We start from the raw sequence: 57671 nt of genomic DNA on the forward strand, positions 1-57671 counted from the left end.
CCAATGGATTCGTCGACGATTGCGGATGTGTTTATGGAAGCAATGGAAACGTGTACGCACCCGAATACGAGAGCTTCGAGCACTTGGTGTTCCTGAATGGGTGTGCCGAATGATGGCAAACTCTAGGCGTGGATCGTGGGAAATGTCTCGAAACACAAATAACGCCCTTCCGACTTCCTACTGGGAAGCGAAAGGGCTGAGAAGTTTACTTACTCGTTATGTAGAACTTTGTTAACCTTTTGGAACCGCCGTATGCGGACCCGCATGTACGGTGGTGTGAGAGGACGGGGGCTAGGCGCCCCCTCCTACTCGATTGTTCTGATTTTTTTGAAAATGATTTGGTTGTCCAAGCCAAACTCCATGACAAGCCATATGTTATTTAATAAGGAAGGAGGGAGCACAATGGACGAAGTTAAAATCTCGCAAGTGGTATATCCGAGGTTAACGCTTTATTCTGAAGAAAATTATCGAGGCAGGACACGTATTCTTAACGGAAATTTAGGATTAACGAACACAGATGAAGTAGAGAGTTTGCGATTCTTTTCAACAAGCGCGAATGCAACCTTGGTATTGTTTACTCGGATTAATTTCAAAGGAAATTTCCGTATATATAGAGGGAATCGAAATATTCCTGATTTAGATGACTTGATTGCTGGCAATGATGTAGAATCCCTTATTTCATCCAATATTCGCTTGAGCGAAGCGCAGGTAAGGGAAATTCGTAGAACAGGTACGCTGCCACAAGGCTTTAGAAGAATATGATGAACGGAAAAGAGAGATGTCCTATTGGAGCTTGGGTTTATCCAGAAAAGGGCATGTCTCTTTTATCTGCACATGGCTTATGATTGAGAAGCGTATAGGAGTATGCTATTCTGTACTACATAAAAGAAAGCAACGAGGAGGAAGTTATGACGGCTTCAGCGGACTCATCTATTCTACAGCAAGTACAGGCAAGCCACTCGCCGCGGGCTGTCTATATTCATATACCGTTTTGTACAAATAAGTGCTTTTATTGCGATTTTAACTCGTACGTTCTGAAAGATCAGCCTGTGATGGAGCATTTGCAGGCGATGGAACGTGAGATGGCATATACCGTACAAGAACAGCCTGCCGGGATGATCGATACGATTTTTGTAGGTGGAGGAACGCCAACTGTGCTGAATCCAGCAGAGATGGAGTTTTTCCTCAAGTCTGTACGTACTCACTTCCCGCACTGGAATGAAAATATTGAGTTCAGTATGGAGGCTAACCCAGGTACGACGGATGAAGATAAGCTGCGTGTCATGATGGCTGGCGGTGTAAATCGTATCAGTTTTGGCGTGCAATCATTTAATAATACGCTGCTCAAAGATATCGGACGTATTCATCATACAGATGATGTATATCGCAGCATTGAGGCGGCGAGACGAGTCGGTTATGAGAACATGTCGATCGACTTGATGTTCGGATTACCAAATCAGACGCTGGAAATGATGTCGCACAGCTTGGATCGTGCGCTTGAACTAGATCTGCCGCATTTGTCAATTTACAGCTTAAAGGTTGAGGAAAATACATTGTTCCATACGATGTTCCGCCGCAATCAGCTGCCGCTCCCTAGTGAAGAGACAGAGCTGGCGATGTATTTGCTCATTATGGAGCGAATGAAAGCTGCAGGTTATGTGCAGTATGAAATCAGTAATTTTGCTAAGCCAGGCTATGAGAGCCGACACAATCAGACGTATTGGCGCAATGAAGATTATTACGGAATTGGTGCAGGTGCTCATGGCTATGTACAAGGACAGCGTCATATCAACATAAAGGGCGTTAATCCTTATAATGAAGCGTGCAAGCACGGCTTGCCTCGACTCGATACGTTTAAAGTAGATGAGCAGGAAGCGATGGAAGACTTTATGATGGTTGGTTTGCGCATGCATGAAGGAGTTAACCGTTCTAGCTTCCTAGCACAATTTGGTGGTCGTGACTTTGACGATGTATTTGGAGCTCAATTAAAGAAACTGCTTGCGTCTGAGTTAATCGAGCAAACAGATATCGGATATCGATTGACAGATCGCGGTGTGCTGTTCGGTAACGATGTTTTCGGTACATTTGTTGGTGCACTTACTGAGGAATAGAAATAAGGCTGTTTCGAAATGCAGTGAATAGAATGAATCAAGCTTTTATGATAGAGAGGTGCCGTTATGGCGCCTCTTTTTTATTTTATATAGGCTTAAAAAAGGTCTTGTGCTGTGGAAAAAAACAGATGATTGGCGGGAATGTTTTTTTATAAAACAGGATTGAAATATTATGCATGATGATGTATATTAATTCGTATTCATATTTGCAATTACGATCATCAAGAGGTGAAGATGCGATGACCACGACGCTTGTTTGCCGCTCGGCGACAGAGAGCGATATAGAGGCGCTCTTTCATTTGATACAAGGGTATGCGATTCAAGGGATTATGTTACCGCGTACGCGTGAAATGTTAACTGCACTCATCCCAGATTTTGTTGTCGTTGAAGCTGAAGGGGAGTTGATTGGGTGCGGATCGTTATGTCAGTTAGGTCAAGATCTCGTTGAAGTTCGATCATTAGGCATATCTCCTGGGCATCAAGGTAAAGGGATTGGTAGTATGATAATGGATGCTTTGCTAGTGATGGCTAAAGAAAGAGGATTGACGAAGCTGATTGCTTTAACCTATGAAGTTCGCTTTTTCGAGAAGAATGGTTTTACGGTTGTGGAGAAAGAGATTTTTCCGGAAAAAGTATGGAAGGATTGTATCCATTGCAGTAAACAACATTGTTGTGATGAAATAGCAGTGCTTAAAGTACTGAACTGACTTGACAATCGTCTTGTCCGTTTGGTATTTTTGTTATATCGGTTAGCACTCGACAACGATGAGTGCTAACGAAGAGGAAGTTCGGAATGGCACGAAGCTGCCTATACTTATATTTGGAGGGATGCGTATGTTGACGGAACGCCAGCGACTTATATTAACAGCGATAGTAGATGATTACATTAGCTCGGCAGAGCCAGTCGGTTCACGCAGCATTTCGAAGCGTGGCGACGTTGGTTATAGTCCGGCGACGATACGGAACGAGATGGCGGATCTTGAGGAGCTTGGCTTTCTAGAGCAGCCTCATACGTCAGCAGGGCGCATCCCATCACACAAGGGATATCGTTATTATGTCGATCATCTTGTTCGATTAGACGATTTGTCTAAGGAAGAAGTGCATCGATTGAAATCGATGTTCGCGGAAAAAATAACAGCGATGGAACAAGTTGTTCAACATACAGCTTCTACATTAGCTCAGTTAACGAACTATACGTCGATTGCACTCGGTCCGGGAATGTTCGATACGACTTTGAGACATTTTCAACTGTTGCCGTTGACTGAAGATACGGCGGTTGCGATCATTGTGACGAATACAGGTCATGTTGAAAATAAGACAGTAGCGATTCCACCGGGGATATCAACATCAGAGTTAGACAAGGTTGTCAATTTGTTGAATACGAAGTTGACGGGTGTTCCGCTTATCAAGTTAAGATCGCAGCTATACAAAGAAATTGGCGATGAGATGAATAAATACGTTTCTCATGCCCAAGAGATGATTTTGCTTGTTGAAACTGTTCTTAGTGGTGATGAGGCTCATCGGGAAGTGTACTTGAGCGGAACGACGAATATGCTGAACCAGCCGGAGTTCAAAGACGTCGATCGGATTAAGACAATTTGGGAACTGCTTGAGGAAACGCCTGCTCTTATTAAAGTAATTGGTTCGCCGGGTGGAGAGGGTCAAGGAACGGGCATTCAAGTGAGGATTGGTCAGGAAAACACACATGCCGCTATTTCTAATTGCAGTTTAATTACAGCAACGTATTCTGTTCATGGACAGAATCTTGGAACGATCGGGCTTCTTGGTCCAACTCGTATGGAATATGCCAAAGTCATTAATTTGATGCAGCAGGTATCTCAGCAGCTAGCTGTATTTATGGAACGGTATCATAAGTAAGTGTGAAGAATCGTCAAGAGGCAGAAAGGAGGGGTTCGATGGCGCAGCATCCATCTTCAAGACAGGACAGTGATGAGCGTTATGCGACGCTCCTCAACAATGCTCAAGCAGTTCGCACCTTGTGCTCAGCCATAGAAGGCACATTAGGTCCGAAAGGACTGGACGTTATGTTGGTCGGGGCGCAGGGTGATATCATTTTAACGAATGATGGTGTCACTATCCTTGATCGAATGGATGTGACGCATCCTGTTGCCAAGCTTGTTATTCAGGTTGCACGGGCTCAACAGCAGGAAGTTGGTGACGGGACGACGACAGCGACTGTACTTGCGGGAGCTTTAGTCGAAGCGGGTGTGCAGCAAGTGATGCGAGGTGTTCCTGCGGCAAAAGTTGTGGCAGGCATTCAGCAGGGCGTTGCTTATGCTTCGCAACTGCTAGGTGAGCGGTCCATGGCTTTACAAGGCTGGGACGACCCACTGCTGAGGCAGGCTGTTTATATAGCAGGACGTGAACAAGAAGACATCGTGCAGCTTGTGCTGAACGCAGGCAGACAAGTAGGATGGGAAATGCTAAAGAGCCGTTCCTTCCGCTTGGCAGATACGGTAGAAGCTCACGAGCTAGCTAACAACGAATGCTTTGAAGGTTTGTTATTGAAGCAGAAGCCGCTTCATTATGAATGGCTGTCTGAGCAATCTGATTGTCGAGTACTCGTCTTACAGGACGGACTTGTGCCGGAGGAGCTTGATGAGCAGGTGCTCTCTACAGAAGCTGGCTTCCAGCAGTATATGCAGCTGCAGCGTGCTTTTATGCTACAGTTGGAGCAGTTGAAGCAGCTTGGTGTTGGCCTCATCGTCTTGGAGCGAAGCATTCACCCTGAGGCAGAGCAGTTCTGCTTCGACCATGAGATTATGGTCGTGCAGCGCGTCAGTCGCGAGCAGGTGAAACGTGTGGCGCAGCTCACGGGAGCGAAGCCGATTAAGCGGACGGCCTTAAGCAAGGCCGGCGACGAGCTCGAAGCGATGCTCGGGCGGACACCAGCCGTCCGCTATGACGAGCGGCTGGAGCGCGTGCGGCTGTATGCATCGCCACAGCCGACGCCGTCCGCATCGTCACCTGCGGCAGGTGCCGCGAAGCAGGTGACGATGCTCGTCGGTGCGAGCACACGCGAGATTGTCGGCGAGCGGGCACGCATCGCCGCCGACGCAGCCTCCGCGCTGCAGGCCGCCATTCAAGGCGGCGTCCTGCCGGGCGGAGGCACCGCCGAATTGGCGGTGTCCTACGCGCTGGAGCGCTATCGCGAGACGGTGCGCGGCATGGAGGCGTTCGGCATTGCCGCAGTCGCTGAAGCGCTGCGCAAGCCGATGGCACAAGTGGTGCTCAATGCCGGCTACAATCCGCTGGAGAAGCTCGAGGAAGCGCGCGCGGCGCAGACGGCCGCAGGCAATGATGCCATTGGTATCGACTGCGATACAGGCGCCCTGTTGCCTGTGATGGAAGCAGGCATCGTCGATCCAGCGCGAGTGAAGCTGCATGCATTGCGTGCGGCGGGTGAAGTAGCCGCAGCAGTTCTTCGCATTCACACGGTCATTAAGATGCGCGATAGTGCTTCAAGCAGAGAGCAATGAGCGCATTTCATCAATGAGTCAATGTAATCATCATTGAGATCAATGACGCAAGTCATCTTGATAGAGAAGTTTACTACATAGGGGAGGTGAAGGAGTTGAAACAAGAACAAGATGCGAACCTGCAAGAGCAGGAGGCAACTGCTTTCGAGCAAGAGCAAACAGAAGCTGCTGCTGAGGTTGGTGGCGAGGAGTCAAACGACCTTCAAGCAGCATTGGACCAAGCGAAAGCAGAAGCGGAAGAGAACTATCAACGTATGCTGCGTGTACAAGCAGATTACGATAACTTCCGTCGTCGCACGCTGAAAGAGAAGGAAGACTTGGCGAAATACGCATCTTCCAAGCTCGTTACGGACCTCGTTCCCATACTGGATAACTTTGAGCGCGCACTTTCCACGAATCCATCTAACGATAGCGATTCGTTCTCGAAAGGTGTCGATATGATATTCCGCCAGTTCCAGCAAGTGTTGGAGCAAGAAGGTGTAACTGCAATTAAAGCTGTAGGCGAGCCGTTCAATCCGGAGTACCATCAAGCGATTATGCAAGTGGAGTCGGATGAGCATGAAGAAGGCATCGTCGTAGAAGAGCTGCAAAAAGGATACATGCTGAAAGATCGCGTTGTGCGTCCAGCAATGGTCAAAGTAAGCTCCTAGTTTCGTACATCAAAGAAAATTCAATTTTTAATAGTAACTATAAAACATTTTACGCAGCGGCAATAACAACGATTTGCGAAGCTGCATAACGTTAAGGAGGTCACTTTTCATGAGTAAAGTAATCGGTATTGACTTGGGAACAACAAACTCTTGCGTGGCAGTAATGGAAGGCGGCGAGGCTGTCGTAATTCCAAATCCAGAGGGTGCACGTACAACTCCATCCGTTGTAGGTTTCAAAAAAGACGGTGAGCGTGTTGTTGGTGAAACAGCAAAGCGTCAAGCGATCACAAATCCAGATCGTACAGTAATGTCTATTAAACGTCACATGGGTACAAACTTCCCAACGAAAATTGACGACAAGAGCTATTCCCCACAAGAAGTATCTGCAATGATTCTTCAAAAATTGAAATCAGACGCAGAAGCTTACTTGGGTCAACCTGTAACACAAGCGGTTATTACCGTTCCAGCTTACTTCAATGACTCCCAACGTCAAGCGACGAAGGATGCAGGTAAAATTGCAGGTCTAGAAGTACTTCGTATCGTCAACGAGCCGACAGCGGCTGCATTGGCATACGGTGCAGACAAAGAAAACGATCAAACGATCCTTGTTTATGACTTGGGCGGCGGTACATTCGACGTATCGATCCTTGAGCTTGGTGATGGCTTCTTCGAAGTTAAAGCAACAAGCGGCGACAACAGCTTGGGCGGCGACGACTTCGACCAAGTAATCATCGACCATTTGGTTGCAGAATTTAAGAAAGAGAACGGTATTGACCTAGGTAAGGACAAAGCAGCTGTTCAACGTCTTAAAGATGCTGCAGAGAAAGCGAAGAAAGAATTGTCTGGTGTGATGACGACAACGATCAGCTTGCCGTTCATTACAGTAGTTGATGGCGTTCCACAACACTTGGAGCTTAACTTGACTCGTGCGAAGTTCGAAGAGTTGTCTGAGAACTTGGTAGAGCGTACGCTTGCTCCTACACGTCAAGCAATGCAAGACGCTGGCTTGACTCCAGCTGACATCCACAAGATCGTACTTGTTGGTGGTTCTACACGTATCCCAGCTGTTCAAGAAGCAATCAAGAAGTTGACAGGTAAAGAGCCATACAAAGGCGTTAACCCGGACGAAGTTGTTGCACTTGGTGCAGCAGTTCAAGCAGGTGTATTGACTGGTGATGTGAAAGACGTTGTATTGCTAGACGTAACTCCATTGTCTCTAGGTATCGAGACAGCTGGTGGCGTATTTACGAAAATGATCGAGCGCAATACAACAATTCCTACGCAAAAGGCTCAAGTATACTCCACGTATGCTGATAACCAAACAAGCGTAGAAATCCACGTGCTTCAAGGTGAACGCTCTATGGCAGGAGACAACAAAACACTTGGACGCTTCATCTTGTCTGACATTCCACCAGCACCACGTGGCGTTCCACAAATCGAAGTTACATTCGATATCGATGCGAACGGTATCGTTAAAGTATCTGCACAAGATAAAGGTACTGGCAAAATTCAAAACATCACGATCACATCTTCCAGCGGTTTGTCTGATGATGAAATCGATCGCATGATGAAAGAAGCAGAGCTTCATGCGGAAGAAGACAAGAATCGTAAAGAGATGGTTGAAGTAAGAAACAACGCTGACCAACTCGTTTACACAACAGAGAAAACAATCAAAGATCTTGGCGACAAAGCAGACCAAGCTGACGTTGACAAGGCAAATGAAGCAAAAGAAAAAGTGAAAAAAGCGCTAGAAGGCGACAACCTGGATGAGATCAAAGCAGCGACAGAAGAACTTACTGAAGTAGTTCAACAGTTGTCTGTGAAGCTTTACGAGCAAGCACAAGCAGCTCAACAGGGTGCTGAAGGTCAAGGCGCTCAAGATAGCGGTGCGGCACAAAGAGACAACGTCGTAGATGCAGATTATGAAGTTGTTGACGAAGACAAGAAGTAATCGTCTTCGCTAGGAAGTCAAAGCTGAGCTGCGCTCGGCTTTGACTTTCCTTTTGTCAGCGGTGCTAGACTTGAATGGGAGAGCCATCGCTGATAAGATTAAAATTTGTAAGGTAATGGGGGTGGAACAGTGGCAGATAAACGCGATTATTATGAGGTGCTTGGAGTCAACAAAGGCTCTGGCGATGATGAGATCAAGAAAGCATACCGCAAATTGGCTCGTCAGTATCACCCTGACGTGAACAAGGCTGCAGATGCAGAAGATAAGTTCAAAGAAGTGAAAGAAGCATATGACGTATTGAGCGACACGCAGAAGCGCGCAATGTATGATCAGTACGGTCATGTTGATCCGAACCAAGGCGGCGGAGGCTTCTCGGGCGACTTTGGTGGCTTTGGCGATATTTTCGACATGTTCTTTGGTGGCGGAGGCGGCAATCGTCGTGATCCGAACGCACCGCAGCGTGGAGGCGACCTTCAATACACGATGCAAGTGGAATTCAAAGAAGCGGCATTTGGCGTAGAGAAGGAAATCACGATTCCGCGTACGGAGCAGTGTGATCCGTGCTTCGGCACAGGCGCTAAGCCAGGTACAAAGCCAGAAAGATGTTCTACATGTAGTGGAACAGGTCAGCAGGAAGTTGTACAGAATACGCCGTTCGGTCGTATGGTGAACCGTCGTGCTTGCTCTACTTGCCAAGGAAAAGGCAAAGTGATCAAAGAGAAGTGCGGCAGCTGTCATGGCAGCGGAACGGTGAAGAAGCAGCGCAAGATTAATGTCCGCATTCCAGCGGGTGCTTATGACGGTGCACAGCTTCGCATGACTGGTGAGGGTGAGAGCGGGCTGCGTGGCGGTCCAGCAGGCGACTTGTATATCGTCATTCGCGTGAAGCAGCATGAATTCTTCCAGCGTGAAGATGATGACATTTACTGTGAAGTACCATTGACGTTCGCGCAAGCGGCGTTAGGTGACGAGATTGAGATTCCGACGCTTCATGATAAAGTGAAGTTGAAGATTCCAGCGGGTACGCAAACCGGTACGTATTTCCGTCTGCGTGGTAAAGGTGTTCCTCACCTACGCGGCAACGGTAATGGTGACCAGCATGTAAAAGTTATTGTTGTGACACCTACAAAGATGAATGACGAGCAGAAAGAGCTGCTTCGTCAACTCGCTTCTATTAGCGGCGAACATCCAAAAGGCAGTCATGAAGAGACATTTTTCGACCGTATGAAGCGTGCATTCCGTGGTGAATAATCAATAATGCTTATTATATAGTTATGCAGATGTTTATGGAGTTAACTCACAAGAAAACATAGGCAAACAATACTGCAAACCTTAGCTGAGTGCTGCTTGGCTAAGGTTTGTTTTATTGGCTACGCTTTAACTTTTAAACGATAGAAACAAACAAATGCAAATAGCAGTGCTGTGATAGGAATCCCCGCGAGCATAAGACGTATACCCAATATCGCTAGCTCAGGCTGCTGTGCAGCGTCTCGAACGTATCCGGTTTTTTCAAGGAGGAAGCTCATAATTAAGGCTTGAAGAGAAACGCCCCAACGAATAATGAACCCATTCATGCCAAAGTACATACCTTCTCGTCTAGCCCCGCTTACTACTTCATCCTGATCAATGACTTCCGCAAGCAGAATTTCCAACAACACCATCAATCCAGCTAGGCTGAATCCGATAAACAGACTGGTCACATAAGTGGCTGCGCTTGTTGAAATAAAGAGTAGTGGCAGCAAAGAGAGCGTATATAGTACAATCGCTGCTAAAATGGCTTGCCTAGGACCATATTTTGTTGTCCAGCGTGCCCACACGTAAAGACTTGGAATAGCCGTTAGGAACACGATGCCTAACATATACGTATTTGCTAGCTCAGGGGCGTTCAACACATATTTGTTGAAGAAAGGGATAGCGGCAGGAACAAGAGCGAACGTAAATTGGACGAGAAATCCACCAGTTACGTAAATAACAAACATGCGATTGCGCATTGTAAGGCGAAGGGCCTTGACTAGATTGATTGGTTTGGTTGCGTTTACATTTTTTCGTTCTTTGGCGCCAGCGGCTGTAACGAGAAGAAAGACGGCTGAACAAAGGCCGAATACTAAGCCCATAGACTCCCACCCGTACTTACTGTAAATAAGCGGAGGGAGCGCTACCCCGACAAGCATGCCGACAATGCCGAACATTTGCTTCCAAGATGCCGCAGCTGCTCGTTCACGTATCGTAATAAACATTTCAGGAAACAGTGCAGAATAGTTCAAAATAACAAGTACGTATAAAATATCAAATAAAATGACGATTCCGAAAAAATAATAGATGATGCTTTCCTGTGGTGCTAGGGGAAACCATACAAGGGTGAACACAGCAGCTAATGGGATGGAGCCAAATGCAATATAAGGGATGCGTCTTCCCCAACGCGTTCGATATCGATCTGAGACATATCCGAACAAAGGATTAAGAATAGCACCGATAATCCCATGCACGACCATAACAATGCCGACATGGGATGGACGTGCACCTAAAATGTCTACATAGTAATACACGATATAGGCAGCGAACATTTGCGCCATTACATTAGCTGAAAAGTTGCCAGAAGCGTAGAAGATCGTTCGTTTCCTTGCTAGTGGCTGTTCACCCATTAGTGATCTCCTCCTCCATTGAATTATGGGGTAGAGCGGCGTTGAGCATCGCGGACTTCGGACCATTTTATAAGCTGAATCCCTTCTTCGTGAATGACTTGCTGTACGTCTGGATCACGGAATAGCTCGAACTCCATGCCGCGTCTTTGCCAATGTGGGGTAATGGATTTGAGCTCATCTGTGACGATAGCAGGATGAAGAATGATCTCGGTTAAGCCAGTAGTTATGCTTCGTAGCAGGGCAATCATCTGTGCTTTGACTCCGTAATACGTATCTCCAGGTTGGCCTGAATAAGGAAGTCCTACGAGATCATCCAAAATATAAACACCTTTAGATAACCCGAGTTCAGCACGTTGCTGAGCCAAGGGCTGTAAAATAGCTGGGATAGATGTTCCATGTTGTGGCATGCGGAAAGGTAACTGATATTGCGTACATACGTCAAATACGATATCTAGGAAATCATGGCCTGATGCCAGCCCATAGACGCTGCCCATATGGTTATCCAGATGGGAAGGTACAACACCTGCACGAATGGCCATTTCAATTTGACTGATCATTTCAGCACGCAGTTCTTCTAGATCCGCACGTTCTTCTACAGCTAAGCAATGTTCAGGGAAATGTCCAAGATCATCTACCAATGACAAAGTGGAGCCGCTTCGGTTCACAGGACCCCACTTATAAGAATCCCATTCACTAGTAAAGGTGAGGTGCACACCAACATCATAGCTTGGATGACTTGCAGCCCAGTTCACTGCATCTTTGGACCATGGACATGGCATCATCACTGTAGCAGAGCTTATCACTTGCTCCGTTAATAGCTGTTTAATGGCTGCGTTAACAGAATGACACATGCCGAAGTCATCAGCATTAATAATCAGTAGTCTGTCATGTGGGGAATATCCTAATCGTTCAGCACCATTCATGATGCAACCTCCTTTTATGGTTGAGTAGCTGATATTGTTATCGCTTACTTCATCGTTACTTTAACATATTCAACTTATGAGTAAATTGAACGTAGAACGCACGAAGCAAACGCATATGTTTCAAACAAACAGCATTTAAATCGTCCTTTAGATTTTGCATAAATAACATCGATGATATGCAATTAAGATATGCGCTGTTTTATACTTAGAGAATGGCATAGAAAATGACATGGATCAGCGCTGCTGGACTAATGTTTATCAATGGAGGGGTTAAATGAGTGATATTGCACGAACGCCACAGCCGCCATACTATGCGGTTATTTTCACTTCTGAACGGACAGAAGGAGATCACGGAAATGCCGAAATGGCAGATGAAATGGTAGAGCTTGCATCCCTCCAACCAGGATTTTTAGGTGTGGAGAGCGCCCGTGAAGGTGTAGGCATCACGGTGTCGTATTGGGACTCTCTCGAAGCGATACATAAGTGGAAACAAAACGAGAGACATGTCGTTGCTCAACGTAAAGGTATGTCTGAATGGTATAGCAAATATAAAACAAGAATTTGCAAAGTCGAGCGAGATTATGGTTATGAAGCAGCACACAAATGAATTGTAGTAGCAAAAGAGGGGCCTTCTTTTCGAAGTGCCCCTCTAGCTGTATTAAGATTGGTTAGCGCGCAGTAATTTTTCAAGTTGCTTTCGCTTCTGTTTCTCAATTAGGCGTCGTTCCCGATCTTCTGCTTTGAGTGCTCGATTCAAGGACATGACCATGCCAAGCAAGACAAACGTAAATGGTAATGCGGTCATGATTGAGGCACTTTGCAAGGAATTCAAGCCTCCACTCATAAGGAGAACAGCAGCAATTAATGCGGTAAATACGCCCCAAGCAAACTTCACCTTTCTACTTGGGTTAGGATTGCCGTCTGTAGACATCATTCCTAGAACAAATGTTGCTGAGTCCGCAGATGTAATGAAGAAGGTTACGATTAAAATAATAGCCAACACGGCGAGTATAAGGCCGCCAGGTAAGCTTTCTAACGTTATGAATAGAGCAGATGTCAAATCGGCCTTCACAGCCTCAACGATCGGCTTGCCTTGGAACATATCAAGATGCAAAGCTGTCGAGCCAAATGTAGCAAACCAGATAAAGCTGAATCCACTTGGCAGCAGCAAGGTACCAAGTACGAATTCTTTAATCGTGCGACCTTTTGATACTCGTGCAATAAATGAACCGACAAATGGAGCCCATGCGATCCACCAAGCCCAATAAAATAAAGTCCAATTCGCTACCCATGAATCTTCGGTAAACGGAGTTAATCGCAAACTCATTTGGATAATATTTTGGAAGTAGCTTCCTAATGTTGTTGTGAACGTTTCAAAAATAAATGATGTTGGCCCGATTAACAAGATGATGAGCAGCAAACCGATTGCAATAACCAAGTTCGTATTGCTCAATAATTTCATACCTTTATCTAATCCAGACAAGGTAGAGGCCAAGAACATGATGGATACGATGACGATAATAATAATCTGCATCGTTGTCGTATTAGGTATGCCGAATACATGAGATAAACCACCATTGATTTGCAGTGCTCCAAGACCAAGTGAAGTAGCGACACCAAAAGCAGTTGCGATAACAGCTAAAATATCAATTGTTTTTCCAATCGGTCCGTTAACTTTATCGCCAAGCAATGGATAGAACGTCCAACTAATAAGCCCTTTATATCCTTTGCGGAACATAAAGTAGGCAAGGCCTAAGGAGACAAGTGTATATATTCCCCAAGGATGAAGCCCCCAATGGAAGAAGGAGTAGCGCAAAGCGGTACGAGCAGCTTCTACAGTCATGGGATCGCCTTCTGGTGGTACCATGTAATGGCTGATCGGTTCAGCAACTCCCCAAAATACGAGACCAATCCCCATGCCCGCACTGAATAGCATAGCGAACCAGGACATATTCGAATACTCAGGTTCATCATCTTCATCACCAAGCGTAATATTGGCGTACTTACTGAAGGCCAGATATAGCGTGTAAAGAAGGATAATCAACGCTGCGATCAAATAAAACCAGCCAAACTTATTCGTGGCGAACGATAGGGCTTCACTAGTAAAGGCACCTAAATGTTCAGGGGCGACCAATCCCCATAACACAAAAATCATAATGATAATAAGAGAAATAAGAAATACCATCGATTCACTCCTGTTCTGATCTCAGGATTTTGGAAAATTCCACTTCTGACACAGCATTTTTCAACATATACACGAATATCGTCTCTTTTGAGCGGCTATCTGCCGGTAATGATCGACTGTGTGGAATTTTGCAAAATCCTAAATATGATAAGTACGACATATTAATTACCCATTTTGTATAGAGGTGAAACAGGTTTGTTTCGTAAAGTGAAACTTTATTTCTGCGGCACTATGTAGTTAGCATCTCAATTATTGAACATGTTGATCAGAACCTGTACTTGCTAACGCGATCATTCTCCGCTTTTTCTTTTAACATGTACGATTTCCTCAAACTCCATCCATTGAGTTTTTCATTAAGGGGGTGATTGATCTAATACGAACAGGTGCTTATTTATGCAAGCACTATGAATGTATGAACATAATTAAAGGAGGTATGGTTTAATGAATGTTTGTTTGGAAAAAGTTCGTTGTAAGGCTGCTGTTATCGTATGGATTACTGTGCTTCTCAGCACTCTTTTCCCCCTATCTGTCGCTAATGGAGTTTCTGGAAGTAGCACCCATTCACAAGCTTCTGCTATCGCATCGCTTCCTCCCACTAACAAGCTGATCGTTGGCTATTGGCACAATTTCGATAACGGATCGGGCTATGTCAGATTGAAAGATGTCTCCCCAAAATTTGATGTTATTAACGTTGCTTTTGCTGAGCCCACAAATGGCCCACGCGGTGGAACGATTGGATTTACCCCGTATCAAATTACTCCAGCAGAGCTTAAAGCGGACGTGCAATATTTGCAGAGTCTAGGCAAAAAAGTAATCATCTCTATCGGCGGTGCAAACGGCCAAGTTCAGTTAGAAACGGCACAAGCGCGTGATCAATTCGTTAGCTCCATGAAATCGATTATTACGACCTATGGCTTTGATGGCTTGGACATAGACTTTGAAGGACATTCCCTCTACTTAAACAATGGCGATTCAGACTTCCGCAACCCAACAACTCCTGTTATAACCAATCTCATCTCAGCGATAAGAGAACTCCATACTCACTTCGGCGATTCCTTTATGATTACGATGGCTCCAGAAACCTTTTTTGTACAGGTTGGCTACAGCTTCTATGGCGGCACAGGCACTGGTGCCGATCCGCGCGCAGGGGCTTATTTGCCAGTCATTCATGCGGTACGTGATATTCTGGATTGGCTGCAAGTACAGCACTATAATTCAGGGCCGATAACAGCGCTCGATGGTACGTACTATACGATGGGAAATGCGGACTTTCATGTCGCAATGGCGGACATGGTGCTGACGGGTTTTCCAGTCGCGAGAAACAATGAGCGATTTTTCGCTCCACTGCGGGCTGATCAGGTTGTGATTGGATTGCCTGCGAATGTGAATGCTGGAGGTGGCTTTACAACCGTAGCAGAGGTGCATAAAGCATTAGATTATTTATATAAAGGGCAAACGTTTGGTGGTCGGTACGTACTGCGAAATCCTGCTGGGTATGCCAATATGCGTGGGTTGATGACGTGGTCGATCAATTGGGATCGCTACAATAACTTTGAATTTTCAACAAGGCATCGAACGTATCTTGATGCATTAAACGTAGTGCCAGATACGCAAGCTCCTTCTGCTCCAAGCCAAGTACGGACAACAGCTGTCGGTACGACTAGTGTGGGTCTAGCATGGCAAGCGTCTACAGATAATGTAGCCGTGATTGAGTACGATATTTTTGAAGGTGCAAATAAAGTGGGCAGTACAGCCAGCACATCGTTTACCGTTCAAGGACTGACTCCTGATACAACGTATTCTTTTACGGTAAAAGCAAAAGACCGAGCGGGTAATGTATCTGCCGCGAGCATGGCAGTAACGGTCAAGACAGGAGCAATTGTGCCAGATCCAACACCGCCAACCCCTCCAACGAATGTTGTAGTTAGCAGCACTACTGCATCCTCAATAGGGCTTACATGGACGCCTTCAACAGACAATATAGGTGTCACTGGTTATACAGTTAGCTACGGTACATCGCAAGTGAATGGTACAGAGGCCAACGTAACGATTACTGGATTAGCTGCCAACATGACCTATACGTTCACGATTGTGGCTAAGGATGCGGCGGGGAATCAATCGACAGGTACGACGATTCAAGCCACAACGAGCCAAACACCGAGTGCGAGCGATTGGAAGGCAGGCGTCAGTTACAAAGTAAACGATGAGGCAACCTATGCTGGAAAGGTGTATGTATGCCGTCAACCTCACACATCGCTGCTAGGTTGGGAGCCTCCGAATGTGCCTGCGCTATGGCGTTTGAAATAAAGTGTGCCGTAGGACAGAGCTCAATGGATGATGAAGGATGGATGAAGCAAGCAAGGATAAATAATGGTCTCTTCAGTCATGTTAAAGAATGAATGACGTCTTTGCCCTAGTTCATTAGAGGTGTAGATAATCGTTCTATTTTGTGACGGGAGGGATTACGATGACACAGCATGATGAGACTAAGCAATCGAGTCTTTACGGTCAAGGAGGGCATAGTGGTAAATTGCCCGTAGCTAAAGCCGAAGATGTTGAGTTCTCTGAGGAGTTAGCAGACGATGCGGATCGCATCGCAGCGGAACGTGCACGTCAAGCTGATGCGCGCGCAGAACAGCAGTAAGGCCTAGGGCCTGAATTCCTATTTTCACATCAGAAATTGTTTTTAGATGCGAGCTAAGTAACCATTCGTTAGACAAAATAACGTGAACCCCTTCGCAACAGATGTTAATGGCTTTGCTGCTATTGGCCTGTCATTGTAAGGGGTTCTATTTTTGTGTACAATAATAAGGATGTAGACTTAATTCTACATGCAATATGAGAGTTTAAGGGAGGCACCAATACGTGTATTGGCATGAACTAACGATACATACAACAGAAGAGTCGCAGGAGATGATCTCCAATTTCTTGCATGAAGCAGGAGCGGGCGGAGTCGCAATTGAAGAATCCGGTACGTTGAATAAAAAGCGTGATACGAGCTATGGACAATGGTACGAGCACGATTTGAACGATATCCCAGAAGGACAAGCTGTTATTCAAGGCTACTTTGCAGATGGTACCGATTTGCAAGCTGTTGAAACAGAAGTGAAGTCTCGCATTGATGAACTGAGTAGCTTTCATATCGATACAGGCGATGTGAAGATGAGCTGGCGCCGCGTTCATGAGGACGATTGGGCAAATGCATGGAAGCAATATTTCAAGCCTATTCGTGTGTCGGAACGTTTAACGATTAAGCCGACATGGGAAGATTATACGCCTGAATCAGAGATCGAGAAAATTATCGAGCTTGATCCAGGTATGGCATTCGGAACGGGGACGCATCCGACGACTTCTCTTTGTTTGCGTACGCTGGAAACCGTTATTACAGGCGGGGAAGAAGTTATCGATGTAGGGACAGGTTCTGGTATTTTGGCTATCGGAGCGATGAAGCTTGGGGCTCGTCATGTACTTGCCATCGATCTTGATCCAGTAGCGGTAGCGAGTGCGACGGAAAATGTCAGCCTTAACGGATTGTCCGATCAAGTAACGGTACGCGAAGGCGATCTATTGAAAATTATCGATACGCAAAATGGCGATAAGGACACTGGATTAGGTGTAACTTTGCCTGTCCCTGTTGTAGTCGCAAACATTTTGGCAGAGATTATCGTTCTGTTTATTGAAGATGTGTACAAGGCGCTTCAACCGAACGGTATTTATATCGCTTCTGGTATTTATAAGAACAAAGAAGATCTTGTTGAGCAGGAGCTTATCAAGGGTGGCTTCGTAATCGAGGCGAAGCATCGTGATGAGGACTGGATCGCGATTGTTGCTCGCAAAGTCTAGGTTAACGTCATTCCAATTTCAATGGATATCATGATCAAGATGTCGTGATGTCTGAACAAGAAAGGCGTGGGAGAGTATGGATTGGAGTAACTTTTTTCGTGTGCCACTTGATCATCTGCCATTCGTAGTACTAGTCTTATTGATTGCGTTTGCGGTGCATGAGTTTGCACATGCCTATGCTGCATACAAGTTCGGTGATCCGACGGCTAAAATGCTTGGTCGCGTGACGTTAAATCCGGCCAAGCATATCGATATTTTAGGCTTGCTGCTATTCGTCATCGTCGGGTTCGGATGGGCGAAGCCTGTACCTGTTAACCGTGCGAATTTTAAGAAGCCACGTATGATGAGTATTATCGTGACAGCAGTAGGTCCCTTAAGCAATCTGCTGCTTGCCTTTTTCGGTATGCTTATCTATTATTTGCTTATTTTTAATCTGGGGCTTGATTTAGGAACGGGCAATCCACGTGTTGGAGAAGCGTTGTCTATCTTCTTCGGTTACTTCTTACAATTTAATATTGTCATGTTCGTCTTTAACTTGATACCGCTGCCGCCGCTAGATGGCTATCGGATTGTAGAGGAGCTTGCTCCCCTGCCTGTTCGTCGCAAGTTGGCGCAGTTTGAACAGTGGTCGGTCTTTATCTTTTTGTTAATCGTGTTCATACCGCCGCTTCGTGCTGTAACGATTGAGCCATTGTTTAGTCTTGTGCAACCAATGATGACAGGCATTATGGAATTTTGGCTCCGCTTCTTCGTGTGACCTCAATCTAGTCTGTAACAACACGGTTGAACGGTACAGTTTCCTTGATTCATCTTGTGCAAGTCATGCGGATCGGTAGCGTTTGAGTGAATAAAGTTGTATGATGAGGAATGTTGATAACGATGCAAAAATATTTTGTAGAACCTGCGCAATTTGGCGATGAAGAAGTGATTATTACTGGGCAGGATGCACATCATCTTGTCCGTGTCATGAGATCGAAGCCAGGCACAAAGTTCATCGTCAGTGATGGAGAAGCTAGAGAAGCTTTGGTAGAGCTTGTAGAAGCAGATAGCGAGCAAGTGAAAGCACGTATTGTCGAGCGTCGAGAGACGAAGGCAGAAGCCGCGTGTCAAGTAACGATTGCGCAAAGCTTGCCAAAGGGCGACAAGATGGAGCTTATTATTCAGAAATGCACGGAAATCGGTGCTGTTTCTTTCATTCCGTTCCAATCGGATCGGACGGTCGTGCAATATGACAGCAAGAAAGAAGCGAAGCGACTGGAGCGTTGGAGCAAGATAGCGAAGGAAGCTGCTGAGCAAAGCCACCGCAACCGTGTTCCTGATATGCAACCAAGTATGAGCGTAAAGCAGCTTGTACAGGCAATGGAGCAATTTGATCTGGTACTTCTTTGCTATGAAGATGAACGCGGCACTCAGATTCGTGACGTGGTGCAGCCTTATGCAACGAAGGTTGCTAGCGTTGTGGACAAGGGTGAAGTTCTTATTATTGTTGGCCCTGAAGGCGGATTTACCGCACAGGAAGTAGAAAGATTTGTGAATGCGGGTGCTGTGAGCGTAGGCTTAGGGCGCCGCATATTACGAGCAGAGACAGCAGGCATGTTGGCATTAACGTGCGTGTTGTACGAAACAGGTGAAATGGGAGGAGTGTGAACAATGCCATCGGTAGCTTTTTACACCTTAGGCTGTAAAGTTAACTTTTACGATACCGAAGCCATTTGGCAGCTGTTCAAACAGGAAGGTTACGACCAAGTCGAATTCGAGGAAACAGCAGACGTCTACCTAATTAATACATGTACGGTGACAAATACGGGAGATAAAAAGAGCCGTCAAATTATTCGCCGTGCCGTGCGTCGCAATCCAGATGCAATTATTGCAGTAACGGGTTGCTACGCACAAACATCGCCAGCAGAGATCATGGATATTCCAGGCGTGGACTTGGTTATTGGTACACAAGATCGCGAGAAACTCATGGACTTTGTTGGTCAAATTCATGCGGAACGCAAGCCTATCAATGCGGTTCGCAACATTATGAAAACGAGAGCGTTCGAAGAATTGGACGTTCCTGACTTTGCAGAGCGTACACGTGCGTTCCTCAAAATCCAAGAAGGCTGCAACAACTTCTGTACATTCTGCATTATTCCATGGTCTCGCGGTTTGTCCCGCAGCCGTGCATCCGAGAGTGTACTGAATCAAGCGCGTCAGCTTGTTGATGCGGGCTACAAGGAAATAGTCCTGACAGGTATCCATACTGGGGGGTATGGAGACGATCTAGAGAACTATGATTTGACAGATTTGCTGTGGGACTTGGACAAAGTGGATGGACTAGAGCGTATTCGCATCAGTTCTATCGAGGCGAGCCAGATTGACGATCGAATGATTGAAGTGTTGAAGCATTCGAAGAAGATGTGCCGTCACCTTCATATTCCACTGCAAGCTGGTAACACTGATGTGCTGAAGCGCATGCGCCGTAAATATACGACAGAAGAATTCGGTACGAAGCTTGCTCGTATCCGTGAAGCGATGCCGGATGTAGCGATTACGACGGACGTTATCGTTGGTTTCCCTGGTGAATCCGATGAGCAGTTCCGTGAAGGCTATGAGTTCATGAAGCAAGTTGGCTTCTCTGAGATGCACGTATTCCCTTACTCCAAGCGTACAGGAACACCTGCTGCTCGCATGGAAGACCAAGTAGATGAAGAGGTCAAAAATGACCGCGTTCATCAGCTGATTGACTTGTCCGAACAAATGCAGCTGCAATATGCAGAGCAGTTCGTTGGAGCAGTATTGGATGTTATTCCGGAGCGCGACTATAAAGGAGCACCAGGAACAGGCCATGTTATGGGCTACTCCGATAACTACTTGCAAATTATTTTCGAAGGCGACGAGTCTTTGATCGGACAGTTGTGCCGTGTTAAAGTAACCGAAGCTGGCGTGAATGAGTGCAAAGGTGTGCTTGTACGTGTTCTTAATGAGAAGGTATTGAATCAAGCTGCGAACTTGTAAATAGCCGTTCGTTTTCGTTATATCGGTTGAACATGCAGTAATAGATGGGAGGATTTTGCTTGCTGCCAAGGCAGAGGTGAAATCCTCCCTCTTTTGGGATAGGATATAGATAACACATAGAAGGAGGAACGGGGATGAAGGAAATATCAGCAGGTGGAGTCGTATTCCGCAAACGTGAAGGTGAATTGGAAATCCAACTTATTCAAGATCGTTATGGTAAAGTTTCGTTGGCGAAAGGAAAAATGGAGCCGGGCGAAACGATTGAAGAAACGGCATTACGCGAAGTGGTGGAAGAGACGGGCATTCATGGTCGTATCATTGAACCGATTGATATGATTAAGTATCAATACAACCATCCTGAGCATGGTCTTGTGGATAAGGAAGTTCATTATTATTTGATCGAGGAAGAAAGCGGAAGCTTGCAGGCGCAAGTTGAAGAAATTCGTGGTGTAAGCTGGTTCTCGCCTGAAGCTGCTTGGCAGCAGCAGAAGCGATCTGGGTATGATAACAATGACATCATTGTAAGTAAGGCATTCCAAAAACTTGGTTTACGCATAGGAGGATAATCATCATGACAACCGTGAATCTTGCTTCATTCATCGATCATACGTTTCTTAAGGCTGATACGAACTCGAAACAAATCGAGCAATTATGTAAAGAAGCACTTGAGCATCAGTTTTATAGTGTTTGTGTAAATGGAGTATGGGTTCCTGCTTGTCGTGAATTATTATCAGGTTCCTCTGTGAAAATAGCGGCTGTAGTCGGGTTTCCACTAGGTGCTAGTGCACCATCTGCCAAGGCGTTTGAAGCTGCTCGTGCTGTAGAAGATGGCGCGACAGAAATAGATATGGTTCTTCAAGTAGGCCAGTTGCTTGAAGGTAATCATCGTGCGGTTGAAGCGGATATTGCTGCCGTTGTACGCATGGTAAATGGGAAAGCAATTGTCAAAGTTATTTTTGAGACTGGGTTGTTGAACGACGAACAGAAAATAACGGCATGCCAATTGTCCGAACAGGCAGGAGCGCATTTCGTCAAAACATCAACAGGCTTCGGCGTTGGTGGTGCAAAAGTTGAAGATATTCGCTTAATGCGCGCTAATGTGTCTGCTGCTATTGGTGTTAAGGCATCAGGTGCTGTTCGTGATCGTGCGACTGCGCTCGCGATGATTGAAGCGGGAGCCAATCGGATTGGTACAAGTTCAGGTATTGCGATTGTTACCGGAGGCGATTCCACAGAGGCAAATAGCACAGTGGGAGCGCCAGAAGCGAACTCGCAATATTAAATATCGTTTGTGCATGCGCAATTTGCGCCGATTCAGTTGCTGAAATCATCGCTGATATATCATGCAGCAGGTGGATGAGTGGATAAAATAACAGTGCACCACCTACATTTAAGGCGACATGGCTCCATGCGACGAATTGTCCACTGCGGCTGCCGCCAAGTGAAGCAATTAAGGCAGTGAAGCACGTTCCTACGTTGGAACCGATGACGATCGCGATGCCGACTTCTACAGGCAGTGCACCCGTTGCAGACAGGCCCATTGCCATGGCGATAATCGCTGCACTGCTGTGTACGAGCGCTGTGATAATCATGCCGGCTAACAGCGCCCATAGAAGGCTGTCTTGGGAACGTTCAAGGAACCACGTAAACAATCCTCGCTGCTGCAAGGGCTCACTAATGGCCTTCATCCATTCGATACCGAACAGAATGAACGCAAACCCAGCCGTTGCAATGGCAGCATATTGCAGCGGCTTCCACCATGCATGTAGGCGCGGCAGCATTTCTGGGCATATATCATCGGCAATTACGCCCCAGAGCCATGCGGTTACAGCAATGAGTAGTAGGGGCAATGCGTAATGATTGATATTTAGACCTATTAACTCTGTTGTCAACGTTGTACCTATATTTGTTCCTAAAATGATGCCGAGAGATCGTTGAAATGTCATCAGACCGGCGTTGACTAAACCGATAGAGATAACGGTAATCGCTGTACTGCTCTGCATAATTGCAGTCATAACGGAGCTGAACAGCATGCCGTGGATTGGTGTGCTTGTCGAGCGATGCAGCAGCCGTTTTAAATGGGGACCCGCCCATAAATGTAAGGAAAATTCCATTGTCTTCATGCCGAACATAAATAGCGCGAATCCGCCGATAAGCGGAAAAATTATGGATTGCATCATAGGCCGGCTCCTTTTCGAACCTTTATAGATAAAGGTGCTCATAAGTGTGTCTGCTTGTACTATCATTAGGACATATGTATGCATGAAAAAGGACAACCATGACAACCATGGATAGGCCCTATCCTATATTCGGACATGAACTTGAAATAAGTTATTTAGTAGAGGAGAAATCGTATTAACATGCAGCAACAGCGTCCATATGTACAATTAAAGCGTGCGCGAAAGAAGCGCATCGAACGTTCGCATCCTTGGGTATTCCAATCCGAGGTTGAACTTGTATCAGGAGATCCTAAGTCAGGAACATTAGTCGATGTGTGGAATGAAAAGGGGAAATACATCGCGACAGGCTATTACAATCCAGAGTCCCAAATTATCGTTCGTATAGTGAGCTATGAACCGATTGACGTGATGGATACGGCTTTCTTCGTTGCTAGATTCGAAGCTTGCCTGGAGCATCGAGATCGCTTCCTACAAGGGGGGACAGCTTATCGTCTTGTATATGGTGAAGCAGATTTCCTGCCAGGTCTAGTTGTGGACCGTTTTGACGATGTACTCGTCGTTCAAATCGTAACCTTGGGTATGGATCTATGTCGTGACGCTATTATTGAAGCATTGGTCCAAGTCATGAAGCCGCAAGGTATTTATGAGCGCAGTGATGTGCCGATCCGTGAAAAAGAAGGATTGGAGCAGCGCACTGGCTTGCTTTACGGAGAATGCCCACGTCACGTACAAGTGAAAGAGAATGACCTAATTATCGAAGTAGATATCGTAGAAGGTCAAAAGACAGGATATTTCTTCGATCAACGTGAGAACCGTGCTTCCATCGCTCCATTGATGAAAGGATGGGGTAAGCGCAGTGGAATCGCCTTACAAACGGTTGAAACGGAAGAGGGCACTCAGCAGCTTCCAGTCAATGCGAATGGAAAAGTGGTTAGCTTCCCTTGGTGGGATGGTGCAACTGTACTAGAGTGCTTCGCTCATACAGGTAGCTTTACACTGCACGCTTGTAAGTATGGCGCGAAAAAGGTGACTTGTCTGGATATTTCCGATCATGCGATTCAGAGCGCGAAGCGCAATGTGGAGCTGAATGAGTTCACAGATCGCGTGGAATTCGTCGTTGCGGATGCATTTGATTATTTGCGTGAACAAGTTCGTGGTCGCGATGAGCGCAGCGAGCGTAATGAAGCAGGAGGCGCTGCTAAAAAAGTAGATACATCGAAGAAGATGACTGCTGGGGGCGGACGCACGTGGGATGTTGTTATTCTTGATCCGCCTGCATTCGCAAAAACACGCCATGCGGTTGAAGGCGCCTATCGGGGTTACAAAGATATCAACTTGCAAGGGATGAAGTTGGTTAACGAGGGTGGATACCTCGTAACAGCGAGCTGTTCCTTCCATATGAGACCAGACCAGTTCATGCAATCCATTCTAGATGCAGCACAGGATGCTGGTAAAGTGCTTCGCCTCATTGAATGGCGCGCTGCTGGCAAAGACCACCCGCAAATTGCAGGTGTTGACGAAGGTCATTATTTGAAATTTGCGATCTTTGAAGTGCGTTCCAAATAACATTGGTTCTAACTATTACATGACAAAGTCGGACAACTCTTTTAAATAAGGGATGTCCGACTTTTTGTTATTTGACGGAAATGGCATGGAGGTTGTAGGATGGCACCATAATATACAAACGGGTGTTCTAGAAATAGTCATGTTATAATCGTAATCAAAGCTTGTTAAGAAGAAGGGTAGAATATTTTTTGAATAGTAACTCGAATCAAAAGAAATGAAGAACTATGAGTTACCAATCATTCACTAACTGAGCGTTCCAACACGGGCGAAGACCTCTTTATAGAGCTGAGCTGCACATATGGAATATTGAAATATAAATGAGTCATTGATTAGTCATCACATGATCGGAATTTTCACGACACATACAGGAAACATACAAGACATTAGGACGGTGAGAAAAGGTGGCTTTTACATTTATAATAGGGCGTTCTGGAAGCGGGAAGACGACTTATATATTGGATCAAATTAGGGAACAGGTTATGCAACAACCGGAAGGACCTCCTATTATACTGCTTGTACCGGAACAAGGGACGTTCCAATTGGAGCATGAGCTAGTGAAGACAGAAGGGCTTCACGGTTTGCTGCGTGCGCAAGTATTAAGCTTCCGACGTTTGGCCTATCGGGTTATGCAAGAGACTGGCGGTACGGCTTTGACTCCCATTAATGAAGAAGGGAAGAAAATGCTACTGTATCGTATTATGCAGCAGAAGAAGAGTAATCTTTCTCTTTTCTCAGGTACGGCAGAGCAGTTTGGTTTTATTGAGAAATTGAACGCTTTATTCGATGAGATGAAACGTTATCGCATTCAATCTTCTGACGTTGAGGAGCAGCTTGGTTGGCTGACGGGAGGGTCAGGGCATCCGTTGCTGGCTGCAAAGCTGCGAGATATTACAGAGGTCATGCGAGAGTTTGAAGTTGAATTGTCACAGCATTATTTAGATGGTGAAGATGTGTTGATGCGCTTGGCAGAGAGTGTACCGCAATCTACCTATGTGCGTGATGCTCAAATATGGATCGATGGATTCCATGGTTTCACGCCGCAGGAGCTATCCGTATTGGCTGCACTCATGCTTCAATCCAAAGATATGAGAATTGCGCTTACTCTGGATCGACCATATGAGCAAGGACAAACGCCGCATGAACTGAACCTATTTCATCCTACAGCTACTACGTATATTCAGCTTCGAGAAATTGCCGACACACTGCAAGTACCGATTGGAGACTTGGTTCAATTGGATGGTCGAACAGCAGGTAGTTTGCTTCGTTTTAAGGAGTCACCTTTGTTGTCTCACCTTGAAAAGCATTATGAGCGACGGACGGCTTGGCAGGAAGCAACGGCTACACAGCAAGAACAACAAGCTGTTACTGTGCATGCAGCGGTTAATCGCCGAGTAGAAGTAGAGGCAACAGCAAGAGATATGTTGGCTCGTGTGCGTAATGGTGAGGCGCGTTGGCGAGATATGGCGGTCGTGGTCCGAAATATTGGAGACTACAGTGCCCTTATTGATACGGTGTTTACAGACTTTGATATTCCCTATTTTAAGGACCAAAAGTCAGGGGTGCTTCATCATCCGTTCGTTGAGATGACAAGAGCAGCGCTTGATATATGGATTGGTTTCTGGAAGCCAGATGCGGTGTTCCGCTTTATTAAAACGGACTTTGTGCTTCCGGAGGATGATGCGATCTCACGGTTGGATATGGATCGGTTTGAGAACTATGTATTGGCGGCTGGAATTGAAGGCAGACGTTGGATGAGTAAGCATCCATGGCCGAAGATCCCTTCTTTGTCTTTGGATACAGACAGCTCTACAGATGAAGAAACGGGAGCTCCAGCCTTGATCGAGCAGTGTCGACAAATTGTTGCTGCACCGCTTATGGCGTTGGAGCGAGGTTTGACTCGTGCAAAGGATATTCGCGATATGTGCGAGGCTTTGTATCGATTTTGGATGGATTTAGGTGTTCCGCATCGATTAGAACGTATGAGTGCCGAAGCGATGATGAATGGGGATGTACAGCGTGCTCGCGAGCATCGTCAAATATGGGATGCAGTTCTTAACATCCTTGATCAGCTCGTTGAAATGGCTGGAAGTGAGACGATTACGCTGGAATTGTTCGCGGGTATGTTGGAGACAGGCTTTGAGAGCGTGAAGTTGGCACTTGTTCCTCCTGCGCTTGATCAAGTGCTTATCGCTTCGATGGATCGGACGAGAACAGGTCACATTAAACATGCCTATTTGTTAGGGGCTAATGATGGCATTATTCCAGCTCGTCCCATCGAAGATGGTGTGCTTACAGAGAACGAGCGTGACGTCTTGCTCGACACGGGGATGCAATTAGCGCCTGGGGTTCGACGTCAGTTGTTAGATGAACGTTTCCTTATTTACAATGCATTGACGGCAGCTAGTCATACTCTATGGGTGAGCTATGCACTTGCAGATGAGGAAGGGAAATCTTTGCTTCCCTCTGAGGTAATTCGGCAAATCCGCCAGCTCTTCCCCCATGTAGAAGAGCAGTTGGAGTTGGCTGAGCCAAATGAATTTATGGGTGAGCTGGAGCAGCTTCGTTATGTTGCACATCCAGAAATGGCTTTACGACATCTTATTTCGCAGCTGCGAGAGTGGCGCCGTGGAGTAGCCATTTCGCCTGTTTGGTGGGATGTGTATCATTGGTTGCGTGCACAACCAAGCTGGCAGCATCGATTACGTACGTTAACAGGCTCGCTGTTGTATCGTAATCAAGTGCAGCCTTTAGATAAAAATACGAGCCGCAAGCTTTACGGGAACAAGCTGAGAACGAGTGTATCGCGGATGGAGCGATTTGTCGCTTGTCCATTTTCTCATTTTGCTTCACACGGACTGAAGCTGAGACAGCGTCAAATGTACCGTTTGGAGGCGCCTGACATCGGGCAGCTGTTCCACGCGGCTTTAAGCCATTTTGCAAATGATTTAAAGTCCAACCAACGTTCGTGGGCGGCATTGACAGCTGATGAAAGCCGAGCGGAAGCAGATCGAATTGTTGATTTGTTATCGCCCCGCTTACAAGGCGAAATATTAATGAGTTCCAATCGCTATAAACATATTTCACGCAAATTGAAGCAAATCGTCGCCAAGGCCGCGGATGTTATAGGCCAACATGCAAAGCGTGGAGAATTCGAACCGCTTGCGCTTGAAATAGATTTTGGACCAGACAAGCCGTTGCCGCCGCTTCAGTTTACGTTGGACAATGGTTGTACGATGGAGATTATCGGAAGAATTGATCGGGTAGATTGCGCGGATAGCGAACAGGGCATTTTGCTGCGTGTAATTGATTACAAATCCAGCGCTACTGACTTGAAGCTTCATGAAGTCTACTATGGTTTATCGCTGCAAATGCTAACTTACTTGGACGTGTTATTGACTCATGCGGAGGAATGGATTGGCCAAACCGCATTGCCAGCAGGAGCGCTTTATTTCCATGTGCACAATCCATTGCTCGCTGCTACGAACGGAATGGCACCAGACTTGGCCAATGAGCAGTTAATGAAGAAGTTTAAAATGAAAGGTCTTGTACTGGCGGATCGAGAAGTAGTAGCGAAGATGGATGCACCGTTGGAGAAAGGTTATTCTGACATATTACCTGTTGCTGTTAAGCAAGATGGTACTTTCTATAGCAACGCGAGTGTGGCTACAACGGAACAGTGGGATGTTTTACGTGACAACGTCCGAAATGTGATTCAACGTATAGGCACGCACATTACAGATGGAGAAGTTCAAATTGAGCCATATCGAATGGGAACTAGCAAAGCTTGTGACTATTGTGACTACAAGCCTGTGTGTCAATTCGATGAGCTGCTGGAAGGCAATCAATATCGAATGCTGCCTCGGATGAGTAAAGACGACGTATGGATGCAACTGCAGGGAGGAGGAGAATCAGCACATGGATCAAACGAATAAGCGAGCAAAAGCCAAAGTGGGACATTCCTCCCAGCAAGAAGTAGAGCAGATAGCTATTGATCTTTTTGATATCGTGGACCAAACCGCGGAGGAAGAGCAAGCTGTACAAGAGCCTATCGAGCATACTGGAGAGGTGCAAAAATTGTTTATCGAAAGCGATCCCTTAGAAGGTGCTTTTGAGCAGCTTCCTGTGCAAGCTACTGAGCCAACAACAACATTGCCACCGAAGCCGCAAGATGCGACTTGGACGGATGAGCAATGGCAGGCTATCGTTGACGGTGGCCGCAACATCCTTGTAGCGGCTGCAGCGGGATCAGGCAAGACGGCGGTTCTTGTAGAGCGGATCATCCGAAAAATTATTGACGAGCACCAACCCGTCCATGTCGATGAACTGTTGGTGGCAACGTTTACGAAGGCAGCGGCAGCGGAAATGCGTGAACGTATTCGTCTTGCGCTTGAGACGAAGCTCGCTGAGACTCCTGATTCGGAGCATATTCATCGTCAGCTAGCGCTGTTGAATCGCGCTTCCATTACAACTTTGCACTCCTTCTGTTTAGAGGTAATTCAACGTTACTTCCAAATGATCGGATTGGACCCTTCTTTCCGTATTGCTAACGAAACAGAGACGCAGGTAATGCGTCAGGATGTGTTGGAGGAGTTGTTCGAGGAACAGTATGAGCAAGAGGATGATGAATTCCGCCGCTTTGTTGACTGGTTCAGTGGAGAACGAAATGATGAAGCGGCTTTCCGACTTGTCCAACGTTTATATGATTTCTCACGTAGTCACCCGTGGCCAGATGCATGGCTATCGCAAATGGCAGCATCGTTTGGAGCGGGTTCTGTAGACGAGCTCTCTGCTTCACCATGGGCGACAAGTATTATGGCTGATACAAGATTGACGATGAATGCTATTGTAGAGCTTCTGCGGCAAGCAGCGCAGTTGAGTGGTGCTCCTGGTGGGCCTGAACCTTATCAGTCTGTAATAACAGAGGAGTGGCAGATGGCCGCTCAATTGCACAACCGATCGCTACAACATCCATGGCATGAAATGGGTGTATTTATGGAGCAGCTTGAATTTGGCAGGCTGCCTGCATGTCGAGGCGATCGTTACGAGAAATCCTTGCAGGAGCAAGTAAAGAGGCTGAGGGATCAAGCCAAAGCTCGTTTCTCACAGCTTCGTGAAGAATTGTACAGACGTGCACCAGAACAATTTTTGATCGAAATGAACCATATGGCGCCGCTTATGAATACGCTCGTCCATGTCATTCAGCAGTTTGGTGAGCGTTACGAGCAAGCAAAGCGTGGCAAAGGCTGGCTTGATTTCTCGGATTTAGAGCATTATTGCCTTCGTATTTTGCGTGCACCTAATAGTACACCTGAACATACAGACCCTTCGGATGCGGCCGTGCAATATCGAGCGCAGTTTGCTGAAATTTTGCTGGATGAATACCAAGATACGAACATGGTGCAAGAGGCAATCGTGAACTTGATTTCACGTCAAGATAAAGGCAATCGTTTTATGGTTGGCGATGTAAAGCAGAGCATTTATCGATTCCGCTTGGCAGATCCTACGTTGTTTATGGAGAAGTATGATCGCTATGGGCGCTATGATCAAAGTGATGACGAGTGGAACACGCATGTCGTTCAAGAAGGAATGAACGATGAGACTGAGTTAGAAAAGGCTTCTTCGGATTCAAATCGTTATAGGGATGAAGATGATCTAAAAGGTGCTCGAATTGATTTGGCGCGCAATTTCCGCAGTCGCATGGAAGTTGTCGATGCAGTCAATATGCTGTTCCGTCAGCTTATGAATCGGCAAGTAGCAGAACTTAGCTATGATCGAGATGCAGAGCTTGTATGCGGTGCGATGTATTACCCAGAGCTGGATGTGGAGGATGACTCGGCATCTGGAGACTATAGCTATCATATTCGCCCAGAATTTGTCCTGATTGAAAAAGGTGGAGCAGCGGAGTCTCAGGCTGGCGATGAAGAAGATGTGCTTGATGGGGATCAGCCTCCAACAAAGGAAGTTGATCCATCAGAGCTAGAGACCGCAAGAATCGAGGCCAGAGCCATCGCTGCTCGGATACGAACGATGATGGGCGATGGGCGTGAAAAGCCTGCTCAAGTGTATGACAAGCAATTGAAGCGCATGCGGGCAATTAGCTACCGTGACATCGTCATTTTGCTGCGAGCGACTCAATCATGGGCCCCATTAATGGTTGAGGAGTTGCGTTTGGAAGGTATTCCAGCCTATGCGGAGTTTAATACAGGATACTTTCAAGCGACAGAAGTGGAGATCATTGTGTCCTTGCTGCGCGTCATAGATAACCCTTATCAGGACATCCCGCTTGCGGGCGTGCTTCGCTCTCCTATAGTAGGGCTATCCGCAGAGTCCTTGGCGCAAATCCGCTTATATGCGAAGAATAAGCCATATTTTGATGCATTAACGTCAGCAGCCGAAATTGGAACAGCTGGTGCAGCGCAATTGGAGTTGGATGGTGAGGTGCTGCTGTCTGAGGAAGATGTGCAGCGGGTTCAGCATTTTATGTCCTTATGGGAGCGTTGGCGTGAAGAAGCACGTCAAGGCAGTCTATCAGAGCTTATTTGGCGCATATATCGCGAGACTGGGTATTACGAATGGGTTGGAGGCTTGGCAGGCGGCACGCAGCGTCAGGCTAACTTGCGGGCGTTGTATGATCGTGCTCGCCAATACGAAAGTTCGTCTGTTCGAGGATTATACGCGTTCCTTCGTTTCATAGATCGGATGAAAGAAACGGGCGGCGACTTGGGTACAGCTCGCGCATTAGGTGAGCAGGAAGATGTCGTTCGTCTGATGACGATTCATAAAAGTAAAGGACTTGAGTTCCCTGTCGTGTTTATTGCAGGTATGGGGAAAATGTTCAATCAGCAAGACTTAAACGCTGCTTTCCTGATGCACAAGCAAATGGGATTTGGGCCGAAATATGTAGATGAATCAACACGTGTTACGTATCCGACACTGGCTAATTTGGCCATTCGTCGTCAAATGAAACTGGAGTTACTGGCTGAGGAACTGCGTGTGCTTTATGTTGCTTTAACCCGTCCAAAAGAAAAGATGATTCTAATGGGCACGGTAAATGATGCGGCTAAAGTCATTTCGCAGTGGGGGGAAGCCCTAGATGTGGAGTCTTTGCTGCTGCCTGATTACTTGATTGCTCGTGCGCGCAGTTATATCGATTGGATCGGACCAGCATTAATTCGCCACCAAGCTGCATCGGAATGGCGTACGTTAGCGGGTCTGCCAAATCGTAATGGCAGCTGCATGATTGATGAGCCATCGGATTGGAAGTTGACGCTCATTCCTGCCTCGATGCTTGCACTTACTTCCAGCTTGGAAACGGATGATACCTTGGTAAGCGATAAGTTAGCATTGTTGGAGCGAATAGCTGCATTGGATGAGCATGTTGAGGTACAGCCTTCGGAACATGAGCAGACGATTGCGGAGCGGCTTAGCTGGAGGGATCCTTATCGTCTTGCAGAAATGCTTCCAGCCAAGACGTCTGTTACGGAGATGAAGCGTCTATTTGCACAGGATGATTTGCCTTCTTCTACATGGGTTCATAGCAGCGAGGTGGAGGATGGTATTGCGGATACAGATCATTTGCCAGCTGAGAAAAAGCTCCCAGAACTCCCAGAGCAACCAGATGAGCTTGAAAAGTTGGAACCAGAGCAGCAGGCTCCAACTGGACTAGCAACTACTGCTTCTACGATAGAATCGCAAGTGAGCTCAGTATCAGAAATAGCAGACGGGTCTGACTTTACGTACACGCTGCATTTACGCCGTCCTCGCTTTATGGAACAGAAGCGATTGACTCCAGCAGAGCGTGGAACTGCCTATCATTTATTGATGCAGCATTTGCCCCTTAACGGCAGCATGAGTACTGCTATTATTGCGCAAACGCTGATCGGAATGCAGGAGCGTCAGATTATGACCGCTGCGCAAGCAGAGGCGATCGATGTGGATGGTGTGTATGCCTTCTTTGAGAGTGACATTGGACAGCGGCTACTGCACGCAGACTGGGTACAGCGTGAGCTTCCGTTCTCCTATGGGCTTACAGCTGCAGAAGCATATACCATTGAGTTGTCTACTCAGGGGGATACGGGTGAGAGACTTCGCTATGTGGCGACATCAACGTTCGCAGCGAAGGATAATTCTCATTTATTAGATGATGAGACTGTCCTTGTACAAGGTGTTATTGATTGTATTTTCCAGTCGAATGATGAGCTGATACTGCTTGATTACAAGACAGACCGTGTGTTAAGCCATGAGGGTGGTGTAGAGGGTCTAGCAGAGCATTATCGCTTCCAACTTGATCTATATGCACGTGCGATTGGGCAAATATGGAATCGTCCTGTCCATAAGCAAGCCTTGTATTTCTTTGATGCTAAAGAAGCGAAATTATTATAACTATAACTTGCGAAAAAGAACTTGCGAAAAAGCAATTAGGGCAATTTTGAGTGCTGACGATGTATAAACGAATAGATGATAGATAAACAAGCTAAACGAGTAGCAATAAGGAGAGGAGGATGTAAATGCGGGTGTTGCATACGGCGGATTGGCATTTTGGCCGGACGCTTGAAGGACGCAGTCGAATGGAGGAGCAAGAAGCTTTTGTAGATGAGCTTGTACAGATCGTGAATGAAGAAGCGATCGACGTTATTTTATTGGCTGGGGATGTATATGATACGGTCAATCCTCCAGCGGCAGCGGAGCAATTGTTCTATGAATCGATGGAACGTTTGTCAGATCAAGGCAGACGTTCTATCGTGATTATATCGGGTAACCATGATCATCCTGATCGATTGGCCGCGGCTTCTTCACTGCTGCGACGCCAAGGAATAACACTGATTGGGCAGCCTTCTGAGCAGGCGGTGCGTATTCAGCTTGCGCGTACGAACGAAGAAGCAATTATTGCTGCACTTCCTTATCCGTCAGAAGCAAGATTGAAGCAATTGCTTACGCACAATAATGAGGAAGAGGCTATTCGCTCCGCTTATAGCGACAAGGTGGCCCAATTGTTTGCAAGGCAGACAGCCGCTTTTCGGTCAGATACGGTGAATTTGATGATGAGTCATTTGTATGTACTCGGCGGTAAAGAAACGGAGTCGGAACGCCCGATTCAAGTTGGAGGCGCTTATACGGTACATCCTGATGCCTTTTATCCAGTGCTGGAGGAGGAGTTGCTGCAAGCACAATATGTTGCATTAGGGCATCTTCATCGACCTCAGATGGTTAAAGGAAAAGGGGTTATTCGCTACAGCGGATCTCCCATTGCCTACAGCTTTTCAGAAGCGGGTCAGACGAAGTCTGTTACGGTGTTTGATGCTACTCCTGGCGCTGTAATTACACCTGAAGAAAAGTATTTAACATCGGGGAAAGTATTGTCTACGTGGACGGCGAAAGGCGGATATGCGGAGCTGTGCAGTTGGCTTGACGAAGGCCGTGATGCGGAAGCATGGCTGGACGTAAGTGTCCATTTAACAGAAGCATTAACGATGGAACAAATACAGCATATTCGTCGTGCCCATGGTGGTATCGTGCATATTCGTCCTATTTATCCGGAGATGGAAGCGATCGCTATTGAGGAAGGTCAGCGTTCGGCTATGCCTGTTCATGAGTTGTTCAGACGATTCTATGAACGGCAGACGGGCGGCGCAGCTCCTGATGATGCACTAGTCGACCTGTTCCTTGAACTGATTGGCGAAGAAGAACCTGTAGAGGAGGAGACTGCTGGATGAAGCCATTAACTTTAAAACTAAGTGGTCTCCAGAGCTATCGGGAAGAACAAGTTATTGATTTTGAATCGTTGTGTGAAAGCGGCTTGTTCGGCATTTTTGGTCCAACAGGCAGCGGAAAGTCGACGATTCTAGATGCGATAACGCTCGCGTTGTACGGCAAGGTGGAGCGGGCGACAAATGGGACACAAGGCATTATGAACCAAGCTGAGAATCAATTGATGGTTTCTTTTGCGTTCCAGTTGAGCAGTGCGGAGGAAACGAAGACGTTCCGTGTGGAACGCAGGTTTAAGCGTGCTAATGAAATAAGTATAAGCAATTCCGTTAGCCGATTTGTGGAAATTACGCTAGAAGGCGATGTTGTGCTAGCGGACAAGCTTGCCGATGTTACCCGACTCGTCGAGGAGCATATCGGATTAAAAATGGATGACTTTACTCGTGCGGTTGTACTCCCGCAGGGCAAGTTTGCTGAATTCCTCTCGCTTAAGGGCAGTGAGCGCCGTCAAATGCTGCAGCGTTTATTTTCTTTGGAACGGTATGGTGATGTACTGGCAGGTAAATTGTCACGATCACTCAAGGAAACGGAGAGTGAAATACGTACTAGCTTGGCAGAGCAGCAAGGGCTGGGCGATGCATCTGCTTCCGCCTTGGAGGCGGCAGAAGCAGTCCTGACAGAGGCAAGTCAGGCTGCAGAGACAGCTAAGACTGAACGACAGCAAACAGAGGAACGGTATCAAGCTTGGAATGAGCTTCGTAAAATGCAAGTTGAGCGTGATCAGCTAGAAGAACGCCGTAAGCGTGGCGCGCAGCAATCTGAGCGGATGCAGCAACAGCAGCGGCGTTTGCAGCGTGCGCTGGAGGCTGAGCAAGTCATGCCTTCTATTCATGAAATGGCGAGAGCGCAATCAGAACATAATCGCAGTATAGAGGTGCTGCGCGATGCTGACGTGCTGGCTAAGACTGATCAAAGGGCACGACAAGCAGCAGAGCAAGCATGGAACGAGTCAAAGTCTCAGCGTGAACAGCAAGAGCCAGAGCTTCATCAGCGGATTGATCAATTAAAACAGGCTGTACAAGTCAATCAAGAGTTGGAGCAATTGACTGTTGAGCTTGCAGAACATGAGGCAAAGGGGCAGACCTCTACCGATAAGGCAGCCCAGGCGCAAGGGGAAATGACTCGTGTTAGTCAACTTTTACAGCGAGCTGCTGTGCGGCAGGGTGAGTTAAAACAACGGATGCGTGAGCTTGATTGTTCATCTGCGCTTAGAGAGCGCATGCAAGAAGCTCGTCTTGCGAAGACGACGTTAACAGAGGCAGAACGTCGTAGGGATGAATTGGGTAGCCAAATGGAACAGGTTAACAAGCAGCTTGAACGTTCGAATGCAGTGTTGCGAGAGCAGATGGAGCATATGGTTGCCTGGAGCGAACGATTACCACTTTGGCTGACATCCGTAGGTGAAGTACAGCGCGAGTTGATGGCAGCGAAGCAGTCGGCCCAACAATGCACGGTACAGGTGCGAATCGAGCTGGAGCAGGCACGAATTGACGTGCGGAATGCTTCAAAGGCGGCGTTGGCCGCTGAATTGGCGGAGACATTACAAGCCGGAGAATCTTGTCCTGTGTGTGGATCGAAGGAACATGCCGTACTAACTCATAATTATTCAGAGCAGCAGCAGGCATATGTTGAGGCGGAAAAGCAAGCTGACAACTATGAGCGTTGGCTAGAGGAATTGCGGACAACAACTGTATCGGTGGAAAGTGCGCTGGAGCGTTGTTATTCATTGCGCACAGATCTTCGTGACCGTCTAGCAGATGCGAATAAGCGTGCCGCATCTTGGTTGCCGTCCTTCGGGGCACAGGCAGAAGGGGCGGCTGCTATACAGGCTAAGCTCATGTTTGAGGGAATGGCAGTGAACGAACAATCGGAACCTCTTTTAGCTAATGAAGTTCCGCATGTTAGCGACATTCAGTCAGAGCAGGCGAATAGCACTCGTTTAGATGAAATATCGGACATGAAGAAATGTGTCAATCAGGCGGTTTCCCAAATGGATCAACTGACACAAGAAAAAGAAAGCATACTTCGTTCCCTTGATGAGCTGTTGTGGAATTTGCAGCAGGCGGTATCGAATCTGAATAATTCACAGCAAACTTATCAAGAAATAACAGTGCAGTATACTTCAGCCGATCAAGTGCTAAAGGAGAAGCGCCAGTCTTGGGAGGAGCTCTATCCTGAATGGGAAGCACAATCGCTAGAAGTGCATTGGCAGACACGTCAAGAAGCAGATCGTGAGCTTGAAGATAGCCGTCAGCGTTACGAGAAAAGCGTAGCCTATATTGAGGAGATGGAAGAGCAGCTGAAGCAGCAGCAGGTGCTGCATCGTGAGGCTGAGCTTGTAGTTGTACAAAGTGAAACAGCCAAACAGGGCTTATTGCGGATAAAGGCAGAGTACGATGCTAGACTTGCTCCTTGGTTAGCATTTGGTCCGATTCCAACACAACTTCATTCCAGCGAGCAGCAGCTGTTTGCCATTCGTCAACGCGAAGAACAAACACAGCAGCTTGCCGAGACAGCAAGACGCTTTGAGGCAGAAGCGATGCAGCAGCTTGCCTTATCACAACAGGCTACGAACAGTGCAAAGGTTCGACTTCGTGATACGCAGCAGCAGCTTCATCAAAAGCTAGAGCAATCTGGATTTGCGAACCAAGATGAGGTTGTTGGTTGCCGATTAGAAGAGACAGAACGTCAACAGCTTGCTGAAGAATATACGGCTTATGAAGAAGAGCAGCGTACGATTCAAATTCGTATGAACCGAATTGTAGAGCAGCTTCAAGGTAGAGAGATCGGAGATGAAGAGTGGTCTACATGTGTGCAGCAGTGGCAGTCGGCAGCAGAACGTGATGAAGCAGCTTTCGCTTTTCGAGTGAAGGCGGAGCGCGATGTGGAACAACTGCGTGCGAAACATGCACGGTGGATGGTGCTAGAGGAGCAAATGAGCGGTGGTCGCGAACGCCATAGTCGTTTGCAGCAGCTTCAAAGTGTATTCCGCGGTAATGCATTCGTTGAGTTTGTTGCTGAAGAGCAACTGATGCAAGTAAGCCGTGCTGCATCTGAACGCTTAAAGCTGTTAACGAAGCAGAGATATGCGTTGGAGGTTGATTCCGGAGGAGGATTTGTTATCCGGGATGATGTGAATGGGGGAATTCGAAGACCTGTTTCTACATTATCGGGTGGCGAGACATTTTTGACATCTCTAGCTTTGGCACTTGCGCTATCTGCTCAAATTCAACTTCGGGGCATGTATCCATTGCAATTTTTCTTCCTTGATGAAGGCTTCGGTACGCTGGATCCAGAATTGTTGGATACCGTAATTACTGCATTGGAGAAACTGCATCATGATAAGCTTTCTGTAGGAGTCATTAGCCATGTGCCTGAACTTCGAGCGCGTTTATCGCGCAAGCTTGTAGTGACGCCAGCTGAACAGGCGGGCAGAGGTTCGCGAATTGGACTAGAGACGTTGTGAACGCTCTTTGCTTATTTTGGAAAATAAAAGTTGCTGATCAGACCTATTGTGAAGCAAATCACAGTAACAGTTTCTAACGACTGTTATAATACAGTTACCGACATTTTTACTTTGGATGGCACCTCGGTAAACCTGTTGTTTCTACAATACACATGTATGTTAAGACCGCCTTCATTTGTAGAAACAACATGTTTACAGCGTTTATGCGCAGCCTGCAAGTGCAGGAGGGGGTGTCTTTTTGTTGTGAAATACATTCAAGTGAACTTGAATTTGTATCTATATTATAAATATTTGCTTGTTGTTACGGTAATTTGCTCACCTCCTTGGGCGTAGGCGAATATCATGGAGAATTACATGATTGTGCTAGTCATTAAGGAGGTTCCTATGGAAAATAACATGCAAGGTTACCAGGCTGAACAACAAGGCGCTCAAGAGGAAAAGCGATTTGATGGAAGCAATGCGCCTAACTTTGGCGCATCTTATGTACCACAATATACGCAGCCGAATATGGCTCCTATGCAGTCGGTACCCAATATGCAGCCTATGATGCAGTCCATGCCTAACTTCCCACCAATGCCAATGCCAAATATGCAGGCTGCGATGCAATCGATTCCTAACATACAGCCGATGCCCAACATGCAGCCAATGACACAACAGGCTGTGCTGCCTAACCAACAACCATATCCAGCTATGCCACAAGGATCTGTTGTACAACAGTCCATGGGAGAAAATGCATGGAAGCCAAATGATGAATACGGTGGATTGGCTGTTAATGGTGAGAATATGAAAGATATGTGTAAAAAATATATGCATCACCATGTCCAACTAAAAACAAGTGAGAATCAAGTTTACCAAGGTGTAATTACTCATGTTGATGATACGTATGTGCATTTATCCCCAACGTCTACAGGCAAAGAAAATAGTCAGTATAGTGATCAAATGACGTCGTATCCATACACGGTGTCACAGGATTATTCGGCTTATTCAACACCTTATTATTGTGAATCATGTTACCGCGGATTGGCTTCGCATCATGGTTTTGGAGGCGGTGGCCCTGGGTACCATGGTGGAGGCTATGGATATCACGGAGGATACTATCCCAGGCCACGCCCGCCCTATTATCCATACTATGGTGGGTACTATCCCTACTACCCGTATTACTATGGATATGGCTACAATCCGATCATTTTGCCTCTTGCAACGCTAGCAGCTTTAGCTCTTCTCTAAAGTAGATCCATGATTCAAGCACCTCTATGCTGTGGCTGTGGGGTGCTTTCATTTTTTATAAAGATCGATACAACGTGCAAGTAGTAAGTAGCATAGTACTTTTAATCGTTTAGTAGAAAGAGTAAAGATACATAGTGTAACTAAGAGAATGGATTGAAAATTGGACGTGAGATGTATTTTTCGATATGATATTCGTATAGTCTAAGTTGATTCGTACTGCTTAAGATAACGCTGAAGTAACATGGGCTGTATAGGTGAATATATATTTCTAGGAGGAAGATTAGGATGGATTGCATTTTTTGCAAAATAATCGAAGGTACGCTGCCTTCTAAAAAAGTATACGAAACAGAACAAGTGGTTGCTTTTCATGACATCCAGCCTAAAGCGCCTGTACATATCGTAATTGTTCCGAAGAAACACATTCCGACAATGAATGATCTGCAAAAAGAAGATTATGCACTGTTAGGAGATATCCATGAAGCGGCTCAACAAATCGCGAAAGATCTCGGTGTGGCGCAGTCAGGCTATCGTTTAGTTAACAACTGCAACAAAGACAGTGGTCAGATTGTGTTCCATATTCACTACCATCTATTAGGTGGCGAACCGCTAGGAGATATTGTTGGTTCCAGATATTGATTTCAGTAATTATTTACAGTTCGCAAGTGCAAGGTTGACACTGTATTTCACCATCACATATAATGTAATTTGATGAACCGTGATTTGTTCTTGGACGGTCTGGTCGGAGGGAGGGATAACTGGTGTCTGAAACGAAAGTTCGCAAAAACGAGACGATCGATGCTGCACTTCGTCGCTTTAAGCGCTCCATCGCAAAAGATGGCGTATTGGCTGAAGTTAAAAAGCGTAAGCACTATGAGAAGCCAAGCGTCAAGCGTAAGAAGAAGTCCGAGGCTGCTCGCAAGAGAAAGTTTTAGGAGGATATAGCACCAATGGATCTAAGCCTACGATTGAGCGAAGATATGAAGCAAGCGATGAAGAGTAAAGACAAGTTCAAACTCTCCACCATCCGCATGGTTCGTTCGGCAATCCAGAATGTTGAGATAAATTCGAAACGAACTTTGAATGACGATGAAGTGCTTGAAATTCTAGGTCGTGAAATCAAACAGCGGAAAGATGCCCTCCATGAGTTCGAGAAAGCTAGCCGATTCGACCTTGTAGATAACTTGAAACTAGAGCTTGACATTTTGTTGGAATACCTTCCAGCACAGCTTTCTGAAGAAGAAATTAATGCTATTGTACGAGAGACCATCCAAGAGACCGGTGCAACTTCGAAAGCAGATATGGGTAAGCTTATGGCTGCCCTAATGCCAAAGGTCAAAGGACGTTCCGACGGTAAACTTGTCAATTCAATTGTTCAACAGCATCTGCAATAAGCGAATCTTTATAACTGATCGAATACAAAAACACTCCTTGTTTCAAGGAGTGTTTTTATTTTGTCTTCTTTTTGTTTAGGAGCATATAGAGGGAACGTAATAGTTGGTTGCAAATGGATCATTTTTATGAGTTGTTATGCACTTAAACGTTATCGTGCTTGATGACTTTGTTAGATTGTTGAAACGTAAATAATGAAATTACGTATTACCGCATATATGGAATCAAGAAAGCAAGAGCAGTTGACATACTAAACAAAGAAGGGGGTAGTGGATTGAATTCACGTTCTGTAACGTTAAAAAGATGGCTTGTTTTGACGACGCTTACTATTTTTGCGTTGACAGGCTTGTTAGGGATAATGAGCAGTGCTGGTGTACAACCAGCCTATGCTGAATCTGTTCCTGGGACTGTGAATGATGGAGTAGTTGCCGTCATACAGCTAGAAGGTGCTGTAGATCCGGTTATGGAGTCGTACGTCCGCCGGGCGATTGAAGAGGCGGAGCAATCTAGAGCGGAGCTTATCGTGTTTGAAATGAACACGCCTGGTGGAAGGTTGGACAGTGCTGAAGCATTGGGGCTTCTCATAGCGGAGAGTCCGATCCCAACCGTCGTTTATGTAAATGGTAAAGCAGCTTCTGCTGGTAGTTATATAGCGCTCAGTGCGGATAAGATTGCCATGACACCTACGAGCATGATCGGTTCAGCCGCGATAGTGGATGTAAATGCCGAATTGGTTGACAATCCTAAAGTGGTTGCTGCATGGTCGAGCATGATGAAGGGTGCTGCTGAGGCTAATGGCCGTGATGGCACTTATGCAGTCGCGATGGTCGATGTGAAGAATGAAATAAAACTTCCTAAGCTAGACCGCACTAAGAAGGCGGGAGAAGTTCTTTCCTTGGATACAAAAGAAGCGATCAGAGTTGGTTATGCAGATTATGAAGCAACCTCCCTTCAAGAATTGCTGACTCAAATGAAGCGCAGTAATCCTTTGATTCTCACCATTGAGGTAGCTGCATCGGAGAAGATTGCTTCATTCCTAATGAATCCAATTGTCGCTACGGTGCTGCTGTTCATTGGTATTGCAGGTATTGCCATTGAACTGATTGTGCCAGGGTTCGGTGTGCCAGGTATTTTGGGTGTACTAAGCTTCGGTCTATATTTCTTTGGCGCTTATGTCGCTGGATTAGCAGGAATGGAGGCATTTGTCCTCTTTATTCTGGGGCTTGTACTGCTTGTGTTAGAATTGTTTGTACCTAGCTTCGGTATATTGGGAATACTAGGTTCTGCCAGTCTGATTACAAGTGTGGTGCGAGCTGCGTATGACACATCTGATGCACTGTTGTCGTTGGGGATTGCGTTCATAGCAGCAACTGTTGTCGTTGTTATCATTGCACGTATATTTAAGCATCGTGGAGTATGGAATCGATTCATTCTTCGTGAGCAACTGACAACGGAAGAGGGCTTTGTGTCCACGCGAAATGCATCCGAGCTTATTGGAGAAATTGGTGTTGCATTAACTACGCTTCGACCATCTGGTACCGCATCTTTCAACGAGCGTAAAGTTGATGTCGTTACCGACGGTGGATTTATTAGCGCTGGCAAGCGCGTAAAAGTGATTCATGTAGAAGGAGTTCGTGTCGTAGTGCGCGAACACGCAGATGACTAGGGGTCGCGGTTTATTGTAAACCTGCCTATATAGAAAATTGAATCGGAGGTTGTGCTTTTATGGATTTGAACATTAGCTTTTTGCTTACGATCGCAGTTGTTATTATTGCGGTCAGTGTATTCCTCAGCTTCTTCCCGGTAATGCTCTGGATTTCTGCTATCGCATCCGGTGTGAAAATTAGCATTATTACGTTGGTGGCTATGCGTCTACGTCGTGTTACTCCGAGCCGTATCGTTAACCCAATGATCAAGGCGACTAAAGCAGGATTGGGACTGTCCATTAATCAGTTGGAAAGTCACTATTTGGCGGGTGGTAATGTAGACCGAGTAGTAAATGCGCTAATTGCTGCACAGCGTGCAAACATTAGCTTGGAATTTGAACGTGCAGCTGCTATCGACCTTGCAGGTCGCGACGTACTTCAAGCTGTACAAATGAGTGTTAACCCTCGTGTTATCGAGACACCGATCGTTGCAGCTATGGCGAAAGACGGTATTGAAGTGAAAGTTCGTGCTCGTGTAACGGTACGTGCTAACATTGAGCGTCTCGTTGGTGGTGCGGGTGAAGAAACGATTATCGCTCGTGTCGGTGAGGGTATTGTTACTACAGTAGGTTCTAGTGCTACGCATAAAGATGTATTGGAAAATCCAGATTTGATTTCTCGCACGGTACTTGGCAAAGGATTGGATGCGGGTACAGCATTTGAAATCTTATCGATTGATGTTGCTGATGTTGATGTAGGTAAAAATATCGGTGCACATCTTCAAACCGAGCAAGCAGAGGCTGATAAGCGTATCGCTCAAGCGAAGGCGGAAGAGCGTCGTGCGATGGCGGTTGCACAAGAGCAAGAGATGAAGGCTCGTGTCGTAGAGATGCGCGCGCGTGTTGTTGAGTCTGAATCTCAAGTTCCATTGGCAATGGCAGAAGCGCTTAAGAGCGGCAAGTTAGGTGTTATGGATTACATGAACCTTCAAAATATTGAGGCGGATACGCAAATGCGCGGCTCGATTGGCAAGAATTCAGACGCAGGGCGTACCGACCACAATTCAGAAAGCTAGGCGATAAGCCATGGAAAAATTATTTGATTTTATTTCTTCAAATATTTTTGTAGTCGTTGCGGTTGTGGGATTCTTACTTTCGCTAGTGGGCAATAAAAAGAAGTCAACCACCGGTATGCCAAACTTTGGTGGGGATACGCAAAATACGGCTAGCCAGAGCCAATCTAATCATGATCAAGATAAGGGCAATTATGATGACGATGAGGAAGAGTATGAGCGTCAGCAGTCTCGACTAGAAGATGTGCGTACGACTCCTGTGTTCTCGACAGATTATAGCGATGATCGAGAAGAGAATACATTTGGTTATCCATCATCAAGATTGGCCGATACAAGCTATCGTACTCAAGCCGCCGTAGCTAGAGAAGCTTCTTCACCTATTTACTCGCGGAATGATCACGGAGGGCAGCAGCAGCGTGGTAAGGCTGGCTCCAATGAAACATTAGCTGAACAGGCGCGTCAAGGTGTAATATGGGCTGAAATATTAGGTCCGCCTCGAGCGAAACGTCCGTTCCGCAATCGATAATTCAAAAAGTCTCAGCCTGTACACCTTTTTGGAACGGGCTGGGGCTTTTTTTGTGTTTGTATCCTGCTGCTAATTTTCATATTCATTGCTGCTGGAGCATAAGTTGTAAAGTACAGGAAGGGGGCCTCGCACGTATGAGCCGTATCATGCGCAAGTTGAATCAGTGGACGGCGCATTTGTTTGATTTGCCGCAGGATATCGTATCTGATGTGCCCCGTGTATCCTTAATAGGCAATCGCAAGCTGTTCGTAGAGAATCATCGTGGAATCGTTCATTTTTCCAATGAAAATATGAGATTGTCGCTCGCAAAAGGGGAATTGGAAGTGACGGGAAGTGAGCTTGTCATTCGAGGAATATGGACAGAAGAAATATGTATCGAGGGCTACATAACTGAAGTGAAGGTTCACGGAATGGAGGACGCAAAGCCATGAAACCACCGTTAATGGGTAAAATACGTGGATATGTCAAAATTCAAATTCGAGGACAGCATACCGAACAACTACTTAATCTCCTTTTAGCAAAACGGATAACGATATGGGATGTGAGGCGCACAGATGATCATCAGGTGAGCCTCTTTATTATAGTGCCTGACTTTTTTAGATTACGTCCGTTTTTAAAAAAGACAGGCTGCCGTGTTCATGTAATGGAGCGTTATGGGCTTCCATTTTCGATAGGACAAGTGCGTCGACGTTCTTTTTTTGTAACCGGTGCTTTTTTATTTTTACTAGGATTGTACATGCTGTCATCTCTTGTGTGGACGATAGAAGTAAAGGGGAACGAATCGATCTCAACCGAGCAAGTGCTTGCAGCTGCTCATGAGGAGGGCATATATCCATTTCAGTGGACGTTTAGGCTTAAAGAGACAGAAGAGCTGTCAAAAGCGCTGCATGCGAAGCTGTCTTCTTCATCTTGGGTGGGGGTGACAAGGCAAGGTACCAAAATTGTCATTCATATTGTTGAATCCACTGTGCCAAAATCAAGAAAACTGAATAATCCGCGCAACATCGTAGCGAGTACAGATGCTGTCATTACAAGCATTATAGCTGAAGAAGGCAAAGCAATCGTAAAACCGAATGATCGTGTAAAAAAGGGTCAGGTCCTAATTAGTGGTGCTCTGGGATCTCCGGAGTCTCCATTAATCGTGGTCGCTAAAGGCAGCATACGAGGCCTCGTTTGGTATGAATATTCGATACAATCACCTCTTGTAAGCAAGCAAAAAGTAATGACTGGACAAAGCATAGAAAAATCTTATGTGCAATTGGGCCAACGACGCTTGCAGGTAAGTGGTTATGGTCAAATTCCATTTTCTCATTATGAAGTGAAGACTGAATTCAATGATGTAAATGTAGGAATGTTAACTTTGCCGCTTAAATGGGTAAAAGAAAAGATAATGGAAGTACAAATTGTTGAAGAGGCGCAAGAACAGCAAGAGGCTGCTCAAATTGGATTGCGTCATGCAAGAACGGATATCTTGGCGAAATATGGACCGAACGCTCGTGTTGTAACGGAAAAGATTTTGCATCAGAAGACGGAGAATGGTAAAGTGAAACTTAAGGTTATGTTTGAAGTAGAGCAATCGATTACAGAAGAGCAGCCTATTATTGGCACTTCATAAAGACTAAATCATATGACTAAGGCAAGGAGACTGAGATTTTGTCGCAACAACAAACAGTGAAACTTTCATTAGAGAATGCAGCTGAAGGTCTCGCACTATTCGGACCACAAGACAAGTATTTTAAGCTTATCCAATCCCATACCGAAGTCGAAATATCGTCACGTGAAGCAGAGATTGTCCTGACAGGTGATTCTGAAGAAGTGGAGAAGTTCAAGCAGTTGTTTGAAGTGCTGCTCCAACTTATTCGCAACAATGTTGGGTTATCAGAACGGGATATGATGTACGCACTTGAGTTGGCAGAGCAGTGGAAGGTCCATGAGCTGTTAGATTTGTTTAAGGGAGAAGTGGCTCATACATACCGTGGCAAGCCGATTCGTGTTAAAACAATCGGTCAACGTCACTACGTTTCTTTGATTAAGAAGTTAGATGTCGTATTCGGGATTGGACCTGCGGGTACAGGTAAGACGTACCTTGCTGTTGTTTTAGCGGTTACTGCGCTGAAGGAAGGGGCAGTTAAGCGGATTGTTTTGACACGTCCGGCTGTGGAGGCAGGAGAGAATCTAGGCTTCTTGCCGGGAGATTTGCAAGAGAAAGTAGATCCTTACTTACGTCCTTTGTATGACGCCTTGCATGATGTGATGGGTCCTGATCAAGTCGCTAAGGCACTAGAACGAGGGTTGATCGAAATTGCGCCTTTGGCATATATGCGTGGGCGTACATTGGATGATGCATTCATCATCTTGGATGAGGCGCAAAATACGACTCCTGAACAGATGAAAATGTTCCTGACGCGTCTTGGTTTTGGCTCGAAAATGGTCATTACAGGCGACGTTACGCAAATTGATTTGCCTAGGGGCAAAAATTCAGGACTTGTCGAAGCACATAAAGTGCTTCGAGATATTGAGGAGATTGGCTTTATGCATTTTGCTGAACAAGATGTCGTTCGTCATTCCTTAGTACAAAAAATTATTGTTGCTTACCAGAAGGAAAGCGAAAACCAAGGATAGAGAGGGTTGTTCTCTATGCTAGAAGCTCAAAATAACGGTAATAAACGAAGAGTGCGTCCTGTGAAAACGGGAGGATGGAAATATAGCTTAGGCATGCGTATTGTATTATTCGTTGTCCTAACGATATTTATTTATTTTTCTCTCGCACCTAAAATGCTTCCAGAAAAGTATGATATTCAAATCGGTAGTCCGGTAGAGAAAAATATTGTCGCTCCCATGCAAATTAAGGACAAGCAGGCGACGCTGAATGCTCAAGAAGAGGCAGCTGAAGGTGCACCACCTGTTTATCCAATTGTGTCGATCAAGAACGATCGGTTAATTGATAATATTTTTAATCGGATCGAGTTGTTGAATCAAGATGAGCAGCTATCTTTCTCTGAGAAAGTGGATTTGTATCGGCGTGTGATACCACAAATGTTCGATGATTATATTCGTACATTTATTTTGACCAGTCGCAATGCCAATACCTATTCTGCACAGTTGTTAGAAGAAGTAACAAAACGAATTGAAGAGCAGAAATATCGGGTGCCTGAAGAAACGTACATCAAAATGGCACGTCTTTCAAAAGAGGACATTGCTGAAATGAAGGTCGTAGCTCGCGATATTGTTAGTAAGTTAATGGCTGATTCCATCGCAGATGCGGCAGTAGCCAGAGCCAAAGTAGCGGAGTATGTCAATACAAGTTCATTGGATAAACGTGCAGAACGTGAAGTTGTTCAGGAGCTTGTTAGGTTAGCCATTACACCAAACAAGTTCTATGATGAGGAAGCTACGAAGAAGGCGAAGGTAGATGCTCGTGAAAATACCGCCGAAGTATTTATTAAGCAAGGTGAGCTTATTGTTCAAAAAGGCGAGATTATCACAAAAGATATGTACGATCTACTCAAAGAAAATGGTCTGTTGAAGACGGAAGTGAACTTATGGCCTCAATTTGGGCTGCTGCTTCTTTCAACGCTATTTATTGTGCTGCTAGTTATGTTTATGCGCCAGGCTAGCCATACTCATTTTAAGTACAACAACTCACAGCTGTTGATGCTGTTGTTGATTTTCGTCATTAATATTATTTTGATGGAAATTGTTTCATTTGCACAAACAGAGACAACTGCTTATATCGGTTATGTTGCTCCTGTCGCGCTTGGCGTAATGCTTATAACACTGCTGCTTGATGTCTCGCTTGCTTATGTCTCGGCTGTACTCTTCAGTATTATTGCGAGCATATTGTTAAATACTCATCAAAATATGCTGTTTGATTTCAACTATGGTCTGTTTGCGCTCGTTGTCTCTTATGCATCGATCTTTGCTATACATCGAGCAAGTCAGCGCTCAACCATACTAAAGGCTGGAATTATGATATGCATCTTTGGTGGTTTAACTGTATTGACTATAACTATGCTTAATGGTTTGCCATTGAACAGCAAAGAAACATCTTTGGCTGCGGTGTTTGCTTTTAGCAGTGGTATTGTGACGGCTGTATTGGTCATTGGGCTTATGCCGTTCTTCGAGGTTACATTCGGCATATTGTCAGCATTGAAGCTGGTCGAGCTGTCTAATCCTAATCATCCACTGCTTCGGAAGCTGTTGACAGAAACACCGGGCACTTATCATCACAGTGTGATGGTTGGTAACTTAGCGGAACAGGCAGCGGAATCCATTGGAGCAAATGGTCTATTGTGCCGAGTTGGTGCATTTTACCATGATATAGGTAAGACGAAGCGTCCAAGTTACTTTATCGAGAATCAGACCAATATCGATAATCCACATGATTATATCGATCCGAAGCTGAGTACTTCGATTATTGTCGCTCATGCTGGTGATGGTGCGGAAATGCTGAAAGAATACAAGCTGCCAAAGCCAATACGAGATATTGCAGAACAGCATCATGGAACAACATTCCTGAAGTATTTTTACCATAAAGCATTGAAGCAGGCTGAAGAACAAGGGGAAGAGCCGGATTTCACAGCGGATGATTTCCGTTATCCTGGACCTAAGGCGCAGTCAAAGGAAGCAGCAGTTGTCGGTATTGCGGATTGTGTTGAGGCAGCGGTTCGTTCGCTTCGTCAACCGACAGTGGAGCAGATCGAAAATATGATTCAAAAAATCATTAAAGATCGACTTGATGATAACCAGTTTAATGAATGCGACTTAACGATGCGTGAACTGGATATGGTTGCTCATTCACTAAAGGAAACGGTAATGGGTATTTTCCATTCTCGTATTGAATACCCGGATGCTGCGAAGAAACAATCAGAGTTGGCTAAAGGTGACTCCAAAGCAGTTGCAGTTAGCCAGTCTAACCCTGATAACTCGTCTGGGGAAGAAACAGCTGCTGCTACGAAAGACACACTGAAGTAATGATCAAATAAGCAAGGCAAGAAGGAGAGTTTAATTGATGAACATCAAGTTAGAGTGGAGCAACGAACAGTCCATTTACCCTATTAGCGAAGCATTAATACAAAAGTTGGAGCGTTTGCTTGAAGAAGCGGCTCAGATGGAAGGGATCGTGGAAGGTGAAGTAGCGCTTACATTCGTCGATGATGAACGCATCCATGAACTCAATCGTGATTATCGTCAAATTGATCGTCCAACAGATGTGCTTTCGTTCGCATTGAATGAGTCTGTGGATGAGGAAATGGACATTTTGTACGAAGTAGAAGATGAGCAGGAGTTAGCCTCTTTAGGGGACATGCTTGGAGATATCATTATCTCTACAGAACGCGCTCATGCTCAGGCTGACGAATATGGTCATTCACTGGATAGAGAAATTGGCTTCTTGTTCGTGCACGGATTCCTTCATTTGATCGGTTACGACCATCAGGATGATGAGAGTGAACGTGTAATGATGGACAAGCAGGAAGCGGTTCTCTCCAAGATCGGGTTGACACGATAATGGACTGGCGTCATAATTGGCGTCGAACGTTCCAAGCGGCAATAGACGGGATTAAGTATGCATATGCTACGCAGCGCAATATGCGAGTGCATATATATGCTTCTACCATTGTTATACTGCTTGGCATACTGTTAGGTGTTAATACGAGCGAGTGGCTATGGCTCTTGCTTAGTATCACAGTTGTAATCGCAGCAGAACTCATGAATACTGCAATTGAAGCAGTAGTAGATATGGTCATGCCGGATCAGCATCCGCTGGCTAAGATAGCGAAAGATACCGCCGCCGGAGCCGTTTTGGTAACGGCGGCGTTCGCCGTTATAACCGGAGCTATTATATTTGGTGGGCGATTCGTAAGTATGATTGGTACACTGTAAATTTTGTTGTAATATGAAGATGTGAGGATTTATATCCAATCCTGAATATGAGGAGTTGACATCATGGATAAACAACAATTGATGGAATTGGCAAGACAAGCGAGGGAGCGTGCTTACACGCCATATTCGCACTTTAAGGTAGGTGCTGCCTTGTTGGACAGCGAAGGAAACGTTCACATGGGCTGCAATGTAGAAAATGCTGCTTATGGTCCTACTAATTGTGCAGAGCGGACGGCATTGTTCCGTGCAATCGCGGATGGCTGTAGCGCGAAGTCTTTCAAAGCTATCGCAGTCATTGGAGACACCACTGCTCCTATAACTCCTTGTGGGGTATGTCGTCAAGTTCTAGTTGAATTATGTTCTGCTGACATGCCCGTTTACATGGGCAACTTGAACGGTCAATTAGTAGAGACTACGATTGGTGAATTACTCCCGGGTGCATTTGATGTATCCAGCCTAGACAGTTCAGCTTCACGTGCTGAAGGCTTGGCAAATAGCTAATAGAGGATTAATTTTGTTACTGCACACGAAAAGGGAGCAGAATCAGCCTGAAGAAACGTAAGTGTTCGCCTTTGTAGTCAAGTTCTAACCTTATGTATACAATAAAAAGAGAACTTGATTACGACGGCGCTCGGAAGCTTGATCTGCTCACAACTAGTAGGCAAACACTGTTATTATAAAGAAAAGTTATAAAGAAGATTAGGAGTACAACATGAACAATAAATCATCTTACAAATCCGGATTTGTCGCAATCGTAGGTCGTCCAAATGTGGGGAAATCAACACTGATGAACCATGTTATCGGCCAAAAGATTGCGATTATGTCGGATAAACCACAAACGACGCGTAACAAAATTCACGGTGTTTATACGCAAGAATCATCTCAAATCGTATTTTTGGATACTCCGGGTATTCATAAACGCACATCAAAGCTTGGTGACTATATGAATCAGGTAGCGCTCAACACGTTGAATGAAGTTGAGGCAGTGCTGTTCTTAGTGGATGTTGCTGCTGGTTTTGGCGGGGGAGATCGTTTTGTAATTGAACAATTGAAACAAGTTAAAACACCGGTTATTCTTGTCATGAACAAAATTGACCAAGTTCGCCCTGATGAAGTACCTGCGATGATTCAGCAGTACAATGCAATGCATGAGTTTGCGGCTATTGTTCCGATATCTGCCTTGCAAGGAAACAATGTAGATCGTTTGCTTCAAGTGCTGCACGGCTACTTGCCAGAAGGACCACAATACTATCCAGATGATCAGATCACGGATCATCCAGAACAATTCGTTGTGGCAGAGCTTGTTCGTGAAAAAATATTGCATGCGACACGTGAAGAAATTCCACATTCTATCGCTGTAACAATAGAAGATATGCGTGTGCAGGAAAATGGTGTAGTCTACATTTCAGCTGTTATTTTTGTTGAGCGTGACTCCCAAAAAGGAATTATTATCGGCAAGCAAGGTGCCCTACTTAAGCAAGTAGGTAAGCAAGCCCGTAGAGACATTGAGACGCTACTTGGATCTCGTACATTTATCGAGTTGTGGGTCAAAGTGAAAAAGGACTGGCGTAACCAAGATCGTGTGCTCAAGGATCTAGGATTCCGTCACGACGTGTAGCAGACAACATATCACTTATACATCCAGCACATGTCCATTTTTTGCAAAGGATAATCCCCTTCTGCTAGCACATGCTAGTGTTGAAGACAACGTCATGTCCGACGAAAGGGGATAACACAATGCGTGATTTCTCATGGAATGTGTTCGCAATGACTGGTGATGTAGATGCATATTTGTTGTATAAGCATATAGCTCAGGTTCGAGATGCTGTTCCTATAGACGTTGAACCTGTGCAACCGTCAGAGCATGCGGAGTAAGTGATCGCTTGTCACATGGGAGGGACAAGGTGTTATATCGCATAGAAGGTATTGTCATCCGCAGTATGGATTATGGGGAAGGCAACAAGATTATAACGCTGTGTACGAAGTCTCACGGCAAAGTAGGCGTGCTCGTTCGCGGGGCCAAAAAAGTACGCAGCCGCCATGGTGCAGCCACACAATTGTTTACGTTTGGTGAGTATGTATTTTTTCGCGGTATGGGCTCGATTGGCACTTTGAACGCATGCGAAATTACGGAACCGAATCATAGGCTACGAGAACAGCTCCATCTGGCGGCGTACGCGTCGTACGTGGTGGAGCTTGTTGATCGTGGATTGCAAGATGAAGAAGCCGGGGGCGCGATGTTTGATCAATTGCTTGCCTATATGCGAGCGATTCGAGCAGGCAAAGATGCGCAGGTAACGACGCATATATTTGAAATGAAGCTGTGCCAAGCTGTAGGGGTTGCCCCGTCTGTAGACAGTTGCGTGGTCTGTGGTAGAACTGATGAGTTAACGGGGTTTGGATGGAGGCTTGGAGGAGCGATTTGCTCGCGATGTCGACCTCGTGAACATAGCCGTTACATTTGTTCAGGCAACATACTGAAGCTCATGCAAGTCTTTATTAAGACGGATTTACGAAGACTGGGTGATATTACGCTCAAACAAGAAACGAAACTTCAGCTTCGAGACTGCATGCGTGGTTATATGGATACTCACATAGGGGTTCGTTGTAAATCGCTGCAATTCCTTGAACAGATGGAGAAGTATGATCTTGCTCCACTTCCATCTGTTGATAAAGCAGTGGAGGAGCAAGGGGAAAACAGTGAATGATAATCTAAGTTGTCCTTCCACTGCATTGCTTGACTAAAGTTGAGTCATTCGATATGATATAATTTATTAATCAATTTAATAACATGCAGTGATGAAGTAAGTAGTTCGATCCTCAATTCGATAATAGCGATTCAGGGATGGTGGAAGCCTGAGCGAATGGACGAATGAAACGGCACTTCGGAGCATGGATAACTCAAAGTGGATAATTGCGAATTGATGGAGTCACGTTGGAATCGCGATTATCAAGTAGGGTGGAACCGCGGGATACAACTCTCGTCCCTATGTCTGGCAGCAGACGTAGGGGCGGGAGTTTTTTTGTATACTCACACTCGTGCTCATAACGTCAGAGCTGAAACTATTCGTGTAAGGAGTGAACAGTCGCATGAATTTTCAACAAATCATTTTGACTTTGCAAAATTTCTGGGCAAAGCAAAACTGTATCATCGTGCAGCCGTATGATGTCGAAAAGGGTGCCGGTACGATGAACCCAATGACATTCCTTCGTTCTATTGGGCCCGAGCCTTGGAATGTTGCTTATGTAGAGCCTTCTCGTCGACCAGGAGACGGTCGTTATGGTGAGAATCCGAACCGTCTTTATCAGCACCATCAATTCCAAGTTATTATGAAGCCTTCACCAGACAACATTCAAGAATTGTACTTGGAAAGCTTGCAACAGCTTGGCATTGATCCTTTGGCACATGATATCCGCTTTGTAGAGGATAACTGGGAATCGCCGACACTAGGTGCATGGGGACTAGGCTGGGAAGTATGGCTTGACGGCATGGAGATTACACAGTTCACTTACTTCCAACAAGTAGGTGGAATCGATGCGAATCCAGTAGCAGTAGAGATCACATACGGACTAGAGCGTCTAGCATCTTATATTCAAGAAAAAGAAAATGTATTCGATCTGGAATGGGTAGAGGGCATTACTTACGGTGATGTATTCCTACAGCCTGAATTCGAGCACTCTAAATATACATTTGAAGTTAGTGACACAGCGATGTTGTTCAATTTGTTCAACACGTATGAGCAAGAAGCGAAGCGTGCGATGGATGAGCATTTGGTATTCCCAGCGTATGATTATGTGCTGAAATGCTCGCATACGTTCAACTTGTTGGACGCACGTGGTGCAATCAGTGTAACAGAGCGTACAGGATTTATTACACGTGTACGCAACTTGGCTCGCCAAGTAGCAGCTACTTACTATGAAGAGCGCGAGAAGCTTGGCTTCCCGTTGTTGAAGAAGGGAGAGAACCAAGATGCCTAAACATTTGCTCCTAGAACTAGGACTTGAAGAAGTGCCGGCGCGTTTCGTACGTGGTGCTATTGAGCAGTTGCAAGAGCGTGTGGAGCGTTGGTTGGAGCAATCTCGTATTGCCCATGAAGGCGTCAAAGCATATGCAACTCCACGTCGTCTTGCTATCGTTGTACAACATGCAGCTGACAAGCAGACAGATGTGCATGAGGAAGTGAAAGGACCTGCTCGTAAGATTGCTGTAGATGATCAAGGGCAATGGTCTAAGGCTACACTTGGTTTTGCTCGCTCTCAAGGCGTAGATCCTGAGCAGCTGTTCTTCAAAGAGTTGAATGGTGTTGAATACATTTACGCAAACAAAAGCAGCATTGGTACGGATACGGCTGATGTGTTGGCAGAAGGCTTAACAAGCATTGTTCACGCGATGACGTTCCCTAAAAACATGAGATGGGGCGGCTATGAAATGCGCTTCGTTCGCCCAATTCGTTGGGTTGTCGCGTTATTTGGCAGTGACATCATTCCTATCGAATTTACCGGCGTTCAAGCAGGTAATGTATCACGCGGACATCGCTTCTTAGGTGAAGAGACTGTCATTACAAGTGCTGAACAATACGTAGAGCGTCTTCGTGAACAGCACGTTATCGTTGATATAGAAGAGCGTAAAGCACTTATCGTCAGCCAGTTGGAGAAGCTAGCTGCTGAGAAGCAATGGAATATTTCTATTAAGGAAGACTTGTTGGAAGAGGTATTGTTCCTTGTTGAATATCCGACTGCGTTGTTCGGTACATTTGATGAGTCATTCCTTCATATACCACAAGACGTACTCATTACTTCGATGCGAGAGCACCAGCGCTACTTCCCTGTACTTGATGCACAAAATCAATTGCTGCCTTATTTCGTCACAGTACGCAATGGTGATGATAAAGGTCTTGATATTGTTGCAAAAGGCAATGAAAAAGTTCTTCGCGCTCGTCTGTCCGACGCGAAATTCTTCTATCAGGAAGATCAAAAGCTTCGCATTGAAGATTGCGTGAAGAAACTCGATTCTATCGTGTTCCACGAAGAGTTGGGTACGCTTGGAGACAAAGTACGTCGTATTCGTGCGATTGCGGATAAATTGGCAGCAGTCGTTAAGGCTGATGATCAGGTAACTGTGCAAGTAAGCCGTGCAGCCGATATCTGTAAATTCGATTTGGTTACGCAAATGGTATACGAATTCCCTGAGCTGCAAGGTCAAATGGGTGAGGACTACGCGTTGAAATTGAATGAAGATGCTGAGGTGGCACGTGCGATTAACGAGCACTATAAGCCTCGTTTCGCTGGTGATACAGCACCGGCTTCACTTGTCGGTCAGCTTGTAAGCTTGGCAGATAAAATGGATACGTTGGTGGGCTGCTTTGCAATTGGTATTATTCCGACTGGTTCCCAAGACCCATATGCATTGCGCCGTCAAGCTACAGGTATCGTACAAATGATTGTGGAACAAAATGTACCGCTTACTTTGTCACAATTGTTCGATGTTGCACTGGATGTGCAGGAACAAGCACAATTATTGAAACGTAATCGCGTTGACGTACGTAATGATTTATATGACTTCTTTGGTCTACGTGTCAAAAATGTATTGTCCGAGGAAGTTCGCTATGACGTAGTAGACGCTGTGCTGGCAGCTGGTTACGATGATGTGAAGCTTACGATTGCACGCGGTAAGTCCTTGATGAATGCTGTTCAGCAGGAGGCGTTCAAGACAACAGTAGAATCCTTCAATCGTGTTGCTAACTTAGCAGCTAAGGCTGAGCATGCAGATGTGAAAGAAGAGCTGTTTGAGCAAGATCAAGAACGTGAGCTGTATGTAAGCTGGAAATTGGCACATGAGCAGATCGAGCGTTCGATTCAACAGCCTGAACAAGTTCTAATCGAGCTTGGCAAGCTGGAGCAGCCGATTACTGCATTCTTTGACGATGTCATGGTTATGGCCAAGGATGAGGCAGTGAAAAATAATCGTCTAGCTCTGTTGAAGCTGATTGCGAATGATCTTTATCGCTATGCTGATTTCTCTAAGTTAGTGTGGGCGTCTGTCTAAAGTAAACCTGATTGCAGAATGCGGAATGTGCAGAACAGGCTAATGTTCAGCTCATTCCGCACTTTTTTCTGCTTGTTCGACAAAATTCTACAAAAATTTATAGAGTTCACTTCTTACAAGCAGGATTTTTCATGTTGGCAGCGTATATAATATAGACGATACTGATTCGTTGCACAGTTGTGTCCTTAACAACTTGCAATTATTTGTATCCCAATTATGACTAGCAGGCGGATTAAGCATGGAGAAAAGGATGTCCTTACATCGCATTATTGTCGATGCGGATGCTTGTCCAGTAAAAGTCGAAATTATGACGATTGCTGAACAGTATCACGTTCACGCTTTATTTATAGCTTCTTACGCCGCATATCAGAATAACTCACTATCATCCAGTTATGTCCGCAGTATTTATGTGGATCAAGGCTTTCAAGCAGCAGATATGTATATTGCAAACGAAGCGCGGTCAGGTGACATAGTCGTGACGAATGACTATGGATTGGCCGCGCTATGTTTGCCCCGGGGATGCAACGTATTGACGCCTCGAGGAAAAGAGTTACATATTGGCAATGTGGATGAACTGCTTGAACAACGCCATTTTTCTGCTAAGGCACGGCGAGCAGGCCAGCGTACGAAGGGACCAAAAGCAATGACGCTCGAGGATCGAGAGAAATTCCAACATGAACTGACAAAAGTTTTGCTCAGGCAGCAGGAGAACCACTCCCTCTAGCGAATTAGTATTACGTGTTTCTATGAAGGTGATAATATGGTGAATGGAAATGGACCAATCCCTGAGCACTTTATTGATGAAGTGCTCACTCGAAATGATATTGTGGACGTTGTCTCCAAATACGTTCATCTTTCGAAACATGGTAAATATTTAAAAGGACTTTGTCCTTTTCACTCGGAGAAGACCCCGTCTTTCACCGTTACGCCTGACAGACAGATATACCATTGTTATGGTTGCAATGCTGGCGGCACCGTGATTAAGTTCCTTATGGGAGTCGAAGGGTTTACCTTTCCAGAAGCGGTCAAACAGTTAGCTGAACAAGCGAACTTGAACTTTCAATGGGGGGATATTTCCTTTGAACGCAGCCCGCAAAGCGAGCTGAAGGACAAGATGATTGAAGCTCACGAGCTTGCCGCTAAGCTGTATCATTATATTTTGATGAATACGGCTCATGGTCAAGAAGCCCTAAGTTATCTGCGAGATCGAGGTATCAACGATAAGCTGATTGAGCAGTTTCAGATTGGCTATGCACCAACACAATGGGATACGCTTGTACAATTGCTGGAGAAGCGCGGCTTCTCGCTAGAAGCAATGGAGCAGGCGGGACTATTATCTGCGAAGCATCAGCAATCAGGCTATGTCGATCGCTTCCGGGATCGAATTATGTTTCCAATATGGGATCGAAATGGGAAGGTTATTGGCTTCGGAGGTCGAATATTGGGAGAGGGACAACCCAAATATTTAAATTCACCTGAAACATTGCTATTTAACAAGTCTAAGCTCATCTACAATCAGCATTTGGCACGACCACATATGAAGCGTACAGGACAGCTTGTTTTGTTCGAAGGCTATGCGGACGTCATTCAGTCCTGGGATGCTGAAGTATTCAATGGTATAGCTACGATGGGAACCGCTCTTACTTCAGAACATGTCAAGCTTATGAAACGGATGGTCGAACGCGTTATTATCTGTTATGACGGAGATAATGCGGGACGAGCAGCTGCAAGCAAAGCAATCCCATTGCTGGAGCAAGAGGGATTGGATGTATCTGTAGCGATGCTTCCTAACAATATGGACCCGGATGATTATATTCGAGCCAATGGAGCAGAGCGATTCAGACACGCCATCTTGTCTGCAGCAGTGTCGCCTGTTAAGTTTCAGCTACTATCTTTACGCGGTGATCATATACTGCTAGAAGATGATGGTAAGCGCAGATACTTAAAAGAGGCATTGAAGCTGATTGCGCCAATCGAATCACCGACTGAGCGTGAGATGCATCTAGCGGAACTATCCAAGCAGATTGGAGTAACTATTGAGAGTCTTAAGCAAGAGTGCTTCGATCTAAGGCAGAAGCTGTTGCCAGGAGGCCGAGGGGA

47 protein-coding genes and 1 pseudogene (1 of these 48 running past the window's edge) are annotated in these 57671 nt (G+C 45.8%); 44 read left to right on the forward strand and 4 right to left on the reverse strand.

Annotation, left to right across the window (positions count from 1 at the left end):
• The 9 genes and pseudogenes from IFO66_RS23625 to dnaJ all read left to right on the forward strand — a co-directional run.
• Window positions 1–235 (forward strand): annotated as a pseudogene (locus IFO66_RS23625) (group II intron reverse transcriptase/maturase); the annotation flags it as partial.
• A 167-nt stretch (window positions 236–402) separates the two neighbouring features.
• A complete protein-coding gene (locus IFO66_RS00005; protein WP_192023131.1) occupies window positions 403–762 on the forward strand; it encodes a hypothetical protein in 360 nt (119 codons plus the stop codon).
• 146 nt (window positions 763–908) lie between these two features.
• Window positions 909–2111: a radical SAM family heme chaperone HemW gene (gene hemW / locus IFO66_RS00010; protein WP_192023132.1), complete on the forward strand. Its 1203-nt coding sequence runs from the start codon at window positions 909–911 to the stop codon at window positions 2109–2111.
• A gap of 239 nt (window positions 2112–2350) precedes the next feature.
• The gene (locus tag IFO66_RS00015; RefSeq protein ID WP_192023133.1) at window positions 2351–2818 is read left to right on the forward strand and encodes an N-acetyltransferase; all 468 of its coding nucleotides are present in this window, start codon (window positions 2351–2353) and stop codon (window positions 2816–2818) included.
• A gap of 127 nt (window positions 2819–2945) precedes the next feature.
• A complete protein-coding gene (hrcA, locus tag IFO66_RS00020; RefSeq protein ID WP_192023134.1) occupies window positions 2946–3989 on the forward strand; it encodes a heat-inducible transcriptional repressor HrcA in 1044 nt (347 codons plus the stop codon).
• A 38-nt stretch (window positions 3990–4027) separates the two neighbouring features.
• Entirely contained in the window at window positions 4028–5611 is a 1584-nt protein-coding gene (locus tag IFO66_RS00025) for a TCP-1/cpn60 chaperonin family protein (RefSeq protein ID WP_192023135.1), read from the forward strand.
• A gap of 95 nt (window positions 5612–5706) precedes the next feature.
• Window positions 5707–6261: a nucleotide exchange factor GrpE gene (grpE, locus tag IFO66_RS00030; RefSeq protein ID WP_192023136.1), complete on the forward strand. Its 555-nt coding sequence runs from the start codon at window positions 5707–5709 to the stop codon at window positions 6259–6261.
• 109 nt (window positions 6262–6370) lie between these two features.
• Window positions 6371–8212: a molecular chaperone DnaK gene (gene dnaK, locus IFO66_RS00035; protein ID WP_192023137.1), complete on the forward strand. Its 1842-nt coding sequence runs from the start codon at window positions 6371–6373 to the stop codon at window positions 8210–8212.
• Between the two features lie 129 nt (window positions 8213–8341).
• Window positions 8342–9463, forward strand: coding sequence for a molecular chaperone DnaJ (gene dnaJ, locus IFO66_RS00040; RefSeq protein WP_192023138.1), 1122 nt, complete (start codon window positions 8342–8344; stop codon window positions 9461–9463).
• Window positions 9464–9582: 119 nt separating this feature from the next.
• Here the strand turns inward: dnaJ and IFO66_RS00045 are convergent, their stop codons facing one another.
• On the reverse strand, window positions 9583–10854 hold the full coding sequence (locus tag IFO66_RS00045) for an MFS transporter (RefSeq protein ID WP_192023139.1): 1272 nt from the start codon (window positions 10852–10854) through the stop codon (window positions 9583–9585).
• 23 nt (window positions 10855–10877) lie between these two features.
• Window positions 10878–11777: a polysaccharide deacetylase family protein gene (locus IFO66_RS00050; RefSeq protein ID WP_192023140.1), complete on the reverse strand. Its 900-nt coding sequence runs from the start codon at window positions 11775–11777 to the stop codon at window positions 10878–10880.
• 274 nt (window positions 11778–12051) lie between these two features.
• On the opposite strand from IFO66_RS00050, the gene IFO66_RS00055 reads away from it, so the two are divergent.
• Window positions 12052–12384 (forward strand): antibiotic biosynthesis monooxygenase family protein, encoded by a 333-nt coding sequence (locus IFO66_RS00055; protein WP_192023141.1) that lies wholly within the window; start codon window positions 12052–12054, stop codon window positions 12382–12384.
• Window positions 12385–12435: 51 nt separating this feature from the next.
• Here IFO66_RS00055 and IFO66_RS00060 read toward each other — a convergent pair whose 3' ends face one another.
• Window positions 12436–13962: a glycine betaine uptake BCCT transporter gene (locus tag IFO66_RS00060; RefSeq protein WP_192023142.1), complete on the reverse strand. Its 1527-nt coding sequence runs from the start codon at window positions 13960–13962 to the stop codon at window positions 12436–12438.
• A gap of 441 nt (window positions 13963–14403) precedes the next feature.
• On the opposite strand from IFO66_RS00060, the gene IFO66_RS00065 reads away from it, so the two are divergent.
• The 8 genes from IFO66_RS00065 (at window position 14404) to deoC (ending at window position 22087) form a co-directional block, all read left to right on the forward strand.
• Window positions 14404–16269 carry a fibronectin type III domain-containing protein gene (locus IFO66_RS00065; protein ID WP_192023143.1) on the forward strand — a complete coding sequence of 622 codons (1866 nt, stop codon included), beginning with the start codon at window positions 14404–14406 and terminating at the stop codon, window positions 16267–16269.
• Between the two features lie 160 nt (window positions 16270–16429).
• Window positions 16430–16606, forward strand: coding sequence for a YfhD family protein (locus tag IFO66_RS00070; protein ID WP_192023144.1), 177 nt, complete (start codon window positions 16430–16432; stop codon window positions 16604–16606).
• A gap of 221 nt (window positions 16607–16827) precedes the next feature.
• The gene (gene prmA / locus IFO66_RS00075; RefSeq protein ID WP_192023145.1) at window positions 16828–17805 is read left to right on the forward strand and encodes a 50S ribosomal protein L11 methyltransferase; all 978 of its coding nucleotides are present in this window, start codon (window positions 16828–16830) and stop codon (window positions 17803–17805) included.
• A 76-nt stretch (window positions 17806–17881) separates the two neighbouring features.
• A complete protein-coding gene (locus IFO66_RS00080; RefSeq protein ID WP_192023146.1) occupies window positions 17882–18562 on the forward strand; it encodes a site-2 protease family protein in 681 nt (226 codons plus the stop codon).
• A gap of 122 nt (window positions 18563–18684) precedes the next feature.
• Window positions 18685–19452, forward strand: coding sequence for a 16S rRNA (uracil(1498)-N(3))-methyltransferase (locus IFO66_RS00085; RefSeq protein WP_192023147.1), 768 nt, complete (start codon window positions 18685–18687; stop codon window positions 19450–19452).
• Window positions 19453–19455: 3 nt separating this feature from the next.
• Window positions 19456–20805: a tRNA (N(6)-L-threonylcarbamoyladenosine(37)-C(2))-methylthiotransferase MtaB gene (gene mtaB / locus IFO66_RS00090; RefSeq protein ID WP_192023148.1), complete on the forward strand. Its 1350-nt coding sequence runs from the start codon at window positions 19456–19458 to the stop codon at window positions 20803–20805.
• A gap of 134 nt (window positions 20806–20939) precedes the next feature.
• Entirely contained in the window at window positions 20940–21371 is a 432-nt protein-coding gene (locus IFO66_RS00095) for an NUDIX hydrolase (protein WP_192023149.1), read from the forward strand.
• A 5-nt stretch (window positions 21372–21376) separates the two neighbouring features.
• A complete protein-coding gene (gene deoC / locus IFO66_RS00100; RefSeq protein WP_192023150.1) occupies window positions 21377–22087 on the forward strand; it encodes a deoxyribose-phosphate aldolase in 711 nt (236 codons plus the stop codon).
• On the opposite strand, the gene IFO66_RS00105 is transcribed toward deoC, so the two are convergent.
• Complete coding sequence (locus tag IFO66_RS00105; RefSeq protein WP_192023151.1) at window positions 22020–22985, reverse strand: Na/Pi cotransporter family protein; 966 nt, start codon at window positions 22983–22985, stop codon at window positions 22020–22022. The genes deoC and IFO66_RS00105 overlap by 68 nt on opposite strands.
• Window positions 22986–23165: 180 nt before the next feature.
• Between IFO66_RS00105 and IFO66_RS00110 the strand changes: the two genes are divergently transcribed.
• The 26 genes from IFO66_RS00110 to dnaG form a co-directional block, all read left to right on the forward strand.
• Complete coding sequence (locus IFO66_RS00110; RefSeq protein WP_192023152.1) at window positions 23166–24551, forward strand: class I SAM-dependent rRNA methyltransferase; 1386 nt, start codon at window positions 23166–23168, stop codon at window positions 24549–24551.
• A 401-nt stretch (window positions 24552–24952) separates the two neighbouring features.
• Window positions 24953–28483, forward strand: coding sequence for a helicase-exonuclease AddAB subunit AddB (gene addB, locus IFO66_RS00115; protein ID WP_192023153.1), 3531 nt, complete (start codon window positions 24953–24955; stop codon window positions 28481–28483).
• Window positions 28467–32933 carry a helicase-exonuclease AddAB subunit AddA gene (addA, locus tag IFO66_RS00120; RefSeq protein ID WP_192023154.1) on the forward strand — a complete coding sequence of 1489 codons (4467 nt, stop codon included), beginning with the start codon at window positions 28467–28469 and terminating at the stop codon, window positions 32931–32933. The genes addB and addA overlap by 17 nt, the downstream gene beginning before the upstream one ends.
• Before the next feature lie 125 nt (window positions 32934–33058).
• Window positions 33059–34264, forward strand: a complete 1206-nt coding sequence (locus IFO66_RS00125) for an exonuclease SbcCD subunit D (RefSeq protein WP_192023155.1) — start codon at window positions 33059–33061, stop codon at window positions 34262–34264.
• Complete coding sequence (locus tag IFO66_RS00130) at window positions 34261–37782, forward strand: AAA family ATPase (protein ID WP_192023156.1); 3522 nt, start codon at window positions 34261–34263, stop codon at window positions 37780–37782. Before IFO66_RS00125 ends, IFO66_RS00130 begins: the two co-directional genes overlap by 4 nt.
• A 384-nt stretch (window positions 37783–38166) precedes the next feature.
• Window positions 38167–39009: a hypothetical protein gene (locus IFO66_RS00135; RefSeq protein ID WP_192023157.1), complete on the forward strand. Its 843-nt coding sequence runs from the start codon at window positions 38167–38169 to the stop codon at window positions 39007–39009.
• Between the two features lie 285 nt (window positions 39010–39294).
• Window positions 39295–39645, forward strand: coding sequence for a histidine triad nucleotide-binding protein (locus IFO66_RS00140; RefSeq protein ID WP_192023158.1), 351 nt, complete (start codon window positions 39295–39297; stop codon window positions 39643–39645).
• A gap of 122 nt (window positions 39646–39767) precedes the next feature.
• Window positions 39768–39941: a 30S ribosomal protein S21 gene (rpsU, locus tag IFO66_RS00145; RefSeq protein ID WP_005547957.1), complete on the forward strand. Its 174-nt coding sequence runs from the start codon at window positions 39768–39770 to the stop codon at window positions 39939–39941.
• A 15-nt stretch (window positions 39942–39956) separates the two neighbouring features.
• Window positions 39957–40400 (forward strand): GatB/YqeY domain-containing protein, encoded by a 444-nt coding sequence (locus IFO66_RS00150; protein WP_192023159.1) that lies wholly within the window; start codon window positions 39957–39959, stop codon window positions 40398–40400.
• A 356-nt stretch (window positions 40401–40756) separates the two neighbouring features.
• Window positions 40757–42064 carry an NfeD family protein gene (locus IFO66_RS00155; RefSeq protein WP_192023679.1) on the forward strand — a complete coding sequence of 436 codons (1308 nt, stop codon included), beginning with the start codon at window positions 40757–40759 and terminating at the stop codon, window positions 42062–42064.
• Window positions 42065–42123: 59 nt separating this feature from the next.
• Window positions 42124–43119: a flotillin-like protein FloA gene (gene floA / locus IFO66_RS00160; RefSeq protein WP_192023160.1), complete on the forward strand. Its 996-nt coding sequence runs from the start codon at window positions 42124–42126 to the stop codon at window positions 43117–43119.
• 10 nt (window positions 43120–43129) lie between these two features.
• On the forward strand, window positions 43130–43642 hold the full coding sequence (locus IFO66_RS00165) for a hypothetical protein (RefSeq protein WP_192023161.1): 513 nt from the start codon (window positions 43130–43132) through the stop codon (window positions 43640–43642).
• Window positions 43643–43776: 134 nt separating this feature from the next.
• Window positions 43777–44073, forward strand: coding sequence for a sporulation protein YqfC (gene yqfC / locus IFO66_RS00170; protein WP_028595867.1), 297 nt, complete (start codon window positions 43777–43779; stop codon window positions 44071–44073).
• Window positions 44070–45257, forward strand: a complete 1188-nt coding sequence (gene yqfD, locus IFO66_RS00175) for a sporulation protein YqfD (protein ID WP_225445396.1) — start codon at window positions 44070–44072, stop codon at window positions 45255–45257. The genes yqfC and yqfD overlap by 4 nt, the downstream gene beginning before the upstream one ends.
• 38 nt (window positions 45258–45295) lie before the next feature.
• Entirely contained in the window at window positions 45296–46264 is a 969-nt protein-coding gene (locus IFO66_RS00180; protein ID WP_225445397.1) for a PhoH family protein, read from the forward strand.
• A 15-nt stretch (window positions 46265–46279) separates the two neighbouring features.
• On the forward strand, window positions 46280–48616 hold the full coding sequence (locus tag IFO66_RS00185) for an HD family phosphohydrolase (protein ID WP_192023162.1): 2337 nt from the start codon (window positions 46280–46282) through the stop codon (window positions 48614–48616).
• 37 nt (window positions 48617–48653) lie between these two features.
• Complete coding sequence (gene ybeY, locus IFO66_RS00190; RefSeq protein WP_192023163.1) at window positions 48654–49151, forward strand: rRNA maturation RNase YbeY; 498 nt, start codon at window positions 48654–48656, stop codon at window positions 49149–49151.
• A complete protein-coding gene (locus IFO66_RS00195; protein WP_192023164.1) occupies window positions 49151–49525 on the forward strand; it encodes a diacylglycerol kinase family protein in 375 nt (124 codons plus the stop codon). Before ybeY ends, IFO66_RS00195 begins: the two co-directional genes overlap by 1 nt.
• A 63-nt stretch (window positions 49526–49588) precedes the next feature.
• Complete coding sequence (cdd, locus tag IFO66_RS00200) at window positions 49589–50026, forward strand: cytidine deaminase (RefSeq protein ID WP_192023165.1); 438 nt, start codon at window positions 49589–49591, stop codon at window positions 50024–50026.
• A gap of 211 nt (window positions 50027–50237) precedes the next feature.
• Complete coding sequence (gene era / locus IFO66_RS00205) at window positions 50238–51143, forward strand: GTPase Era (RefSeq protein WP_192023166.1); 906 nt, start codon at window positions 50238–50240, stop codon at window positions 51141–51143.
• 119 nt (window positions 51144–51262) lie between these two features.
• Complete coding sequence (locus tag IFO66_RS00210) at window positions 51263–51400, forward strand: YqzL family protein (RefSeq protein WP_192023167.1); 138 nt, start codon at window positions 51263–51265, stop codon at window positions 51398–51400.
• Between the two features lie 29 nt (window positions 51401–51429).
• Window positions 51430–52233 carry a DNA repair protein RecO gene (recO, locus tag IFO66_RS00215; RefSeq protein WP_192023168.1) on the forward strand — a complete coding sequence of 268 codons (804 nt, stop codon included), beginning with the start codon at window positions 51430–51432 and terminating at the stop codon, window positions 52231–52233.
• A 382-nt stretch (window positions 52234–52615) separates the two neighbouring features.
• A complete protein-coding gene (gene glyQ / locus IFO66_RS00220) occupies window positions 52616–53503 on the forward strand; it encodes a glycine--tRNA ligase subunit alpha (protein WP_192023169.1) in 888 nt (295 codons plus the stop codon).
• On the forward strand, window positions 53496–55571 hold the full coding sequence (glyS, locus tag IFO66_RS00225; RefSeq protein WP_192023170.1) for a glycine--tRNA ligase subunit beta: 2076 nt from the start codon (window positions 53496–53498) through the stop codon (window positions 55569–55571). The genes glyQ and glyS overlap by 8 nt, the downstream gene beginning before the upstream one ends.
• A gap of 238 nt (window positions 55572–55809) precedes the next feature.
• The gene (locus tag IFO66_RS00230; RefSeq protein ID WP_192023171.1) at window positions 55810–56295 is read left to right on the forward strand and encodes a YaiI/YqxD family protein; all 486 of its coding nucleotides are present in this window, start codon (window positions 55810–55812) and stop codon (window positions 56293–56295) included.
• A gap of 36 nt (window positions 56296–56331) precedes the next feature.
• Window positions 56332–57671, forward strand: partial view of a DNA primase gene (dnaG, locus tag IFO66_RS00235; RefSeq protein WP_192023172.1) — the 5' portion only. Its footprint extends 490 nt past the window's final position; only the first 1340 of its 1830 coding nucleotides appear in the window; its start codon is at window positions 56332–56334; the stop codon falls past the right edge of the window.

The organism is Paenibacillus arenosi (genome assembly GCF_014841135.1).
In the GTDB taxonomy this organism is placed as follows: domain Bacteria; phylum Bacillota; class Bacilli; order Paenibacillales; family Paenibacillaceae; genus Paenibacillus_B; species Paenibacillus_B arenosi.

What these genes read in the sequence shown, in the direction of transcription:
- IFO66_RS00165 (WP_192023161.1), top strand. Translation starts at nt 43,130, where the DNA reads ATGGAAAAATTATTTGATTTTATTTCTTCAAATATTTTTGTAGTCGTT.
- IFO66_RS00140 (WP_192023158.1), top strand. Translation starts at nt 39,295, where the DNA reads ATGGATTGCATTTTTTGCAAAATAATCGAAGGTACGCTGCCTTCTAAA.
- IFO66_RS00195 (WP_192023164.1), top strand. Translation starts at nt 49,151, where the DNA reads ATGGACTGGCGTCATAATTGGCGTCGAACGTTCCAAGCGGCAATAGAC.
- IFO66_RS00130 (WP_192023156.1), top strand. Translation starts at nt 34,261, where the DNA reads ATGAAGCCATTAACTTTAAAACTAAGTGGTCTCCAGAGCTATCGGGAA.
- IFO66_RS00155 (WP_192023679.1), top strand. Translation starts at nt 40,757, where the DNA reads ATGAGCAGTGCTGGTGTACAACCAGCCTATGCTGAATCTGTTCCTGGG.
- IFO66_RS00025 (WP_192023135.1), top strand. Translation starts at nt 4,028, where the DNA reads ATGGCGCAGCATCCATCTTCAAGACAGGACAGTGATGAGCGTTATGCG.
- mtaB (WP_192023148.1), top strand. Translation starts at nt 19,456, where the DNA reads ATGCCATCGGTAGCTTTTTACACCTTAGGCTGTAAAGTTAACTTTTAC.
- era (WP_192023166.1), top strand. Translation starts at nt 50,238, where the DNA reads ATGAACAATAAATCATCTTACAAATCCGGATTTGTCGCAATCGTAGGT.
- cdd (WP_192023165.1), top strand. Translation starts at nt 49,589, where the DNA reads ATGGATAAACAACAATTGATGGAATTGGCAAGACAAGCGAGGGAGCGT.
- IFO66_RS00065 (WP_192023143.1), top strand. Translation starts at nt 14,404, where the DNA reads ATGAATGTTTGTTTGGAAAAAGTTCGTTGTAAGGCTGCTGTTATCGTA.
- IFO66_RS00060 (WP_192023142.1), bottom strand. Translation starts at nt 13,962, where the DNA reads ATGGTATTTCTTATTTCTCTTATTATCATTATGATTTTTGTGTTATGG.
- addA (WP_192023154.1), top strand. Translation starts at nt 28,467, where the DNA reads ATGGATCAAACGAATAAGCGAGCAAAAGCCAAAGTGGGACATTCCTCC.
- IFO66_RS00080 (WP_192023146.1), top strand. Translation starts at nt 17,882, where the DNA reads ATGGATTGGAGTAACTTTTTTCGTGTGCCACTTGATCATCTGCCATTC.
- IFO66_RS00070 (WP_192023144.1), top strand. Translation starts at nt 16,430, where the DNA reads ATGACACAGCATGATGAGACTAAGCAATCGAGTCTTTACGGTCAAGGA.
- hrcA (WP_192023134.1), top strand. Translation starts at nt 2,946, where the DNA reads ATGTTGACGGAACGCCAGCGACTTATATTAACAGCGATAGTAGATGAT.
- IFO66_RS00005 (WP_192023131.1), top strand. Translation starts at nt 403, where the DNA reads ATGGACGAAGTTAAAATCTCGCAAGTGGTATATCCGAGGTTAACGCTT.
- floA (WP_192023160.1), top strand. Translation starts at nt 42,124, where the DNA reads ATGGATTTGAACATTAGCTTTTTGCTTACGATCGCAGTTGTTATTATT.
- yqfD (WP_225445396.1), top strand. Translation starts at nt 44,070, where the DNA reads ATGAAACCACCGTTAATGGGTAAAATACGTGGATATGTCAAAATTCAA.
- IFO66_RS00125 (WP_192023155.1), top strand. Translation starts at nt 33,059, where the DNA reads ATGCGGGTGTTGCATACGGCGGATTGGCATTTTGGCCGGACGCTTGAA.
- glyS (WP_192023170.1), top strand. Translation starts at nt 53,496, where the DNA reads ATGCCTAAACATTTGCTCCTAGAACTAGGACTTGAAGAAGTGCCGGCG.
- glyQ (WP_192023169.1), top strand. Translation starts at nt 52,616, where the DNA reads ATGAATTTTCAACAAATCATTTTGACTTTGCAAAATTTCTGGGCAAAG.
- IFO66_RS00055 (WP_192023141.1), top strand. Translation starts at nt 12,052, where the DNA reads ATGAGTGATATTGCACGAACGCCACAGCCGCCATACTATGCGGTTATT.
- deoC (WP_192023150.1), top strand. Translation starts at nt 21,377, where the DNA reads ATGACAACCGTGAATCTTGCTTCATTCATCGATCATACGTTTCTTAAG.
- IFO66_RS00085 (WP_192023147.1), top strand. Translation starts at nt 18,685, where the DNA reads ATGCAAAAATATTTTGTAGAACCTGCGCAATTTGGCGATGAAGAAGTG.
- IFO66_RS00210 (WP_192023167.1), top strand. Translation starts at nt 51,263, where the DNA reads ATGCGTGATTTCTCATGGAATGTGTTCGCAATGACTGGTGATGTAGAT.
- IFO66_RS00045 (WP_192023139.1), bottom strand. Translation starts at nt 10,854, where the DNA reads ATGGGTGAACAGCCACTAGCAAGGAAACGAACGATCTTCTACGCTTCT.
- IFO66_RS00015 (WP_192023133.1), top strand. Translation starts at nt 2,351, where the DNA reads ATGACCACGACGCTTGTTTGCCGCTCGGCGACAGAGAGCGATATAGAG.
- IFO66_RS00150 (WP_192023159.1), top strand. Translation starts at nt 39,957, where the DNA reads ATGGATCTAAGCCTACGATTGAGCGAAGATATGAAGCAAGCGATGAAG.
- yqfC (WP_028595867.1), top strand. Translation starts at nt 43,777, where the DNA reads ATGAGCCGTATCATGCGCAAGTTGAATCAGTGGACGGCGCATTTGTTT.
- IFO66_RS00110 (WP_192023152.1), top strand. Translation starts at nt 23,166, where the DNA reads ATGCAGCAACAGCGTCCATATGTACAATTAAAGCGTGCGCGAAAGAAG.
- IFO66_RS00105 (WP_192023151.1), bottom strand. Translation starts at nt 22,985, where the DNA reads ATGATGCAATCCATAATTTTTCCGCTTATCGGCGGATTCGCGCTATTT.
- IFO66_RS00095 (WP_192023149.1), top strand. Translation starts at nt 20,940, where the DNA reads ATGAAGGAAATATCAGCAGGTGGAGTCGTATTCCGCAAACGTGAAGGT.
- IFO66_RS00230 (WP_192023171.1), top strand. Translation starts at nt 55,810, where the DNA reads ATGGAGAAAAGGATGTCCTTACATCGCATTATTGTCGATGCGGATGCT.
- ybeY (WP_192023163.1), top strand. Translation starts at nt 48,654, where the DNA reads ATGAACATCAAGTTAGAGTGGAGCAACGAACAGTCCATTTACCCTATT.
- hemW (WP_192023132.1), top strand. Translation starts at nt 909, where the DNA reads ATGACGGCTTCAGCGGACTCATCTATTCTACAGCAAGTACAGGCAAGC.
- IFO66_RS00185 (WP_192023162.1), top strand. Translation starts at nt 46,280, where the DNA reads ATGCTAGAAGCTCAAAATAACGGTAATAAACGAAGAGTGCGTCCTGTG.
- IFO66_RS00135 (WP_192023157.1), top strand. Translation starts at nt 38,167, where the DNA reads ATGGAAAATAACATGCAAGGTTACCAGGCTGAACAACAAGGCGCTCAA.
- dnaK (WP_192023137.1), top strand. Translation starts at nt 6,371, where the DNA reads ATGAGTAAAGTAATCGGTATTGACTTGGGAACAACAAACTCTTGCGTG.
- IFO66_RS00050 (WP_192023140.1), bottom strand. Translation starts at nt 11,777, where the DNA reads ATGAATGGTGCTGAACGATTAGGATATTCCCCACATGACAGACTACTG.